The organism is Aeromonas enteropelogenes (genome assembly GCF_020097295.1).
In the GTDB taxonomy this organism is placed as follows: Bacteria; Pseudomonadota; Gammaproteobacteria; order Enterobacterales; family Aeromonadaceae; genus Aeromonas; species Aeromonas enteropelogenes.
Map to the genome: position 1 here is coordinate 3,569,515 of NZ_CP083625.1, position 57,671 is coordinate 3,627,185.

A 57,671-nucleotide genomic window follows, 5' to 3' on the forward strand; every position below is an offset into this window, starting at 1 on the left:
CATCACAGGCCCCCACCAGGAAGATGCCTTCTGGCTCGACATGCTGCCCCAGCAGAGCCAGATGTTCGGATTTGCCCATACTCCCGCCTTTGCCCCCGACCGCTGGCTCGAACAGGGTGACAAGGTGCAGGTGGGCAAGTGCGAGCTGGACGTCTACTTCTGCCCCGGCCACACCCCGGGCCATATCGTGCTGCTCAGCCAATCCGAGCGGCTCGCCTGGGTCGGTGACGTGCTCTTTGCCGGCAGCATTGGCCGTACCGACTTCCCGCGCGGGGATCACGCTACCTTGATCAAGTCGATCACCGAGACCCTGCTGCCGCTGGGTGACGAGATCGTCTTCATTCCGGGTCACGGCCCCAGCTCCACCTTCGGCCGCGAGAAGGTGAGCAACCCCTACCTGACCCAACCTATCTGGTAATAAAAAGGCAGCGGCATGGGCCGCTGCCTCTCTTCCCTTTCTCTTTGCTTCTTCGCTGTCATTTTGCAGTTAACTGGCAGCTTTCCGCCGCTGCATCCTGCTTTTTGCCCATTGCCACCACCGATTGCCGCCAAGAGAGGCCGCTATCCGGGCAGACCAATCACGCGCTCGATACCAAAAAACAAAAATCCCCACCCGGGGGTGAGGATTTTTCAGGCCGCCAAGCGTTGGCTTACTGCTCCAGCAGATGACCTACCAGCTCATGACGCCACCCTTGCAGCAGCATGGGCTTGTCGGCGCGGGTCCGCTCTTCGTCGCTCATCCGCCAGCTCCAGGTGAAATACTGGTGGATGATCTTCTTGCTGGCGATCAGCTCGGGCGGAATATTGCTGGCCTTGGCCTTCTCGTCCACCAGGGCCTTGATGCGCTTGAGCTCGGCCTTGTATTTGGGGAAGTCCACCAGACGGCGAATGGGCTCGGGCCAGCTGTCGGGATCGCTCTGCTGGGCCTTGGCGACGATATCCAGCATCCGCTTGCCGTGGATCTTGATCTCGATGGGCGAGAGACCCAGCTCATTGAGATCGCGAAGGGACGCGGGCCGACGCTCCGCCACCTTGAACAGGTGCAGCTCTTTGACCACGAAGTTGAGGGCGAGATCCCGGCGGACCGCTTCCTGCTGGCGCCAGGCGGCCAGCTCGCGCAGGATCGCCAGTTCGCGGCGACCCAGTTGCCAGGCGTTGACTATCTCGAGATAGGCCTGACGGGGATCGTTGCCCTGGGTCTTGCGGGCGGAGTGGTTCTGGCACTCCTGCTCGAACCAGGGGAATTTGCCACTTTCACGCAGCTTGGCCATCACCTTGTCGTAGAGGGGCATCAGGTAGAACACATCGGCCGCCGCGTATTCGAGCTGGCGGTCTGTCAGCGGGCGAGCCAGCCAGTCGGTGCGGGCCTGATCCTTCTCAAGGACCACGCCGAGGAATTCATTGACCAGGGCACCAAAGCCCACCGAGACGCCATAGCCCAGAAAGGCGGCCGCCAGCTGGGTATCGTGCATCTGATTCGGCAAATGACCGGCCTCGTGCTGGATAAGCTCGAGATCCTCGCCGGAGGCATGCAGGATGGCGATCTGCCCTTCCCGACCGAGCCGTCGCCAGAGCGGGGCGAGATCCAGGGTGAGCGGATCGAGCAGCGCCAGCTGCTTGCCATCGTAGATTTGAAACAGGCCCAGTTGAGGGTAATAGGTGCGGGTGCGAACGAATTCAGTATCGATGGCCAGGGGAACGTCGGCCAGAGAAGCGAGATACTGCTCCAGTTCGGCTTGCTGTGAAATGAATTGATAGTGCATCTTTGCCTGCAAGTTTTCAGGGCCAAAAGAAAAAACCGTGGGATGTCCCACGGTTTTGCATCACTGCGCTGCCTGGCCAAGAGGCCTGGCGACGCCGGTTACTGCTTGGCAATCTCTTCGTCGCGCAGGACGCGGCGCAGGATCTTGCCCACATTGGTCTTGGGAAGTTCGTCGCGAAATTCTACCAGTTTCGGCACCTTATAGGCAGTCAGATGTTTGCGGCAGTGGGCAATAATCTCGTCTTCCTGCAGTTTTGCATCTTTCCTGACCACGAAGATCTTCACCAGCTCGCCGGAGACCTTGTGCGGCACGCCGACGGCCGCCACTTCCAGCACTTTCGGGTGCAGCGCCACCACGTCTTCAATTTCATTCGGATAGACGTTGAAACCGGAGACCAGGATCATGTCCTTCTTGCGATCGACAATCTTGAAGAAGCCCTGCTCGTCGCACACGGCGATGTCGCCGGTACAGAGCCAGCCATCCTGCATCACCTCGGCAGTAGCCTCGGGACGCTGCCAATAACCGACCATCACCTGCGGGCCGCGCACCTGCATCTCGCCCGGGGTGCCAAATTCGGTGATCACCTGACCGTTGTCATCCACCAGACGGATATCGGTGGAGCAGACCGGCAGACCGATGGAGCCGTTGTAATCGCTCAGATCATACGGGCAGACGCTCACCAGGGGCGAACACTCGGTCAGGCCATAACCTTCCAGCAGCGGGGTGTCGGTCAGCGTCTTCCACTTCTCGGCCACCGCCCGCTGTACCGCCATGCCGCCGCCGATGGTCAACTTGAGCTTGGTAAAATCCATGCCCTGGAACTCGTCGTTGTTGACCAGCGCATTGAACAGGGTGTTCACCCCGGTGATGCAGGTGAAGGGGTACTTCTTGATCTCTTTGACAAAGCCCGGGATGTCGCGCGGGTTGCTGATCAGCAGGTTGTAACCACCAAGGCGCATAAACAGCAGGCAGTTCACAGTGAGCGCGAAGACGTGGTAGAGCGGCAGCGCGGTGACCACGAACTCCTTGCCCCGCTCCAGCATGGGGCCATAGACGCCGAGGCACTGCTCGACGTTGGCAATCATGTTGCGGTGGGTCAGCATGGCCCCCTTGGAGAGGCCGGTGGTGCCGCCGGTGTACTGCAGGAAGGCAAGATCGTCGTTGCTGATCTCGGGTTTGATGTACTGCAGGTAACGCCCCTTGGAGAGGGCCTGGCGCATGGTGCTGGCGTGGGGCAGATTATATTTGGGCACCAGCTTCTTGACGTATTTCACCACGAAGTTGACCAGGGTGCCCTTGGCCAGCCCCAGGTTGTCCCCCATCCGGGTCAGGATGACGTGCTTGATCGGGGTGTCATAGACCACTTTTTCCAGGGTATGGGCGAAGTTGGAGACGATGACGATGGCCTTGGCGCCCGAGTCATTGAGCTGGTGCTCCAGCTCCCGCGGGGTGTAGAGCGGGTTGACGTTGACCACTATCATGCCGGCACGCAGGATGCCGAACACGGCGATGGGGTACTGCAGCAGGTTCGGCATCATCACCGCCACCCGATCGCCACGGCTCAGCTTGAGCTCGTTTTGCAGATAGGCGGCAAAGGCGCGGGACTGCTCTTCCAGTCGGCGGTAGGTAATGGTCTGCCCCATGTTGACGAAGGCGGGCTGGTCGGCGAACTGATTTACCGACTCTTCAAACATATCGACCAGGGAGCTGTATTGGTCTGGATTGATCTCGGCCGGAACCCCTTCCGGATAACGCTTCAGCCAGACTTTTTCCACGAACTTCTCCTGCATAACTAGCACCTGTGCGCTCACTGTGTTGCCTCCGTCCCTGTTCACTGCAATTTCAATCAGCTGTTTTAAGCTCATACTCTAACGCCGCCCATATTTACATAGGGCAACATCAATTAACAGCACATTAACAATGAAAAAGTGTGAGGGGGAAAACAAACCTGGAATTATTGAAAGCCGCTGATTCTACCGAATTTTGCAGAAATTTTCGATACAAACAGCGGTCTTGGCAGAATTTTCCATATGAAAATGGTGATTTCCTGCCAACAGGACCCGCTCTATCTCTCTGAAAGCATCCTGACGCGACTGCCATTGTGCCTGCAGGCTGGCAAAGCCCTGCTCCCCCTGAATGAAGAGCACGGGCGCGCGGATTGCCCCCATCAGCGCCCTGGCCTGCCCCTCGCTCATGCGAAGGGGTGAGAGATCCCGCAATCTGGGGTCGCTGCGCCAGTACCAGCGGCCATCTTGCTCAACCAGCTGGCGCTCGCAGATAAGGCGCGCCGCGGCCGAAGAGATATCCGCCACCTTGCAGCGGGCGGCCACCGCATCGTCGATGGAGACAAACCCGCCGGTGGCACGCTCGCGGGTACGGCTGCGGTTGACAATGGCGCGTTTGAGCTGAGCTGGCACCTCTTCATCAGGCTGACTCAGCGGCCCCAATCCCTCCAGCATGATGAGCCGCGCCACCTGTTCAGGAAACACCCCGGCATAGGCCGAGGCGATCAGCGCCCCGAGGGAGTGACCAAGCAAGGTGAACCTGGTCCAGCCCGCAGCCTGGGTGATCTGGTAGAGATCGTCCAGCCAATCGACGAAGACATAGGGGGTCTGCTTGTGATCCGAGTGACCATGCCCCGGCAGATCGACGCAGATCAGGTGAAAGGCATCAAGATGAGGGGCGAGAGGTCGAAAGCTGGCACTGTTGTCGAGCCAGCCATGCAGGGCCACCAGCAACGGCTTGCCCTGCTGGCCATTGTCGAGCAGGGCCACCCGGCGACCATCCGCCAGGGTGAGAAAGCGCTCCTGCAGGCTGTCAATCATGTTCACCCCTAGCGGCGCAGCGGCCGTCTCGGCCAGAAGGGATCATAGAAGGGGTCGTAGAAGTAAGGGTCCATATAGCGGATCTCCACCTCCTTGACCGGCGGCCACAGCTTGCTGCCCGTCACCTTGAGCACCGGGAAGCGATACTTGTGCTCGCCAATCTGGCCGTCCACCGGCTTGTCCGTGGTCCCCAGCACCGTCAGGCTGCGCCCCTTGGCATAGAGGGTCGGGTCGACAAAGCCCTGCATGACTGCCAAAAAACGCCCCGGACTCTGCTCGGTCTGCTCCGGTATCCCGTTGGATTTAAGCGGAAGATAGACCACCTCGATAACGCTCTGATCCGCCTTGTTGTGCACCGCGGCAATCACCCCGCTCCAGCGGGCAGGCTTGCCCTCCAGTGCCAGCGCGGGCTGATAGGCCACCAGCTGGTTTTCAGGCTCATAGGCCAGCTCTTTGGGCACAGAGCTACAGGCTCCGAGCAGCAACACAGCAGCCCCCATCACCATCGCACGCTTGAACATGTCACTCTCCTTTTCAGATCGTCAGTTCCCGCGCCGACCAGTGCCAACTGCACCGGCCGACAGGGGATGTTCATCGATTGGTAGCAAGGGTGGCACCACGGCCATTGCCTACCCTGCCCTTACTCGCGACCCGGCAGCTTCTTCCAAGTCACCTTGTCGCGCAAGTAAACCGGAGTCGCCTTCTCTACAGCCACCGCCTCACCCGCCAGCCAGGCGGTGCGTGCCAGGGGCAGCATGTCTTCTGCTGCCGGGAAGCGCACCTGGCTCCCCATCCGCTCGTCGGCAAGCCCTGCGAGGGTGTCACCATAGGTTTCAAATCCGGTGCCGACGCAAGTCACCTGACCTGCCAGCTTGCCACGACTGGCCACCAGAGCGGCGGGATCGCTCACCACTTCCTCACCCACCAGCTGCATGCGACCATCGCGCCATTCATAGTGACCGAAGTAAACCTCGTTCATCCGCGCATCGATGGCGGTCAGCACATGCTCGGCCCCGTCCAGACGATGAGCCCCCTGCGCCATGGCCGCCAGGGTGGAGATGCCGATAAGTGGCACACCGGCGCCAAAGGCCAGCCCCTGAGCGACTCCGATACCGATCCGCACACCGGTAAAGGAGCCCGGGCCACGGCCGAAAGCGATGGCATCCAGCTCGCTCAAACTTATCCCGGCTTCCTCCAACAGAGCCTGAACCATGGGCAAAATCTTGCGGGTGTGATCCCGCGGCGCCTCTTCCCAACGGGAAAACACCTTGTCACCCACCAGCAAGGCGGCAGAGCAGGCTTCGGTGGCGGTATCAACGGCCAGGATCTTCAACTCGTTCATGCGTTCCAATCTCGATTACATTCAGTCAATGTCATTACCGACCGGCAAACACAGTGCCGATCTGTTGTTCAAACAGGTTAAATCACGCTAACAGGGCCCGCAGACCCGATGCGCTGCCAGCAAGCGCCCAAGGGATATATCCCGAGCGCGAGGCCTCAGCCCAACTCAGTACAAAGAGTTCGTCTCGGCTGCGTCATGCCTTGGCGCCAAAGAAATCCCCCAGCATGGCCAGCTCCCGAGTACGGGGAATGGTGGGCAGACTCTTGATAAAAGTGGCGCCGTAGGGCTTGTTGACCATGCGCGGATCACAGATCACCAGTACCCCATGATCACTGCGATCACGAATAAGCCGCCCCACCCCCTGTTTCAGGGCAATCACCGCCTTGGGCAGCTGGAGTTCGGCAAAGGGATCGCCCCCCTTGAGCTTGCAATCATCGACCCGCGCCTTGAGCAGCGGATCGTCAGGGCTGGCAAACGGCAGCTTGTCGATGATAACACAGGAGAGCGCAGCCCCTCGCACGTCGATCCCCTCCCAGAAGCTGCTGGTAGCCACCAGCACGGCGCGGCCATTTTCCACGAACTCCTTGAGCAGCCGCTGCTTGTTGTCCTCCCCCTGCAACAGCACGGTGCGGCCGATCTCCCGGCGCAGCACCTCGGCCACCTGACGCATCACCTGATGACTGGTGCAAAGAAAGAAACAGCCCCCCGGGGTCTTGTTGATAAGGGGGATCATCAGGTTAGCCAACTGTTCGCCCCGACCAAAGGCGTTGGGCTCGGGCAGATAGCGGGGCACGCACAGGCGCGCCTGCTCACCGTAATCGAACGGGCTGTCCAAAATAAGCTCGGCGCTGCCGGCCAGGCCCAGCTCGGCCACGAAGTGATCGAAGCGCTGATCAACCGTCAGGGTGGCGGAGGTGAACACCCAGGCCACCTCGGGCCTTTGCACCTCGGCCCCGAAACGCTCGGCCACCGAGAGCGGGGTCAGGTTGAGGGAAAAATGCAGCCGCGAGCAGTCATACCAGTAGGAAAAACCGGTCTGGTTCACCGCCAGCACCTCGCCAAGGCGAGTGCGCAGCTCGCAGATCCGCTCGAAGGCGTGATCCAGCTGCTCGCCCCGCCCCAGCGCCAGTTTCAACACCTCGTAACAGAGCCCGATGGCGTCGTTGAGGCGAGCCAGCGCCTGTCCCCAGAGGGGCTGGCGCAGCATGTCGCGGGTATTGCCGCGCCCGCCATCCACCCCGAAGGCGAGGCGCAAGTCCTGGCTCGCGATGGCGAGCCGATCCGCCGCCTTGCCAAGCTGGGCCATATCGTGGGCTTCGGCCCGATAGGCAAGCTGGATATCCTGCGCCAGATCCTGGATGGTGCGGCTGCCCACCGACTTGCCGAAGTAGTTGGTGGCGATCTCGGGCAGCTGGTGCGCCTCGTCAAACACATAGACTTGCGCCTGTGGCACCAGCTCGCCAAATCCCGTGTCTTTCACCGCCAGATCGGCGAAGAAGAGGTGATGGTTGATCACCACCACCTGGGCGTCCATGGCGCGGCGCCGGGCGATGACCAGGTGGCAATCGTCGTAATAGGGACAGTCGCGCCCCAGGCAGTTGTCGTTGGTGCTGGTGACGTGGGCGAGGATCTCGGCGTTCTCCTGCAGCCCCGGAATATCCCCCACATCGCCGTTGTCGGTAGCGGTGGACCAGGACTTCACCTTGACCAGGTCATTGAGGATCTCAGGCTTTTGCAGATGGGATTCGCTCAAGAGCCGGTTCATCCGCTCGATGCACAGGTAGTTGCTGCGCCCCTTGAGCAGGGCCACCGGCGAGGTGTAGGAGAGCGCCTGCGTGATGGTAGGCAAGTCTCGATAGAAGAGCTGCTCCTGCAGGTTTTTGGAGCCCGTACTGATCACCACCCGCTTGCCGGATTCCAGCGCCGGCACCAGATAGGCGTAGGTTTTGCCGGTGCCTGTCCCCGCCTCCACCAGCAGACGGCCACCACTCTTGATGGCACGGGCCACCGCCTCGGCCATCTCCAGTTGTGGAGCGCGGGCTTTGAAACCGTCGATATGGCTGGCCAGAGGGCCGTCTGGCTTGAACAGGGTCTGGATGGTCAAAAGGGAGTCCCGCAGCAAAAGGGGGCATTATGCCAAAAGCGCGGCGAAAGCGGGACTGATTCTGCGCTCAGACGAAGAGATCGATCTGATGCTCGGGATCGGGCTTGTGATCGTCCTCCTCCGACGTTGGCTGATCATGCTTGGCCGAGGGGTACGGCTGCTGGCGCTGCTGGGAGTCGCTGTTATCAGTGCCGGTCTTGCGCAGCTGATGCTTTTGGCTGATCTGGGTCACTTCCCGCTTGATCTCTTCGCTGCCAGGCGTGGCGGGCGCCCGGGGCAAGATGGGGAACAAGAGGTCCTGGCTGGGCATGATGTCGACTCCTGCTAGGGGTTATTGTCTAGTTATCGACCAGAAAACCGTTTTCTCAATTTTAATCGATCAAATCACAATTTCGGGTTGCTTTTTCTGTCAAGGCAGGTAGTTTAAATCAGGCGTCAATTACGACATCTTATTTGTAAAGGATTGATTACATGCAGTTCACCACCCTGAAGACTCATCACCACCATCATCATCCCGAATAGTCTTTCAGGAGGTTGACTGCTGGAAGACACTTAACTGGTGACTTCCAAAAGGACCGCAAGATTCATAAACCCTCGGAAGCACCCACTTCCGAGGGTTTTTTCGTTTTTGACTAGAAGGAAATCGAGCAAATGGAAACACAACGTCTACGTATCGCCATGCAAAAGTCCGGTCGTCTGAGCCAGGACTCCCAGGCCCTGTTCAAGAGCTGCGGCCTCAAGATTAACCTGCGCGAGCAACGCCTTATCGCCCATGTCGAAAACATGCCCATCGACATCCTGCGGGTGCGTGATGACGATATACCGGGGCTGGTGATGGAAGGGGTGGTCGACCTTGGCATCATCGGCGAGAACGTGCTGGAAGAGGTGCAGCTCATCCGCGCCTCCCAGGGCCAACCCTTTGCGGTCAAGACCCTCAAGCAGCTCGACTTCGGCGGCTGCCGCCTCTCCCTGGCCGTACCGGACGACGTCAACTACACCGGACCACAGAGTCTCGCCGGCAAGCGCATCGCCACCTCCTACCCGGGGCTGCTCGGTCGCTTCTTCGCCAAACGAGATATTCCCTTCAAGAGCGTGATGCTGGGCGGCTCGGTGGAAGTGGCCCCGCGCGCTGGCCTGGCCGATGCCATCTGCGATCTGGTCTCCACCGGCGCGACCCTGGAGGCCAACGGCCTGAAAGAGGTGGAGGTGATCTACCGCTCCAAGGCGGTGCTGGTGCAGGCCCCCAACCCCTTGTCTGATGCCAAGCAGAAGCTTATCGACAAGCTGCTGCCCCGCATTCAGGGGATGCAGCAGGCCCGCGAGAGCAAGTACATCATGCTGCACGCCCCCAAAGAGAAGCTCGATGCCATCACCAGTCTGCTGCCGGGGGCCGAGCGCCCCACCATCATGCAGCTGGCGGGCGAGACCAATCAGGTGGCGCTGCACGTCGTCTCCAGCGAAACCCTGTTCTGGGAAACCATGGAGCAGCTCAAGGCCCTGGGTGCCAGCTCCATCCTGGTGCTGCCCATCGAAAAAATGATGGAATAAGGAAGGAACATCATGCAGACCCTGATCTGGAAGACCCTCTCCCCTGCCCAGCAGGCCGACGTGCTGACCCGGCCCGCCTTGAGTGACGAGGCCGATATCGGCGCCGTGGTGCGGGATATCATCGCTGCGGTACGCAGCCGGGGCGACGAGGCCCTGCGCGAGTTGAGCCAGCGCTTCGAGCGTGCCCCGCGCCAGCAGTTGCAGGTGAGCGAGGCCGAAATTGACGCGGCGTGTGCACGCCTGGGGGATGACATCAAGGGCGCCATCAAGGCGGCGATTGCCAATATTCGCGCCTTCCACGCCGCCCAACAACAACCCGTGGTGCGGGTCGAGACCCAACCCGGGGTGGTGTGCGAGCTGCGCACCCAGCCCATCGGCCGGGTCGGCCTCTACGTGCCGGGTGGCAGCGCGCCGCTCCCCTCCACCGTGATGATGCTGGCCATTCCGGCAAGCCTGGCCGGTTGCCGTGAAGTGGTGCTCTGCACCCCGTCCCCGGCCAGCGACGAGATCCTGTTTGCCGCCCGTGCCTGCGGGGTCGAGAAGGTGTTCGCCATCGGCGGGGCCCAGGCCATCGCCGCCATGGCCTATGGCACCGAGACGATCCCCAAGGTGGACAAAATCTTCGGCCCGGGCAATGCCTACGTGACTGAGGCCAAGGGGCAGGTGTCCCGCGACTGGCGCGGCGCCGCCATCGACATGCCGGCCGGCCCCTCCGAGGTACTGGTGATCGCCGACGAGAGCGCCAACCCGGCCTTCGTGGCGGCAGATCTGCTCTCCCAGGCCGAACACGGCCCCGACAGCCAGGTGGTGCTGGTGACCACCTCACCGCTACTGGCCGATGCCATCGGCACCGAGATCAAGGGCCAGCTGGCCAAGCTCACTCGCCGCGACATCGCCGCACAGGCGCTGGGTTCAAGCCTGGTGATCCTCTGTGACGATCTGGCCGAGGCCTGCGCCATCTCCAATGCCTATGCGCCAGAGCACCTTATCGTGCAGACCCGTGCACCCCGCGAGCTGCTGGACCGACTCGAGAATGCCGGCTCCATCTTCCTCGGGGCATGGACACCGGAATCCGTCGGGGATTACGCCAGCGGCACCAACCACACCCTGCCCACCTACGGCTATGCCCGCACCTGCTCCAGCCTGGGACTGGCGGACTACCAGCGCCGCTACACGGTGCAGGAGCTAAGCGAGAGCGGCATCCGCAGCCTTGGCCCCATCGTCGAGCGCATCGCCCAGGCCGAGGGGCTCGATGGCCACAAAAATGCCGTCACCCTGAGATTGCAGGCCCTCGCGGGCGCCGTCCAAACCGGTTCACAACAAAAGGATTTGTCATGAGCATTGCCAATCTGGCTCGCCGCGTGGTGCGCGCCCTCACCCCTTACCAATCTGCCCGTCGCATCGGTGGCAAGGGTCATGTCTGGCTCAACGCCAACGAGGCCCCGCAGGCCTACCCCTTCACCGTCGAGGGGAGCCGTCTCAACCGCTATCCCGAACCCCAACCAACCGAAGTGGTCAACGGCTACGCCGCCTACGCCGGAGTCAATCCGGATCAGGTGCTGGTGAGCCGCGGCGCCGATGAGGCCATTGAGCTCTTGATCCGCACCTTCTGCGAAGCGGGTGAAGATCAGATCCTCATCTGCCCACCCACCTACGGCATGTACGCCATCAGCGCCGAAACCTGTGGCGTAGGGATTGTCGAGCAGCCCTTGACGCCTGCGCGCCAGCCGGACTGGCCCGCCATCGCCGATCGTCTCGGTGACGTGAACCTGGTGTTCCTCTGCTCCCCCAACAACCCCACCGGGGATCTGGTGGGCCGTGACGGACTCATCGCCTTGCTGGAGAAGGCCCGGGATCGCGCCATCGTGGTGGTGGACGAGGCCTATATCGAGTTCTGCCCCGAGGCTTCCGTGGTAGATCTGCTGGCCCGTTTCCCCAACCTGGTGGTGACCCGCACCCTCTCCAAGGCCTTTGCCCTGGCGGGGATCCGCTGCGGCTTTACCCTGGCAAGCCCCGAGGTGATCGCCATGCTGGCCAAGGTGATCGCCCCCTATCCCATCCCGGAGCCCATCGCCCAGATTGCGGTTCAAGCCCTCTCCCCCATGGGGCTGGCACTGATGTCGGAGCGGGTATTGGAACTCAACAAGCAAAAGGCACAGCTCAAAACCGAGCTTGCCGCTTTGTCGTGCGTAAAAGAGGTGTTCGAGGACAAGGGCAACTTCGTGCTGGTGCGCTTTGTGGATGGCGCCAGCGTGTTTGCCGCCATGAAGGCCGCCGGCATCATACTGCGGGATTTCTCGACCAAACCCGGCCTTGATAACAGCATTCGCATCACCATCGGCTATCAGGGCGAGATGGACGCCGTGCTGGCCGTGCTGCGTGATCTGCCCTCTCCCACTTTGTAAGACAAGGATGTAGCGATGAAGACCCCGTTTTTGTTTATCGACCGCGACGGCACCCTGATTGAAGAGCCGGTGACCGACAAGCAGGTAGACAGCCTCGCCAAGCTGCGCTTCGAACCCATGGTGATCCCGGTGCTGCGCGAGCTGCAGGCCGCGGGTTACGTGCTGGTGATGGTGACCAACCAGGATGGGCTGGGCACCGCCAGCCTGCCGCTGGAAAACTTCCAGCCGCCCCACGACCTGATGATGCACCTCTTCGAATCGCAAGGGGTGAGCTGGGAAAAAGTGCTGATCTGCCCCCACTTCCCCACCGACGGTTGCAGTTGCCGCAAGCCCCACCTTGGCCTGGTGAAGGAGTATCTCGCCTCGGGCCGCATCGACTTTGCCAACTCCTTCGTGATTGGCGATCGCCAGACCGATCTGCAGCTCGCCGAGAACATGGGCATTGGCGGTATTCGCTACCACCCGCAAGATCACGACTGGCTCGCAATCCGTGATCAGCTGCTCTCCAAAGGACGAGTGGCCGAGGTTGAGCGCTACACCAAGGAGACCCGCATCCAGGTGGCCGTGGATTTAGACAAGAGCGGCGGCAACCAGATTGAAACCGGCATCGGCTTTTTTGATCACATGCTGGATCAGATAGCGACCCACGCCGGCTTCAGGCTCAAGCTCAAGGTCAGCGGCGATCTGCACATCGACGATCACCACACGGTGGAAGATGTCGGCCTCGCCCTCGGTCAGGCCCTGCGCCAGGCCCTTGGCAACAAGCGCGGCATCGGCCGCTTCGGCTTCGTGCTGGCGATGGACGAGGTACAGGCGGTGATCGATGGCCGCCCCCGTGCGGATGAAGAGATCCCGCTCACCGAGCAGGAGGTGGCCACCGCGCTGGATTTGAGCGGCCGCCCCTACTTCGTGTTCGACTGCCCGAGCGGTTTTGGCCGCGACAACGTGGGCGAGATGGCCACCGAGATGGTGCCCCACTTCTTTCGCTCCCTCTCGGACGCCATGGCCATCACATTGCAGATGAAGGTGGGCTGCGGCAACACCCACCATCAAGTGGAGGCGTTGTTCAAGGGCTTTGGCCGCGCCTTGCGCCAGGCCATTCGGGTGGAAGGGAGCGAACTCCCCTCCAGCAAGGGGGTGCTGTGATGGAAGTGAACAAACAGAAGCTGGTCATCATCGATACTGGCTGTGCCAATCTGGCCTCGGTGCGCATGGCGTTCGAGCGCCTCGGCGCGGCGCCTCGGGTCTCCCGCGAGGCGGCCGACATCGAAGCGGCTGACAAGCTGATCCTGCCCGGGGTCGGCACCGCCGTGGCCGCCATGAAGAACCTCGACGAGCGCAATCTGGTGCCGCTCATTCGCGCCGCCAAACAGCCGCTGCTGGGCTTTTGTCTCGGCATGCAGATGCTGGCGGAGGCCTCCGAAGAGATCATGAGTGAGGGCGAAGACAAGGGCGGGCTTATCGACTGCCTCGGCATAGTGCCGGGCAAGATCCGGCTGATGGAGGTGGGCAACCTGCGCCTGCCTCACATGGGCTGGAATCAGGTGGAGCACGACGAGAGCCACCCACTGCTCCAGGGGATCCCAAGCGGCAGCTACTTCTATTTCGTCCACTCCTACGCCCTTGAGGTGACCGACGCCACCATCGCCACCTGCGACTACGGCCAGCCGTTTACCGCCATCGTCGGTCGTGACAACTTCTTTGGTGCCCAATTCCACCCGGAGCGCTCCGGCGCAGCCGGTGCCCGCCTACTGCAAAACTTTCTGGAGCTTTAACAAGGATGATTATCCCAGCCATTGATCTGATTAACGGCCAAGTCGTGAGGCTCTATCAGGGCGACTACGGCCAGAAGACTGCCTATAGCGACAGCCCGCAGGCCCGCTTCGATGAATATGTCTCTCAGGGGGCGGTGCAGCTGCACCTGGTGGATCTGGACGGTGCCAAGGATGCCAAGGCGCGCCAGCTTCCCCTTCTCGCCCAGCTGCTGTCGGCGACCGAGGCGCCGGTGCAGGTGGGGGGCGGCGTGCGCAGCGAGCAGGATGTAGCGGATCTGCTGGCCGCCGGTGCCAGCCGGGTGGTGATCGGCTCCACCGCCGTCAAATCCCCGGATCTGGTGGCCAGCTGGATGGAGAAATATGGCCCCGAGCGCATCGTGCTGGCACTGGACGTCAATATCGATGAGGAGGGCAATCGCCATATCGCGGTGGCGGGCTGGCAGGAGAACAGCGGGGTGACCATCGAAGCGTTGATCGAACGCTTCCTGCCCGCCGGGCTCAAGCACGTGCTCTGCACCGACATCAGCCGTGACGGCACCCTGGCCGGTACCAACGTCGAGCTCTACCGGGATCTCTGCGCCCGCTACCCGGGCGTCGCCTTTCAGGCCTCCGGCGGCATTGGCGGCATCGAGGATATCGATGCGCTCAAGGGCTCCGGGGTCAAGGGGATCATCCTCGGCCGCGCCCTGCTCGAGGGCAAGTTCTCGGTGGGCGACGCCATCGCCTGCTGGGCGACCCCCGCTGCATCTACCCCGACAGAAACAGGAGGCAACTGATGCTGGCAAGACGAATTATCCCCTGCCTCGACGTCAAGGATGGCGTGGTGGTCAAGGGCGTGCAGTTTCGCAACCACGAAGTGATGGGCGGCATTGTCGAGCTGGCCCGCCGCTACGCCGAGGAAGGCGCCGACGAGCTGGTGTTCTATGACATCACCGCCTCAAGCGATGCCCGGGTGGTAGACAAGAGCTGGGTCAGTCGGGTGGCGGAAGTCATCGACATCCCCTTCTGCGTCGCCGGCGGCATCAAAAGCGTCGACGATGCCCGCCAGATCCTGGAATTCGGGGCCGACAAGGTTTCCATCAACTCCCCTGCCTTGGCGGATCCCCGCCTTATCACCCGGCTGGCCGAGCGATTTGGCGTGCAGTGCGTGGTGGTGGGCATCGACTCCTATTTTGATGCCCAAACCGGCCACTATCAGGTCAAGCAGTTTACCGGCGACGAGAGCCGCACCCGCACCACCGCCTGGCACACCCTTGACTGGGTGCAGGAGGTACAAAAACGCGGCGCGGGCGAAATTGTGCTGAACGTGATGAACCAGGATGGCATGCGCCAGGGCTATGATCTCGAGCAGCTCAAGCTGGTGCGGGCCGTCTGCAAGGTGCCGCTGATTGCCTCCGGCGGCGCCGGCGCCATGGAACACTTTCGCGATGCCTTCACCCTCGCCGACGTGGACGGGGCCCTGGCCGCCTCCGTGTTCCACAAGGGGCTTATCCCCATTCCCGAATTGAAACGCTGGCTGAAAACCGAAGGAGTCGCCATCCGTGAATAATCAAGCTGTAAACAACGCATTGCCGCTGGTCGAGCGGCTCGATTGGGCCAAGTGCGACGGCATGATCCCCGCCATCGTCCAGCATGCTGCCAGTGGCGAAGTGCTGATGCAGGGCTTTATGACGAAGGAAGCCCTGGACAAAACCCTGGCGACCGGCCAGGTCACCTTCTTTAGTCGCAGCAAGCAGCGCCTCTGGACCAAGGGGGAGAGTTCGGGCCATGTGCTTCAGCTGGTCGCCATCACCACCGACTGCGATCAGGACTCCCTGCTGATCGCCGCCAACCCCGTCGGCCCCACCTGCCACAAAGGGACAACCTCTTGCTTCGACGGTCACCCGGTACCGCCACTGGGCTTTTTGGCCGAGCTTGAGCAGATCCTGGCGGCCCGCAAGGGGGCCGATCCGGCCACCAGCTACACCGCCAGCCTCTATGGCAAAGGCACTAAGCGCATCGCCCAGAAGGTAGGTGAAGAAGGCGTGGAAGTAGCCCTGGCCGCCATGGCCAAGGATCGGGAGGAGCTCATCAACGAATCCGCCGATCTGCTCTATCACCTGACCGTGCTACTGCAAAACGAAGGGCTGGGATTACAGGATGTGGTGCAGCGGCTTTATGAGCGGCACAATAAATAAACTGATAATAAAGCCGGGTTACCCCGGCTTTATTTAGTCAAGATGCACGGCCAGCTCAACTAAATTTTTATACGTTGTTAAACGTCGCTCCAATAGCGACAGCTCCTTTTCTGCCAAAATAGTATTTTCTTCTACAGTCAAATTTCGCATACGCCTAACACAATCTATTGTTAACGAGATAAAACGATTGGAATATTTATCATCTAAAATCGGATTCAATAGCCCCTCATAAGATATGACTAAAACATTTTTCAAGGAAAGCATATATTCACCATCTTTAAATGGATTTGCATACCGTTCACAATCGACATCCTCAATGTAACTTCCTATGGCACTCCCTGCTTTTATAAAACATTGAAAATGTTGTTCTTCATACTCACTTGTCAGACTATTGAAACCTTTCAGCTTAGGATGGTTATCTGTCTTAGGCATTTTTCCATCCACTACAGATCGATAATCTTCATTGTTTTTCTCACACAGAGAAAACAGGTAAACAAGAAAAATCAGATTTAATGTGCAACCTTGGTAATTGACGATGGACGCGATCGTTCGATCCAACACTTGCTCTGTTTTTCTTAAGCTCAATGAAAAATGATCACAAACAGCTGTCAATACATTTACCAACACTTGGCTATTAGTGATCTCAGGCCATACATTGACATGCTCAAAATGCAATTTTTTATCTACAATTGCCTGCTTAATAAACTCTCGCCGAGAGATACTGCCTAACGTAAATCGTCTATGAAAAAATCGGCCAAGATAGCTTTCTGCATCAAAACCATCGCCATAAATTACCTTGATAGCATGTTGCAACTGCTCGGTATCCGTTGCGAGTACAAACACCACGCCGGGGATATCGAAAATATGCTTGATGGTTTCCAGCATCTCTACAGCATAGGAGGGGCGGCAACGATCCAGCTCATCGATCAAGATAAAGGCTGGGAAATCCAGTTTTCTCTCACTTAAACCAACAGCCCCCTCAACCCATTGCCGTATTTCTTTTTTGAGATACTGGATAGATTCATAACACTCTTTCTGATTGCTGCAAAGGGCATCAACCAACTGATTGGCATCCTCCCCTTCCAGAGAAAAATCGTCTTCTTCCAGTCCGGCTTTCTTGATGGCCGCTTTCAACGCCAGTTTGCCGCCCACTTTAAATAATCCCAGTAGCCGCTGGCGCATACCTTCCGGGATTTTATTGTCTTTCCCTGCAACCTCTTTTAGCTGATCGATTATCGACGAAATGACCGTCAGCAAGGGATCATCGGAAAAGTCCTGCTGCCAGGCATCGATATAGACGGTGGGATAGTGCGCTTTCAGTTCCATATACCAGCGCTTGATAAACCAGGTTTTACCCGCCCCCCACTCGGCATTGAGATTGAGCACATAGTTGCGCTGCTTGCCTTCGGTAGCGAGGTAGTTGGTCAGAAACTCGGCATAGCGGGCACGATCCAGCCGATCGGCACTCAAGCGCTCTTCACTGCCCGCAATGGCTCCCGGCCCCTCCCAGATTACCGCAGCACTCCAATCAAACCCCGCCGATGTCATCTCACTGATCTCCCGATAGATATTGCCCGGAATGATATCAATACCTGCGGATAAATAACTTGATAGAAGCGCTGTTTGTGACCCTTTTATGCGCGCACCAGCCCGACTGACAAGGGAGCTGAAAGGGTGATCGGGCAGCAATAAGCATAAAAAAGGCGTATCCGCAGATACGCCTTGCTATAGAGACTCACCACTTCGTGGTGGCAAACCCCCCTTAGGAGGCCAGCTTGCCGTCCAGCTCGGCAATCTTGGCCGACCAGTAGGCCGGGCCTGTCTCGTGGATATTGTTACCCTGGGAGTCAACTGCCACAGTCACCGGCATATCTTCCACTTCGAACTCGTAGATGGCTTCCATGCCGAGATCGGCAAAGGCGACCACGCGGGCCTTCTTGATGGCCTTGGCCACCAGATAGGCGGCACCGCCGACGGCCATCAGATAGACGGCCTGGTGTTGCTTGATGCTCTCGACGGTTTTCGGGCCGCGCTCGGACTTGCCGATCATGCCGATAAGGCCGGTTTCACCCAGCATCATGTCGGTGAACTTGTCCATCCGGGTAGAGGTGGTGGGGCCGGCGGGGCCGACCACTTCGTCGCGCACCGCATCGACCGGGCCGACGTAATAGATGAAGCGGTTGGTGAAATCGACCCCTTCCGGCAGCCCTTCACCGCGTGCCAGCATGTCGGCGATGCGCTTGTGGGCGGCGTCACGGCCGGTGAGGATCTTGCCCGACAGCAGCACGGTATCGCCGCTCTTCCAGCTGGCGAGCTCGGCCTTGGTGATGCCATCGACGTTGACGCGGCGCACATTGCCGCCCGCCTCGCGGGTGATCTCGGGCCAATCTTCCAGTTTCGGCGGGGTCAGCTCGGCCGGGCCGGAACCGTCGAGTTCAAAATGCACGTGGCGGGTGGCCGCGCAGTTGGGGATCATCACCACCGGCTTGGAGGCGGCGTGGGTCGGAGCGGATTTGACCTTCACATCCAGCACGGTAGTGAGGCCGCCAAGGCCCTGGGCGCCGATGCCGAGCTTGTTGACCTTGTCATAGAGCTCGACGCGCAGCTTCTCTTCGGTGGTTTGCGGGCCGCGGGCGATCAGCTCCTGAATGTCGATATGCTCCATCAGGGCCTCTTTGGCCAGCACGGCCGCCTTCTCGGCGGTACCGCCAATGCCGATGCCGAGCATGCCCGGCGGGCACCAGCCCGCACCCATGGTGGGCACGGTTTTGACGACCCACTCGACGATGTCGTCGGAGGGGTTGAGCATCACCATCTTGGATTTGTTCTCGGAGCCACCGCCCTTGGCGGCGATGCTCACTTCCACCTTGTTGCCCGGGATCATGTCGATGTGCACCACGGCCGGCGCATTGTCTTTGGTGTTCTTGCGGCTGCCGGCCGGATCGGCCAGCACGGAGGCGCGCAGCGGGTTGTCCGGGTTGGTGTAAGCGCGGCGGGTGCCTTCGTCCACCATCTCCTGCACCGTCATGTCGCTGTCCCACTGCACCTGCATGCCGATCTTCACGAAACAGGTGACGATGCCGGTGTCCTGGCAGAGCGGGCGATGGCCTTCGGCGGACATGCGGGAGTTGATCAGGATCTGGGCCAGGGCATCTTTGGCCGCCGGGTTGGCTTCCCGATCATAGGCGGCCTTGGCAGCCTGAACGAAATCGAGGGGGTGGTAATAGGAGATGTACTGAAGGGCGTCGGCGATGGAATCGATAAAGTCCTGTTTTTTTATAATGCTCATATCTTCCTCACTGGTCCTTGTCCGTACCGCAGGGCAAAACAAGGGCTTCCATATGATTGGCTATGCGGTCGTGCTGACCAAAAACTATCAGCCAGCAAAAAACGAACGGCACAGCAGTTTTTTCTTTAGTCACCGACACCTATGATACGCTTGCCATCCCGCACCGACTAGGGGCCACAAACTAAACTGTTGCCTGTGTAACAAAAAATGACGCCAACACTTCATATTTATCACTTCGATCATCACCCGCGCCTGCACGATCAGTTTGCCCTGTTGCAACACCAGCCCTGGGCCATGCTGCTGGAGTCAGCCGGGCCACTCGGCGCCGACAACGGTTTTGACATCATCACCGCCGATCCGCTGGCCACCCTGGAGACCCGGGGGCCCCTCACCACCCTGCGCCAAGGTGATCAACAGAGCGAGTACCATGACGATCCCCTCGCCCTGCTGGCCCGCACCCAGCGCGCGCTGCTGGGGGAACTTTCAGAGCAGCCAACCAGGCTCCCGTTTATCGGTGGGGCACTGGGGCTCTTTGGCTATGATCTGGGTCGCCGCTTCGAGCGATTGCCGGAGCAGGCCGCCGCCGATATCGACGTGCCGGACATGGCGGTGGGGATCTACGACTGGGCGCTGCTGCGCGATGTGGCCAGCGGCCGGTGGCAACTGGTGCACTGGGGCAACGAGGCGGGGCTGGCGAAGCGTCTGGCCTGGCTTGAGCAGCAACAGCGCAAACCGGCGCCGGCCTTCTCCTTGCAAGGTGAATGGCAGAGCAATATGAGCCGCGCCGAGTATGGCGAGAAGTTTGCCCGCATCCAGGCCTATCTCGCCGCCGGGGATTGCTACCAGATCAACCTGACCCAGCGTTTTCAGGCCCCCTATCAGGGGGATGAGTGGCACGCCTATTGCGCCCTCGCCGTCGCCAACAAGGCCCCCTTCTCCGCCTTTGTCAGATTGCCGCACAGCGCCATTCTGAGTCTCTCCCCCGAGCGCTTCTTGCTGCTTGATGGCCGCCATATCGAGACCAAACCCATCAAGGGCACCCGGGCCCGCCACTCTGATCCAGAGATGGATCGCCAGATAGCCCAGGAGTTGGCCCAGGCGGACAAGGACAGATCGGAAAATTTGATGATCGTGGATCTGCTGCGCAACGACATCGGCCGGGTGAGCCGACCCGGCTCGGTCAGCGTGCCTCATCTGTTTGCGGTGGAATCCTTCCCCGCCGTGCACCACCTGGTCTCCACCATTCACGGCGAGCTCGACGAACGCTGGCAGGGGGTCGATCTGCTGCGGGCCTGCTTCCCGGGCGGGTCCATCACCGGCGCCCCCAAGATCCGCGCCATGGAGATCATCGAGGAGCTGGAGCCGCAACGGCGCAACGCCTATTGTGGCAGCATCGGCTATGTGAGCCAGCACGGGCGGATGGACACCAGCATCTGCATTCGCACCCTGATCGCCGAGAACGGCCATCTCTCCTGCTGGGCCGGTGGTGGCATCATCGCCGACTCCGATGCCGACAGCGAATATCAGGAGACCTACGACAAGGTGGCCCGGATCCTCCCCCACCTCTCGGCCTTGTCATAAAAATCTTTTTCTTTAACCCGGCATGGAGCCACGGCACAGTGGCTGACGATGAACATGGATAGCCACGACATGGATAGCAATGAACTGCTGACCCGCTTTCAACTTCAACTGCCGGCGCCGGCCCATCGGCTGGCCATCGCCGGACTCAAACCGGCGGCCGTACTGCTGCCGGTGGTAGAACGCGAGCAGGGGTTGCAGCTGCTGCTGACCCGTCGCAGCCCCCATCTGCGCCACCATGCGGGCCAGATAAGCTTTCCCGGGGGGCGCCAGGATCCGCAAGACAGGGATCTGATCCAGACCGCCCTGCGCGAAACCGAGGAGGAGCTCGGCATCAGCCCCCGCCAGATCCGCGTCATCGGTACCCTGAGTCCGCTCAATACCGTCTCCCAGTACGATGTGCTGCCGGTGCTCGGGCTGGTCGAGGGGGATTACCAGCTCACCCTCAGCCAGGATGAGGTGGCTCAGGCATTCGAAGTGCCCCTTGCCCACCTGCTCAATCCCGCCAACCACATCGCCCTCACCTTTCCCCGCAAGCAACAGTGGCACACCGTCTACTGGATACCCTGGCAAGATCATTTCATCTGGGGCGCCACCGCCAGCATGATCCGCCAGCTCTCACGACACATCGCAAAATAACAATCTGGATACATTTTGGCGTACAGAATTTGCGCTTTAACATTAAACTAACGTGGCAAATGATAAACAAAAATTGATTTTTTAGTATTTTGATCACGTTTCTATAAGAAAGTGCGGTTTTTCACGTTAGTAAGGTGAATTTGATCAACATTTTTAATCGAAAAAAAAGTATCCTTGCGCCGACTCAATAAAAAACCACACATTCGGGGTGAGATAGATGTCTAAAACTGTCATTGGCGCACAGGATGTTGCGACCGCACAGGAGCAAGGATTCAGCTCCGTCCAGACCACCAAGGGTTGGGCGAAACAAGACACCACCTGGGTGATCAGTCTGTTCGGTACCGCCGTCGGCGCCGGCATTCTGTTCCTGCCGATCAACGCCGGCATGGGCGGCTTCTGGCCGCTGGTCGTGATGGCGCTGCTGGTCGGCCCCATGACTTACCTGGCGCACCGCGGCCTGGCCCGTTTCGTCCTCTCCTCCAAGCAGAAAGATGCAGACATCACCAAGGTGGTGGAAGAGCACTTCGGCGTCGGCGCAGGCAAGCTCATCACCCTGCTCTACTTCTTCGCCATCTACCCCATCGTGCTGATCTACGGCGTGGGCATCACCAACACGGTTGAAAGCTTCATGGTCAACCAGTTGCAGATGGCTGCCCCGCCGCGCTGGATCCTCTCCATCGTGCTGATCATGGGCATGATGTCCGTGATGCTGGCCGGTGAGAAGCTGATGCTGAAAGTGACCGAGTTCCTGGTCTACCCGCTCATCGCCATCCTGGCTGGTATCTCCCTCTACCTGATCCCGGACTGGACCGGTGCCGCTCTGGCGCAGGTGCCGTCTGCCAAGGATTTCGCCACCACCCTGTGGCTGACCATCCCTGTGCTGGTGTTCGCCTTCAACCACAGCCCGGCCATCTCCAGCTTCGCCCTGGCCCAGCGTCGTGACTACGGTGATCGCGCCGTCGAGAAATCCGATGCCATCCTCAAGCGTACCGCCATGGTGCTGCTGGGCTTCGTGATGTTCTTCGTCTTCTCCTGCGTGATGAGCCTGACTCCGGCCCAGCTGGCCGAAGCCAAGGCCCAGAACATCGCCGTGCTCTCCTACCTGGCCAACCAGCATGCGAGCCCGATCATCTCCTACTTCGGTCCGCTGGTTGCGTTCGTCGCCATCGTCTCCTCCTTCTTCGGCCACTATCTGGGTGCCCGTGAAGGCCTGAAAGGGATGATCGTCCAGAACATGACCAAGGCGGGCAAAGAGCCGGATCAAAAGAAGGTTGAGCTGTTCATCATCGGCTTCTTCATCCTGACCCTGTGGGGCACCGCCGTGGCCAACCCCTCCATCCTGGGCATGATTGAATCGCTGGGCGGCCCCATCATCGCCACCATTCTGTTCCTGATGCCGATGTACGCCATCAAGCGTGTACCGGCCATGGCGAAGTACCAGGGCCAGATCAGCAACGTGTTCGTTGCCACCATGGGTCTGATTGCCATCTCTGCCATCTTCTATCAGCTGGTTGGTTAATCCCTCCCGCTGCCAAACCAAAATGCCAGCCGTTATCCGGCTGGCATTTTTTATGGGCGCGCTGCGCCAGTCCCTCCTCTCTTGCCGACATATCCCATCTAACATCCCCCGTTTCCCTGAGTTCCGTTAACCCTGCCCTGTTTCCCGAATAACCGGCCTCTCCCATCCCGTGAAGAAGGGATCGGGCACGGTACACTCGGCCACACTGTTGCTTGCGCCAGCCCACTGCCGCCTATTTGTGCTGTGCGGAAATACGCGCCGTCACACCTTTCACGCAGCTCGCCAACAGTTGACTAAAGCCATGGCTGAAGCTGCCATCCTGGCCGCCATGGCGTTGCCAATCCACGGTAAAGCCCCGGACGTTGCAATAACGCTGTGGCTCTGCTTTGGCATTGCAATAAGGTGTAGGACAGTCGTAGCTTGCCCTTCCCGCCATGAGTTTCTCATCTTTGTATCCAGCCCCTCACTCGTGCTCTGAACCAGACATGGCGTTCAGGCATGACAGGCCAGCAAGCGACTGGCTCAACCTGATGCGATGCCAATGCCCCGCAAAAACCTTATTTGCAGGCATAAAAAAGCGCCCTCCGAAGAGGGCGCCAAATAACAGAGAAGGTGAGTAACGAGATCAAGCTTCGCGGCTTGGGATCGCCTCGGCGTCCATCAGGCTCTCGTCTTCGGCCATGCAGGCCGCGGCGGTAAACAGCACGTCGGTGGAGCTGTTGAGGGCCGTTTCGGCGGAATCCTGCAGTACCCCGATGATGAAGCCAACGGCCACCACCTGCATGGCGATGTCGTTGCTGATCCCGAACAGGCTGCATGCCAGCGGGATCAGCAGCAGGGAACCACCGGCCACACCGGAGGCGCCGCAAGCACTGACGGTGGCAACCACGGAGAGCAGCAGAGCCGTGGCCAGATCCACTTCCACTCCCAGGGTATGCACTGCCGCCATGGCCAGCACGGTAATGGTGATGGCGGCGCCGGCCATGTTGATGGTGGCGCCCAGCGGAATGGAGACCGCATAGGTATCTTCCGGCAGACGCAGTTTTTCACACAGAGCCATGTTGACCGGGATGTTGGCGGCGGAGCTGCGGGTAAAGAAGGCGGTCACGCCGCTCTCTTTGAGGCAGGTCAGCACCAGCGGATAGGGGTTGCGCTTGATCTTCCAGAACACGATCAGCGGGTTGACCACGAAAGCGATGAACAGCATGCAGCCGATCAGCACCACCAGCAGCTGGGCATAGCCGAACAGGGCATCGAAGCCGGTCTCGGCCAAGGTGGAGGCGACCAGGCCCAAGATACCGAGCGGAGCGCAACGGATCACCGCCTTGACGATGGTGGAGACACCGTGGGAGAGATCGGAGATCAGCGCCTTGGTGCTCTCGTTGGCATGACGCATGGCGATGCCAAGGCCAATGGCCCAAGCCAGGATCCCGATGTAGTTGGCATCCATCAACGCCTTGACCGGGTTGGTCACGATGTTGAACAGCAGGGTTTGCAGCACTTCTGTGATGCCGCCCGGCGGAGTGATCTCGGCGGTGTTGGCTACCAGATGCAGGTTGGAGGGGAACAGGAAGCTGGCCATGACGGCGACGACGGCCGCCGCGAAAGTGCCAAACAGATAGAGTACCAGCAAGGGGCGGATGTTGGTTTTCTGCCCCTGCTTGTGGCCTATGATGGCCGCCATCACCAGCACAAAGACCAGCAGTGGTGCGACCGCCTTCAATGCGCCGACAAACAGGCTACCGAGCAGGCCGGCTGCCCTGGCCCACTCGGGGGCAAACATGGCCAGCAGGATACCGAATACCAGACCAACCAGGATCTGGCTGACAAGACTGGTGCTATTGACCAGCCGGATAAGAGGGTGTTGTTGTGTCATCAAAAAGTCCCTAGGCACCGTAGTGCATGATTCATGAGTCCTGTCTGCAATCCCGCATTGAGAAGCGCCTGCCCCTCATATGAGATAACCGCGGCCAGCCTTCTGTCGGGCCGATCCGGCGGTTATCAGGATTGCTTGATGGAATATCCCACTCGCCACCTTTTTTTTCCAGAGAATCACCAAAAAATATCCGGCTTTTATCACAAAATCCCGCAACAAACTCTTAACCGGAAGGCAACCACCCGTTTTTGTACGCATTTCAACCAGTCTTTACCGACTTACTCACTCCCGTTATCAAGGGGTCGCTGTGTTATCATCGCCAATTTGCGCTGGAGCCCTGCCATGATCCCGACCCTGCTGACCCGACACTTTGGTTTTTCCGGACTCAGATCCGGCCAGGAGGCGGTGATCAACCGGGTGCTGGCAGGCCAAAGCGCGGCCGCCATCTTCCCCACCGGCTCAGGCAAATCCCTTTGTTATCAGTTGCCCGCCCTCGCCCTGCCCCATCTCACCCTGGTGATCTCACCCCTGCTGGCCTTGATGCACGATCAGCTAGCCTTTCTCAAAAACAAGGGGATCAGCGCCGCGACCCTCGATTCCAGCCAGAGTGCGGAAGAGAGCCGTCAGGTGATGCAGCAAGCCCTGGATGGCCAGCTGAAGATCCTGATGATCTCGGTGGAGCGACTCAAGAACGAGCGCTTTCGCCGCTTTATCCAGCAGGTGCCGCTGTCGCTGCTGGTGGTGGATGAGGCTCACTGCATCTCGGAGTGGGGTCACAACTTTCGCCCCGACTACCTCAAGCTGCCGCACTATCGCGAGGAGCTGCAAATACCCCAGGTATTGCTGCTGACCGCCACCGCCACCCGGGCGGTTATCGAGGATATGCAGGCGAAATTTGCCATCGAGCCCGATAACGTGATCGTGACCGGCTTCTATCGCCCCAATCTCGATCTCGCCGTGGTGCCGCTTCGCCCCGAGGAGCGCGATAGCTGGCTCGCCCAAACCTTGCGCGCAGACCCCGGCCTGCCCACCATCATCTATGTCACCCTGCAACACACCGCCGAGCAGTGCGCCGGGATGTTGCAGCAGCAGGGGCTCAGTGTACGTGCCTATCACGCCGGGCTTGATGCTGAGGTGCGCAGCCAGATCCAGCGGGATTTCATGACCGGTCGGGTGGATTGCATCGTCGCCACCATCGCCTTTGGCATGGGGATCGACAAGGCGGATATCCGCCGGGTGATTCATTACGATCTGCCCAAATCCATCGAGAACTACAGCCAGGAGATTGGCCGGGCCGGTCGCGATGGGCAACTCTCGCACTGCACCGTACTGGCCAACCAGAGCCAGCTGCCGGTGCTGGAAAATTTCGTCTATGGCGATACCCCGGATCTGGCGGCCATCCGCCAGTTGCTTGACATCATTGCAGGCAGCGGCCCGCAGTGGGAATTCACCCTGCTGCGCCTCTCAAGCGAAATAAATATCCGCCAGCTGCCCCTCAAGACCCTGCTGGTTTATCTGGAAATGGCGGGCATCATCACGCCGGCCTATAGCTATTTTGCCGACTACCGCTTCAAGTTCGTGCTGGATAAAAGCGACATCCTCGCCCGCTTCAACCCGGATCGGCGCCAGTTTCTGGAACAATTGTTTGCCTGCGCGCCCTTGGCACGCAGCTGGTGCACCATGGATTTCGAGGCACTCTGGCAGGGTTATCAGGGAGAACGTCAGCGGGCGGTTGCGGCCCTCGACTACCTGCAACAACAAGGATGGATAGAACTCGAGAGCAAGCAGATGACTGAGGTCTACCGGGTCAATCAACAGGGGTGGAACAAAGAAGAAGAGGCGCTGCGGCTGCACGGCCTTTTCTTGCAAAAAGAGCAGAGCGAGCTTGCCAGGCTGCAGGCCATGCTGGACTTTTTCACCGCTGGCGACTGCCTGAGCCACCGCCTGGCCCGCTATTTTGCCGATGAGGCCGCCCCCGCCCGGTGCGGCCACTGCTCCGTCTGTCGCGGCCAGGTTGCCGTGCTCCCGCCCTTGCCCCGACTGGCCATGCCAAACGAGGCGGGCATCCGCGCCTGGTGCGAGCCCCTCATCGCCAAGACAGGCACACAGGATGAACGCGTCCTGGCCCGTTTCCTGTGTGGCATCGCCACACCGCTCACCACCCGGGTCAAGGCCAGATCCCTGGCCGGGTTTGGCCAACTGGCAGCCCATCCCTTTGCCAACGTGTTGCAGGCCTTAAAGCAGGCCTACTCCTGAATACAAAGCAGGCTGCGCACCGCTACAATTTTTCAGCAGACAAAAAAAGAAGACCCTCGCCTTTGCGAGGGTCAAGCCAACGGAAACGTGCTTAAACAGAGCTTAGTGCCACGACAAGCCGCTCTCTTGCTAAAGCGCCTTGCCACCTGCACATGGCCAATCTAGATGAGTGGAATTGTAGCGTCAATGTAAAAATTAGAGCTGTAACTTCAAACAAACCACATTACGTTGACGTTAGCGTAATGATAGATTTATTGATATTCCCGCCAACGGGCGCCACGTCTGGCTTCCCGTTTCACCTGCATCGACTCGCCCGGACCTGCCCGCAAGCAAAGAAACATTTATTTTTTATGTCTTTGACATTTACCTCACTATCATGGCAAAAATAATTTAACAGTCAGTAACATAGCTGTGTTGCTGGCTGACCGGCCCACTCGGTAAGCCGGCCGGTTTCGTCACTGTGTCATCAATCAAATAGGGATGGATTACTGGGGCCTGTTGACTAGGCTTTAAATGCAAGACCAAACAAATAGTGATCCGCTCATTTTCAGGGTAAGCGACTATAACGAGGGCAAAGTTATGGGCATCTTCGAGCATTACCAACAGCGATATGAGAAAGCCAGGGAAGAGGAATACAGCATCCAGGAGTTTCTGGACATGTGTAAGCAGGACAAATCCTGCTACGCCTCTGCCGCCGAACGCCTGCTGACCGCCATTGGCGAGCCGGAGATGGTCGATACCTCCGCCAATCCCAGACTGAGCCGGCTCTTCTCCAACCGGGTCGTGGCCCGCTATCCCGCCTTCAAGGACTTCTACGGGATGGAAGAGGCCATCGAACAGATCGTCTCCTACCTCAAACACTCCGCCCAGGGGCTGGAAGAGAAGAAACAGATCCTCTATCTGCTGGGTCCGGTCGGGGGCGGTAAATCCTCTCTAGCAGAGAAACTCAAATCCCTGATGCAAAAGGTGCCCATTTATCGCATCAAGGGCTCACCGGTCAACGATCACCCCTTCTGCCTGTTCGACATCGAGGAAGATGGCGAGCTGCTGGAGAAGGAGTACGGCATCCCGCGCCGCTACCTGCGCCCCATCATGTCCCCCTGGGTTGCCAAGCGGCTGCACGAGTTTGGTGGCGACATCACCAAGTTCAAGGTGGAGAAGGTCAATCCCTCCATCCTCGACCAGATCGCCATTGCCAAGACCGAGCCTGGCGATGACAACAACCAGGACATCTCCTCCCTGGTCGGCAAGGTGGACATCCGCATGCTGGAGCACTTGCCCAGGATGACGCCGACGCTTACTCCTACTCGGGTGCCCTGTGCAAGGCGAACCAGGGGATCATGGAGTTTGTCGAGATGTTCAAAGCCCCCATCAAGGTGTTGCACCCACTGCTGACCGCGACGCAGGAGGGGAACTACAACGGCACCGAGGGGCTCTCCGCCCTCCCCTTCGACGGTATCCTGCTGGCCCACTCCAACGAATCCGAGTGGCAGCAGTTCCGCAACAACAAGAACAACGAAGCCTTCCTCGACCGGGTTTACATCGTCAAGGTGCCCTACTGCCTGCGCGTCTCGGAAGAGGTGAAGATCTATGAAAAACTGCTGGTCAACAGCGAGCTGACCGAGGCCAAGTGCGCCCCGGGCACCCTCGAGCTGCTGGGCCAATTCTCCGTGCTGTCGCGCCTCAAGGAGCCGGAAAACTCCAGCATCTACTCCAAGATGCGGGTCTATGACGGCGAAAGCCTCAAAGACACGGATCCCAAAGCCAAGAGCTATCAGGAGTACCGCGACTACGCCGGGGTGGATGAGGGGATGAATGGTCTCTCTACCCGCTTTGCGTTCAAGATCCTCTCCCGTGTCTTCAACTTCGACCACGCGGAAGTGGCCGCTAACCCGGTGCACCTCTTCTATGTGCTGGAACAGCAGATCGAACGGGAGCAGTTCCCGCAAGAGCTGCACGATCGCTATCTGGAGTTCATCAAGGGCTACCTGACTCCGCGCTACGTAGAGTTCATCGGGAAAGAGATCCAGACCGCCTACCTCGAGTCCTACTCCGAGTACGGCCAGAACATCTTCGACCGCTACGTCACCTACGCCGACTTCTGGATCCAGGATCAGGAGTACCGTGACCCCGAAACCGGCCAGCTGTTTGACCGCGCCTCGCTCAACAGCGAGCTGGAGAAGATCGAAAAACCCGCCGGGATCAGCAACCCGAAAGATTTCCGTAACGAAATCGTCAACTTCGTGCTGCGCGCCCGGGCCAACAATGCAGGCCGTAACCCCAACTGGACCAGTTACGAGAAGCTGCGCACCGTGATCGAGAAGAAGATGTTCTCCAACACGGAAGAGCTGCTGCCGGTTATCTCCTTCAACAGCAAAACCTCGGCCGAGGAGCAGAAGAAGCACGATAACTTTGTCGAACGGATGATGGAGAAAGGCTACACCCGCAAACAGGTGCGACTGCTCTCCGAATGGTATCTCAGGGTCCGCAAGTCATCCTGACCCTGACCTGTTCAAGGGGGAGTTATGGCGCATTTTATCGACCGCAGGCTCAACGGCAAAAACAAAAGCGCTGTCAATCGGCAGCGCTTCATCCGCCGCTACAAGAAGCAGATCAAACAAGCGGTCTCGGATGCTGTCTCCAAGCGCAGCATTCAGGACGTAGACAAGGGTGAGAGCATCAGCATCCCGACCAAGGATATCGGTGAACCCCATTTCCATCAGGGACAAGGGGGCAAACGGGAGATGGTGCATCCTGGCAACGATCAGTTTGTCACCGGCGACAAGATTGAACGCCCCAAGGGAGGGGGTGGCGGACAGGGTTCCGGTGAGGGACAGGCCTCCAATCAGGGGGAAGGTTCGGACGACTTCGTGTTCCAGATCTCCAAGGACGAGTATCTGGATCTGCTGTTCGAGGATCTCGAGCTGCCCCGCCTGCAAAAGACCCAGCTCAACCAGCTGATGGAGATGAAAACCTACCGGGCGGGCTACACCTCCAACGGGGTGCCCGCCAACATCAACGTGGTGCGATCCCTGCAAAACTCGCTGGCACGGCGCATGGCGCTGCAGGCGGGCAAGAAACGCCTGCTGCACGAGTTGGAGGATCGCCTGGCCCTGCTGGCTGCCGATCCCAACGAGCACTTTGCCGAGATGGCCCAGCTCGAAAAGGAGATCCGCGAGCTGAAACGGCGGATCGATGCGGTGCCCTTCATCGACACCTTCGATCTCAAATTCAACAACTTCGTCAAGCGACCGGTACCTTCCAGCCAGGCGGTGATGTTCTGCCTGATGGACGTCTCGGGTTCCATGGATCAGGCCACCAAGGAGATGGCCAAGCGCTTCTACATCCTGCTCTATCTGTTCCTGAGCAGGACTTACAAGAATGTCGAGGTGGTCTATATCCGCCACCACACCCAGGCCAAGGAGGTGGATGAACACGAGTTCTTCTACTCCCAGGAGACGGGGGGCACCATCGTCTCCAGCGCGCTCAAGATGATGAACGACATCATCAACGATCGCTATCCGGCCAACCAGTGGAACATCTATGCGGCGCAAGCGTCAGATGGCGACAACTGGGCCGATGATTCCCCCCAGTGCCGGGAGATCCTGGTGCGGGACATCATGCCGCGGGTGCGCTACTACTCCTACATCGAGATAACCACCCGTGCCCACCAGACCCTGTGGCACGAGTATGAATCGGTGGCCAGCCAGTTCCCCCACTTTGCGATGGAGCATATTCGCAAGGTCGAGGATATCTATCCGGTATTCCGGGAGCTGTTCAAGAAGCAAGCGGCGTAAGGAGGTCACATGATCGAAACCGAAAAACGAGTGACGCCACTGGATGACGGGCCGGACTGGAACTTTGATCTGCTGGAGACCTACCACCAGGAGATCGCCCGAGTCGCCAGGTTCTACAGGCTGGACACCTACCCCAACCAGATCGAGGTGATCACCGCCGAGCAGATGATGGATGCCTACTCCAGTGTCGGCATGCCCATCGGCTACCAGCACTGGTCATTCGGCAAGCGCTTCATCCACACCGAGCGCAACTACAAGCGTGGCCAGATGGGTCTTGCCTACGAGATCGTCATCAACTCGGATCCCTGCATCGCCTACCTGATGGAGGAGAACACCATGCCGATGCAGGCATTGGTGATGGCCCACGCCTGCTACGGCCACAACTCTTTTTTCAAGAACAACTACCTGTTCAAGGCGTGGACCGATGCCTCCTCCATCATCGACTACCTGCTGTTTGCCAAGAACTACATCACCCAATGCGAGGAGAAGCACGGTATCGATGCGGTGGAGCAGCTGCTCGACTCCTGCCATGCCCTGATGAACTTCGGGGTGGATCGCTACAAACGCCCCCAGAAGATCTCGATGGCGGAGGAGAAACGGCGCCAGAAGGCACGGGAAGATTATCTGCAGACCCAGGTCAACGAGCTGTGGCGCACCCTGCCCAAGCAGCACAAGAGTGCCGGGGTCGAGGACAAACGCTACCCCGCCGAGCCCCAGGAGAACATTCTCTACTTCATCGAGAAAAATGCCCCCCTGCTCGAGCCCTGGCAGCGCGAAATCGTGCGCATCGTGCGCAAGATAAGCCAATACTTCTATCCCCAGAAGCAGACCCAGGTGATGAACGAGGGGTGGGCCACCTTCTGGCACTACACCATCCTCAATCACCTCTATGACGAGGGCAAGATCAGCGATCGCTTCATGATGGAGGTGCTGCACAGCCACACCAACGTGGTCTATCAACCGGCCTACAACAGCCGCTACTACTCGGGCATCAATCCCTATGCACTGGGGTTTGCCATGTTCACGGATCTGCGCCGCATCTGCGAGCACCCGACCGAGGAGGACAGGTACTGGTTTCCGGACTACGCCGGCAGCAACTGGGTCGAGACCCTGCATTTCGCCATGCAAAACTTCAAGGACGAAAGCTTCATCAGCCAGTTCCTGAGTCCCAAGGTGATGCGGGACATGAAGCTCTTTGCCATTGATGACGACGATCTGAAGAACTACCTCAAGATCTCAGCCATCCACAATGACGAAGGCTACCGCCAGGTGCGCAACACCCTGTCGGCCCAGTACAACCTGAGCAACCTGGAACCCAACATTCAGGTCTACAACGTGGCAGTGAAAGGGGATCGCTCCCTCACCCTGCGCTATGTGCCCCACAACCGCATCCCCCTCGGCGATTCCCGCCACGAGGTGCTCAAGCATCTCCACCAGCTGTGGGGATTCGATGTGGTGCTGGAGCAGGACAACGGCGACATGCCGCCAGACATCATAGGGCGCTGTCCGGAACGCAAACCGGGGATCTGACTCATCGCCCCTCCCCAATGGCCCACTTAGGTGGGCCATTTTTTTGCCCCCTTTTTTCTCCGCGTCGTACCCGCCCCTGCATACCATCAGCACCGGCATAAAAAGAGGCCCGCACCTTCGGGTGCGGGCCTCTTGTCTGGTTATCATCGCGGGGCGCTATCAGTAGAAGGTCTGCTGCTCCGCGGCCATCGCCTTGAGGCGCTCACAGGGTGCAAAGCGATCGCCGTGGCGCTTCTGGTAATACTCCAGCCTGCCGACCAGATGGTCGATGCCAAGAGCGTCCATATAACGGAAAGGCCCCCCCAGGAAGGGCGGGAAACCGATGCCGAAGATGGCGCCGATGTCGCCATCACGGGCCGAGGCCACCACGCCGCCATCGAGTGCCATGGCCGCTTCGTTGAGCATCAGCAGCACGCAGCGCTCGGCGATCTCCTGTTTGGCCAGTTTGGCCACCGGCTTGATCCCCAACACTCCATAGACGCTCTCGTCCACCTTCTTCTTGCCCTTGGCAGCCTTGCCGTAGAGGTAGAATCCCTTGCCGTTCTTGCGACCCTTGCGATCGTTCTCCAGCAACTTGTCAAAGGCCTTGGGCGCCTGGAACTGCTCGCCCCCCAGCTCTTTTTCAAGGATGGGCGAGATCTTGGCCCCCACGTCAATCCCCACCTCATCGAGCAAAGTGATGGGGCCCACCGGGAAACCAAAGTCGAGCAGGGCGCCGTCCAGTACCTCCACCGGTTCCCCTTCCAGCACCAGACGAGCCGCCTCGTTCATATAGGGAGCCAGGATGCGGTTGACGTAGAATCCCGCCTCGTCTTTTACCACGATCGGGGTCTTGCCCTGGGCACGGGCGAAGGCCAGAGTGGTGGCCACCGTCTCGGGGCTGGTCGTGGCATGGGGAATGATCTCGGCCAGCGGCATCTTGTCCACCGGGCTGAAGTAGTGCAGCCCCACCACCCGCTCAGGGTGCGCGGCGGCCGCCGCAATCTGGTTTATGGGAAGCGACGAGGTATTGGAGGCAAACACGGTATGCTCGCCACACTCGCGCTCCACATCTTTCACCATCTGGTGTTTGAGGGAGAGATCTTCAAACACCGCTTCCACCACCATGTCGACCCGGTGGAAACCGGAGTAGTCCAAGGTGCCGGTCAGCAGGCTCATCTGTTTTTCCAGCTCGCTGCGCAGGAGTTGGCGGCGCTTGAGCTTCTTGGCCAAGATATCGTAGCTGTAGCGCATGGCATTGCCGATGCCGGCGTTGGCCACGTCCTTGATCCGCACCGGTACACCCGCCTTGGTGGCGGTGACAAAGGCGATGCCGCCCCCCATCAGGCCGCCACCCAGCACGGCGGCATGACCCACCTTGCGCGGCTCGACTCCCTGATAGGTGACCTCTTTCTTCATCTCGGTAGTGGCGAAGAAGATAGAGCGCAGAGCGGCAGATTCACGGGTCATCACCAGCTCGCCAAAGTGGCGGGACTCGGCGGCAAGACCTGCCTGCATCCCCTCCTCCACGCCGATGCGCACCACCTCGATGATCCGCTCGGGGGCCGGATAGTTGCCACGGGTCTTGGCCTTCACCCCTTTGCGCGCCTGATCGAACAGTACCTTGCGACCCAATTTGTTGGTTTCCAGCAGCTTGCCCTGCAGATCCCGTTTCAGCTGGTGGCGCGGCTTGCCCTTCTTGGCAAGCTTGATGGCGGCCTCAAGCAAAATGGAAGGCGGCACCACATCGTCCACCAGTCCCAGTTTTTTGGCCTGTTTGGCCCGCACCTGTTTGCCGGTCAGCATCAGATCCAGCGCCTTGGCCACCCCGATAAGGCGAGGCAGACGCTGGGTTCCGCCAGAGCCCGGTAGCAAGCCCAGTTGCACTTCGGGCAGACCGAGTACGGTTTTACCATGCTCAGTTACCACCCGGCCATGACAGGCCAGCGCCAACTCCAGCCCACCGCCAAGGCAAGGGCCGTGGATGGCGGCAATCACCGGAATGGTCAGGGACTCGATCTCGGCGAAGAAGATCTGCCCCTCGCGAGACAGTGTCTCGGCATCCTGGGCGCTGGCACAGGCCGCCAGCATGCTGATGTCAGCCCCGGCGATGAAGGAATCCTTCTTGCCTGAGGTGATCACTAGGCCGATCAGATCCCGGTTGCCTTTCACCTCGGCCAGCAGGTTTCGGATCTCCTCTGCAAAAGAGGCCTTCAGGGTATTCATGCTCTCGCCCGGCACATCTATGGTGAGGATACCGATGCCATCTTTGCGTACGTCCAGTGAAAAAGTCTTCGCGCTCATCATTCAACCTCCAGCACCATGGCCGCACCCAATCCGCCTGCCGCGCAGGCGGTGTTGAGCCCCAATCCCCCACCCCGACGACGCAGCTCGTGCAGCGTCTGGGTGATCATCCGCGCGCCGGTGGCGGCAAAGGGGTGACCGTAGGCCAGGGAGCCGCCGAGGACGTTGAACTTGTCCATGTCCACCTCACCAATGGCCTGATCGCGGCCCAGCTTGTCACGGGCAAAATCTTTGCTTGCAAACATCTTGAGGTTGGCAAGAGTCTGGGCGGCGAACGCTTCGTGCATGTCGATGAGGGTCAGATCGGCCAAAGTGATGCCGGCGCGGTCCAGCGCCAGCGGCGTGGCGTAGGAGGGCCCCATCAGCATGTCCTGCCAAACGTCGATGGCAGAAAACGCGAAACTGCGAATAAACCCAAGCGGCTCCAGTCCGAGCTCCTTGGCCCGCCCTTCGCGCATCAGCAACACGGCGGCAGCACCGTCGGTGAGCGGGGTGGCGTTGGCAGCGGTGACCGAGCCGTGGGCCCGATCAAACACCGGTCTGAGCTTGGCATAGCTTGCCAGATCAGACGCCTCGCGGATGTTGTTGTCCCGCTCCAGCGGCGACTTGTAGGGCGGAACGTGAGCGGTAAACACCTCGCCACTGAGCTTGCCGTCGGCCCAGGCCTGCGCGGCCAGAGTATGGGAGCGATGGGCCAGCGCATCCTGCGCCTCGCGGCTGATGCCGTGGGTCTTGGCCATCTGCTCGGCGGTCTGCCCCATGGAAAGACCGGTGGAATATTCGGCCACCGCGGGGGGCACCGGCAGCAGATCCTTGACCCGCAACTGGCGCAGAATGTTGAAGCGCTGCTGCAGATTGCGCGACTTGTTGAGATCCACCAGGGCGCGAGCCAGCTTCTTGCTCACCCCGATGGGCAGCACGGAGGAGGAGTCAGCGCCGCCGGCAATAGCGATATCGGCCATGCCCGCCATGATGGACTCGGTGACATTGGCCACCGCCTGGAAACTGGTGGCGCAGGCACGGGAGACGCTATAGGCATCCGTAGTCACGCTCATGCCGGTACCGAGTACGATCTCGCGAGCGATGTTGGGGGCTTCCGGCATCTGCACCACCTGGCCGAACACCAGCTGATCGATAAGCTTGGGATCGAGATCGGTACGGGCGAGCATCTCGCTCACCACCAGTTTGCCGAGATCCACCGCAGGCACGCCGTGATAGGCAGTCGCCTGCTTGGCAAAAGGGGTTCGCAGACCCGCCACGACGGCAATCCGTTCGCCCTGGCGAGTCGTCAGTTTCAATGGCTGTTTCATCCTGGCTCCTTGGGTTATAAGGCAGAGGTCTGACCTCATTGCGCCACATCTTAACAATCCAATCACAAGTTTCATACAGCTGATTGAAACTAAATTGAGCGCAACTCGGCCCCCTGGCTCGCCCTCGCGGGTCAACTGGAGTATAAACAGATCAACTTCCATAAAAACAACGGGTTTATCGCATGGCCGTGGCCGAGTTCAGACAATTGAGGGACTATTTGAGCAGCCAGATCCTGGGACAGGATGAGCTGATTGAAGGCTTGCTGATCGCCCTGCTATGTGAAGGACATGTGTTAATCGAAGGGGCCCCCGGTCTTGCCAAGACCCGGGCGGTCAAAGCGCTGGCCGGCGCCGTCGAGGGACGCTTCGCCCGCATCCAGTTCACTCCGGATCTGCTGCCAGCCGATCTCACCGGTAGCGAGGTGTTTCATCCCCAGGATGCCAGCTTCGTGTTCCAACCCGGCCCCCTCTTCAACCACCTTATTCTCGCCGACGAGATTAACCGAGCCCCGGCCAAGGTGCAGTCCGCGTTGCTGGAGGCGATGGCCGAACACCAGATCACGGTGGGCAAGAAGAGCTGGCGCCTGCCGCCCCTCTTTATGGTGGCAGCGACTCAAAACCCCATCGAGCAGGAGGGCACCTACCCTCTGCCGGAGGCCCAGCTCGATCGTTTCCTGCTCAAGCTGATGGTTGATTACCCGAGCCCCGCCATGGAGCTCGCCATTTTGCAGCTCAACGCCAAAGGCGAGCAGCTGGCCGCCGCCCCCGTGATCCTGAGTCAGGCCACCTTGCAGAGTGCCCGCAGCGAGGTGCTGGCCGTGACGATGCAAGAGCGCCTCGCCCACTATCTGGTGGCGCTGGTGTGTGCCACCCGCCCGGGCTGCGGCCTGTGCCCCGCTCTCGAGCCCCTCATCGCCGTCGGTGCGAGCCCCAGGGCCTCACTGGCCCTGGCCCGCTCGGCCCGTGCCCGAGCCTGGCTCGCAGGACGAGACTATGTGGTGCCGGAAGATATCCAGCTGCAGGCCTATCCGGTACTGCGCCATCGCCTCATTCCCAGCTATCAGGCCCTGGCGGACAACCTAGACAACGACACCCTGATCGCCCGCCTGCTGGATCTGGTACCATGTCCCTAGATCCTTGCAAGCATCCCGATATCGCGCTGGAGTTGCCTCGCCTGATCAATATCCGGCTGTGGGCGAAAGCGCAGCGCAAGGCTGGTAGAAGCAGTGCCGAGCGAGGCAAGCCGGGCCGCTCCCCGGGCCTCACTTTCAGGGAGCTGCGCGCCTATCAGGCCGGTGACGAGGGGCGCCACATCGACTGGCGCGTCACCGCCCGGCTCGGGCGGCCCTATACCCGCCTCTATAGTGAAGAGCAGGATCAGGCCCGCTGGCTGCTGCTCGATCTCTCCCCCGCCATGTATTTCGGCTCCACGCTGCAACTCAAGGCACGTATGGGATGCGAGCTGGCCGCCGCCCTGATCTGGCAAGGGGAACAGCAACACAACACCTTGATCTGCCACGGCGCCGAACCCCATCGCCTGAGCCAGCGCGGCAGCGTTATCCCCTTGCTCGAATCCCTCTGTCATCACTACCGTCTCGGCCTGATGCGCCGCGACCCAGCGCCCTCCCTCGCCCAGACCCTGTCCAGGCTGACCCTGCCCCACGGCGCCAGACTGACCCTGATCACGGATCACAGACCCTGTGATGGCGCCCTGTGCCAACAGTTGCAGCTCTTGTCCCGTCGCCACGATATTCACTACTGGCAGATCCGCGACCCTCTGGAAGCTGACCTGCCCGCTCACGGTCAACTGCCTGTCGCCATCGAGCGCCCGCTCCGGCACTATCAGGGCTGGCTGGATGGCCAGCATGCCGGCTTTGTCAGGCGCTACCAACTGGCGGCCCAGCAACAGCTTGCCCATGGCAGGCAGCAACTGTTGCCGCTGGTGCAGCGCCTTTATCTGCTCGACAACGGCCAGACGCTGCAGCAACAGTGGCAGGAGGGGTTATGTCATCAGGGATAAATGCTTCTACTGCGCTGGAAGTTGCTAGCCCCGCTTCGGATGTCATCACGCCGCCGCTAAGCTCGCTGATGAGGGACATACACCCTGGCCCCGAGATCGTCGAACAGAGCCTGGACCCGAGGATTCAAGGGCTATTGTGGTTACTGATCGGTGCAACATTGCTTTGGCTGATCATCCGTTTCACTCTGATGGTGCTGGGATACCGGCGCTGGTGTCGCCAGTTTGATGGGGACCCCCAGCAACTGGTACCCCGACTTCAGGAGGCCCTGCGCTATGAGGCGCTGCAGCGCTGGCCCGAGGCTCGCCAGCTGCATGGCGAGGCGTGGCTCGCCTTTGTCGATCGCCATGGCAGGAGCGATTTTTGCCAGTTTGCCGATCAATGGAGCGGCTGGCTCTATGGCAACCAGTCACCCACCCGCGAGCAGCGTGCCCGGCTTGAGCAAGCCTATCGCCGCTGGGGGCGCACCGTTTTTTTGCGCCAACCACTGCTGGCAACAAGACGCGCTCGCCGGAGGCAGTCATGATCCTCGCCTGGCCCTGGTTTGCCCTGGCACTGGTGCTGCCCCTGCTGGTGCGCTTTGGCCTGCCTTCCCTGAAGAGGGGTCATCTGCACCATCCTGGCTTTCCCCTGCTGCATCCCCACGGTGGCTTGCCCTTATGGCGCGCCCTGCTCATCTGGTGCGCCCTGATCCTCGCCCTCTGCCGCCCCCAATGGTGGGGAGAGCCTATCGTGCGTTATCAGGAGAGCCGCGATCTGCTGCTGGCGGTGGATCTCTCCGACAGCATGCGCACCCCCGACATGCTCGATCGCGGCGAACAGTTGGCACGTCTGACGGCGGTGCGCCAGCAGATCAAGCAGCTGATCGCCGCCCGTGCCGGAGACAGGCTCGGGCTTATCGTCTTTGCTGATCACGCCTACCTGCTCTCACCCCTGACCCGGGAGATCCCCGCCCTGCTGACCTTGAGTGACGAGCTCGACTTTGATCTGGTGGGGCGTACTACGGCGCTCGGTGAAGCCATCCTGCTGGCTCGCCAGCACGCCGACCCAGCCCACCCCGGCGCCCTGCTGCTGGTGACTGATGGGCGCAATACCGCAGGCAGCGCCGATCCTCTGCAGGAGGCCCGCCTCGCCGCTGCGAGCGGCATGCGGATCTACACCCTGGGGGTTGGCGCCGATCCGGATACCTTCGTCCTGCCTTACGATCAGCTGGGCACCGGCCAGGCCGATCCCAGCAGTGAGCTGGATGAGCCCCTGCTCAAGGCGCTAGCCGAGGTGGGCCACGGGCGCTACTTTCGGGCACGCACCCAGGCCGATCTTGAGGCTATCAACAACGCCCTCAATCAACTGGAACCCACCGCCCGGCCAATTGCGCACCATCAACCGATCACCGAACTTTATCCCTGGCCACTGGCGCTGGTGTGCGCCCTCTTGCTGCTCCCCACCAACGGCAAAGGCGCGCTTCCTGGTGGCTGGCGCGCCCTGCTGGCAAGAAGGGTTCGCCGATGGAGCTGATCCTGCTGCGACCATGGTGGCTGCTTGCCCTGATCCCCTGGCTCTGGCAAGGGTGGCGACGCCATCGCCAGCCCCCCCTGCTGGCGCCCGCCATGCAGGCCTATCTGCTGCCTGCCACCAGGCCCTCTCGCCCCTGGCGCTGGCTGGCAACCTTGCCCGTCATCCTGGCACTGAGCGGGCCGGCTCTGCGCGGTGAGCTGCAACAACAACCCGCCGCCCCCCTCGATATCTGGCTGCTCGATCTCTCCCGCTCCATGGAGGCCACCGATCTCAAGCCGGATCGGGCCACCCGGGTCAGGTGGCAGTTGCAACAGCTGCTCGCCAGCGCCCAAGGCGCGCGTATCGCCCTCATCCTCTATGCCGGGGATGCCTATCTCGCCATGCCGCCGACCCGGGATCATCAGGCGCTCTCCCTGCTGCTGCCCGACTTGCGCCCCGCCATCATGCCGCTGCAGGGCAGCAACCCGGCACGGGCCGTCGCCCTGGCCATGAAACAGATTGCCCCCGGCGAACAGGCCCGGCTGCTGCTCATCACCGATGATCTAAGCGCCAAACAGATAGCGCAGATTGGCAAGCTGTGGCCCTGCCAGCAGAGCCTGTTTTGCCACGACAATGCCCCAGCGCGGCTCGATATCCTGCTCGCCAGCAGCGGCCAGGCGGCAAATATGCCTCCCATCCCGGCCGGTGAACTTGGTTTTGCGCGCCAGCCCCCCCGTTTGCCGGCACCGGACGGCCACGCCATCGAGGCCCTGGCGAGCCGCCTTGGCGGTTCACTGCAATGGCTTGACGGCGCCCCTCCCCGTTTTGTGCCGCTGCCGGCCACCAGCTCGGCCCTGACGCCAGCCCCCCTCGATCTCGGTCCCTGGTTACTGATCCCGCTGCTGCTGCTCGCCCTGCTCGCCAGAGTGGGGGCCTATCTGATGGTGCCGCTGATCCTTGGCTGGCCACTGTTGCAGTCACCGCCGGCACAGGCGAACGAGCTCACCGAACAACAAGCTCTTGCCGCCTATCAGCGAGGAGATTTTGAGGACGCGGCCCTGGCCTTCGATAACCCCATCTGGCGCGGCAACGCCTTGTATCGGGCAGGCAAGTTCCGTCAGGCGATCGCGGCCTATCAGGAAGATGACAGCGCCACCGCCTACTACAACCGGGGCAATGCGCTGGTACAGCTCGGGGAACTGGACAGCGCCAAAGAGGCCTATCTAGCTGCTCTTGCGCAAGAACCTGGCCATGAAGATGCCCTCTATAACCTCTCTTTGCTGCAGGGCCAGGCGGCATCCGCGCCTGAGAAGACCGACACGGCGCCTCTCCCGTCGCCCTCTTCTCCCCAAAGCGAACCGGCCCCCTTGCCCCCCGCCCCGCCGGTGGTACTGCTTGAACAGCGTCTTCGCAAGGAGGCGCTCAGGCGGGAGCTGGTCAAAGTGGAGGCGCCCTGGTGAGATACCTGGTGCTGATCCTCGCGTTGCTGGCCTTCCCCGGCTGGACCTTGCCACCTCGGGCCGAGTTGTTGCCGGGCACCGATCCTGCGGACTGGCTATTGATCATTGAAGCTGATGGCGAGCGCGACAGCCGCGAGCTGGAGATAGCCCCGCTGCTGCGCCAGTTTGCAGTGGGCAGGGTCACCATGAGTCGGGTCACGACGCCAGTGCAGCAGCTGACCCGCTGGCAGATCCCCCTGCACCTCGGCCAGGGGCACGATGGAACGGCTGACCTCATCATTCCCTCCCTCAAGCTGGGTGATGAGATGACCCAACCCCTCCATTTTCGCCCGCAGCAGGTGACAAAAATCGCACCACCTCCAGCACCAGCACCAGCACCAGCACCAGCACCAGCACCAGCACCGATGGAAATGCAGGCCCGCCTGCTGCATCAAGGACCCCTCTATCCCGGTCAGCCGGTCATTTACCAACTCACCCTCTGGCTCCCCGCCAATCTGCAACACCCGGGGTTGAGCGAGCTGACCTCTCCCCATTTCATCATTCGCCGCCTTGGCGATGACGAGTGGATAGCCCCCGCACAGGGGGGATTGCCCGGCAGGCTCACCCGCAGCTGGCTGATCCAGGCCAGAGAGCCGGGGCACTGGCAATTGGAGTCTCCCCGCTTGCAGGGCCAGTTGCCCCGACCAGGGTACGGGCCGGATCGGCTCTCCGCCAGAGCGGCGCCGCTTCAGGTTCGGGTGGATAAGGCTCCTGCCACGCCCGTGGCCAGCGCCCTGACCTTGCGCCAGCGCATCGAGCCCGCCAGCGAAGGGCCTTTGGGAGAACCGTTGATCCGCATCCTGACCCTGACGCTGGAAAATGGCGACAGCAGTCAGGTGCAGCTGGCCCCTCTCATGGCAAGTCGCCTCCCTGACGGTTTGCAGGCCCATCCCGACGGGGAGCGGCAAAACGAACGCTACCGCGACAATGCCCTGCACATCGAGCGAGAGTGGCGGCAAACTCTGTCAGCCCACGAGGCCGGTACCTACCTGCTGCCCCCCATTGAGTTGAGCTGGTTCAACACTCAAACTGGCAAAATTGAGCAACTATCCCTGCCAGCCACCCGCCTCAGCTTCCAGCCCACGACGGGCCATGAAGCAGAGCAGAGCGCATCACGAGAAGTCGCCGCAGACAGTCTCTGGTGGGTGTTGCTGGCGTTGGGGCTGCGCATGGTCTGGCGTCGCTGGCCACGCTGGCGGGCTTTCTATTACCTGCAGCGGGCACTCTGCCTGCACCGGCCCGATGCCAGCCGAAAAGCGCTCATCCATTGGGCCTCCCTACGCTGGCAGGGCACCTATTATGAATTAGGCCAGTTGCAGCGAGCTCGGCATAATCATGTCGGCGCGCACCTAGAAGATCTCGAGCGAGTCTGTTTTTCCAGCCAGCCAACTGATCCGCTCCCCCGCTGGCAACAGCTCGCTGACACGCTAAGGCCCCATGAAACCATCGGGATCGCATACCTCATCTGCCTGCTGGCGCACCTGAGTGCTCGCTCCCGCGCATCGGCCCCCTGACAAGGAGTGCTTAATGGCATTGCTGTTTTTCAGAAAAAAACACGCTCAGCACCATATTGGAGGAAATGATCCGGCCAGTACGCCGGTCTATGACCATATGGCTGACAAACAAACCAAATTTGAAGCACTGGTCCATGCCCTGCACGGGGATCTCTACCGTTACGCCTACTGGCTGACCCGGGATCCGGCGGTGGCGGAAGACTTGGTGCAAGAGACCTTCCTACGCGCCTGGAAGGCCATCGACACCTTGCTCGATGACAAGGCAGCCAAGAGCTGGCTGATCACCATACTGAGGCGGGAGAACGCCCGCCGTTTCGAGCGTAAACAGTTCGATCTGGTGGATCTGGATGAACATCCCCAAAGTCACCCGGATGCCCTGCACAGCGAACAGGAGATGGAACACGAGTGGCTACGCCGCCATATCGGCCGCCTGCCCGAGGAGTACCAGGAACCCCTGCTGCTGCAAGTGGTGGGGGGATTCAGTGGTGACGAGATTGCCGAGATGCTCGGCCTCAACAAAAACACCGTCATGACCAGATTGTTTCGAGCCCGCAACCAGATCAAAGAGGCGATGGAACAGAAGAAACCAGCAAGAGGACACGGACATGGATGAACTCGAATTTCGCCGCAACGCCATGATCCAGCCCCATGATCAGCAGCCGGATTTTCTCGAGGCGGCCAATGCCAATCCGGCCAATCGCCAATATCTGGACGAGATGAAGCGGCTCGATCGTTCGCTCCATCAGGCCATGGAGGTCGACGTCCCAGCCGGACTCGCCCAGCGGATCCTGCTAAAACAAGCCTTGCTGAGAGAAGAAGATGAAGCCCTGCAACCGGCTCATCCCGTGGGGAACCTGCCCACGGCAACATCAGGTACTGCCAGGACCAATTGGCGCCAGCTAGCCATGGCCGCCTCCGTCGCCTTCCTGCTTGGACTCAGCACACGCTGGATAACCCTGCCCCAGGCTCCGGCCACGACCCAGTCCCTCGCCCAGGTGGCGATGGCCCATGTCTATGGGGAAGCACCTTTTATCAAGGGGGTCGACGAGCGGGTCAACCTGCAAAACATCAATGCCAAGATGGAGAAATATGGCGCCACCTTAAGCGGGATGGACGGGCTCAAGGTGACCTATGTCAACCACTGCTCCTTTTATCAGGGGCCCGCGCTGCACATGGTGATCCAGGGCAAGATGGGACCCGTGACCCTGTTTCTGGTACCCAAACACGTGCCCTTGACCCTGCAACCCAACTTTGAGGATGGCACCCTCAAGGGTGAAATAGTGCCGCTGCGAGGTGCCAACATGGTGCTGATTGGTGACATGCAAGAGCCCCTTGCGCCAGTTGCCGACACCCTGGAGTCACGTCTGCACTGGTCCATTTAACAAAACCGGTCGATACCCATATTCACAGGCAGTCTGGCTCGCCCAGCTGCCTGTTCAACTCCAGTTCCCCCCTCTTTTTCCGCCAGATGTCGCACGTTATCCCATTTTTCAAAAAAATATTTTTGTGAGCCAGATCGGTTAATTTGCTCTAAAAATGGCCTTCTACCCCCGAAATTGATGAATTAAACAGCCAAATAAAACAAATGATTAACACCTTGGTCACTTTTATGTATTCTGCTGTCACTGGTCTGATTTCTTACCTCCTACCAGATCCATAGAATCACGCCAGCATTGATTGGGAAGAAGCTGAAATAACAACGGATTTTGTCGAGGTCTGCAGTGAACATGCAGCCAAGTATCGGCAAAAAAATCTGCCTACAAGAGAGAACACCATGACCACAACAGTTTTCAAGAAGAGCCTGATTGCAGCCACTATTGCCCTGGCCACCAGCCAGGTTCATGCTGCTGCGTTCCAGCTGAACGAGCACTCCGCCTCCGGTCTGGGCCGTGCCTATGCCGGTGAAGCGGCCATTGCCGACAACGCCGCCGTGCTGGCCCGCAACCCGGCAGCCATGACCACCTTCGACAAGATGGCCGTTTCCGTCTCCGGCACCTATATCAAGCCGGATGTGGATGTAGATGGCAGCATCTCCACACCGCTGGGCAAGGTATCTGCCAGCGAGTCAGGCATTGCGCCGTCCGCCTTCGTACCGGCATCCTATTTTATCCAGCCGCTCAATGATCAGTGGGCATGGGGTATCGGCCTCTTCTCCAACTACGGTCTCTCTACCGAATACTCCAAGACCTTCCCGGCAGGTGCCGGAGCCGGTGATACCGAGCTGTTGACCCTCAATATCAACCCGAACATCGCCTATCGCATCAACGAGCAGTTCAGCATCGGTGCCGGTATCAACGCCGTGTATGGCGCTGCCGAACTGAACCGCTATGCCGGCCTGCTCGGTCCGGCTCTAGGCCAGAAGTCCGACACCCGTATTGCGCACCTCAAGGGTGACACCTGGGGCTTTGGCTGGAACGTGGGTACCCTGTATGAAATCAACAAGGATCACCGCTTCGCCCTGACCTACCGCTCCCAAGTCGACATGAGCTTTGACGGCGACTTCCAGGGGCTGACTTCCGGTAACCGCACCGTGGATGGCAACCTGAAGCTGGATCTGCCGGCCCAGGCCGAGTTCGCCGGTTACCATCGCCTGAACGAGCAGTTTGCCGTTCACTACTCTGTCAACTGGACCGACTGGAGCGCATTCCAGGAACTGAAAGCCACCAGCAGCCAGTGTGCTGGCGGTGTCTGCCTGCAAAAAGACGAGAAGTTCAAGGACTCCACTCGTTACTCCATCGGCGGTACCTGGTATATCAACCCGGCTTGGGAAGCGCGTCTGGGCTTCGCCTACGACAACAGCCCGATCGAGCCTGAATACCGCAGCCTGAGCATCCCTGACTCTGACCGTGTCTGGTACAGCGCCGGTGCTACCTACCACATCAACCCGGATATGAGCGTCGACTTCGGCATGGCCTATCTGGATGGCAAAGAGGTGGACGTGAGCGAAGGTCTGCGCAACCACTCTGACGCACTGCGCTGGAAGGGTTCCTCCCACGGCAACGCCTTCCTGGCATCTGCCCAGTTCAACATGAAGTTCTGATTGTTGAGCAACATGAAAGAGCGCCGCAAGGCGCTCTTTTTTTATGCGACCTCCTCTTCTCGGCGTACAGCTGTAGCACACACATGTTCACTTTTCTTTTTTAATCAAACTATTAGAGCGCTTTCTCCCAGTATTTAATCCCGTTTTCATCCTCTGTGTGCCTCTGTGGTTGCCTTACTGGTCATACCATATAAAATCCTGCCTCCATTCATATGGCCTACTGAACATTCGGTTCATACCCAAGGATTTTGTCATGCAATCCATCATCAAACCGTCCGCCATCGCCCTGTTGGTGATCGCGGGTCAAACCCATGCCGCCGGATTCCAGCTGGCCGAGCAATCTGCCACCGGCCTCGGCCGCGCATTTGCCGGTGAAGCCGCTATTGCCGACAACGCCTCCGTATTGGGCCGCAACCCGGGTGCCATTACTCGCTTCAAACAGACCGCCTTCTCCGGCGGCTTCATCTATATTCGCCCCCAGGTCGATATCGAAGGGCGTGTGAGCGATAAGTTCGTGACCCCAGTGGGTAGCCTGCCCACCGGCAACAAGTCCGCCGACGCCAACGACGTGGCGGGCGATGCCTGGGTGCCCAACCTCTATGTCGTCACCCCCCTGAATGAACGGCTCAGCCTGGGGCTCTCCCTCTCCTCCCAATACGGGCTCGGGATCGAGATGCCAAAAGGGTACAGCGCCGGCCACTTTGGCAATGTGTCCGATATCAAGACAGTCGAGCTCGGCACGGCCCTGGCCTATCAGTTCACCCCCTTCTTCTCCGCAGGCATGGGACTTTCCCTTATTCGTGGCGAGGGGGAAGTAGGTGGCACTTTCCCCCACCAGGACAAGATCGCCAAGCATCTCGAAGGCACTGGGAACGAGCTTGGCTGGAATATCGGTGTGCTGCTCACCCCAAACGAGCGGACCCGTATCGGTCTCACCTATCGCAACGGGGTCGATCTCAAGCTCAAGGGGGATGCCGTCGGGGTCGATGGCCAGGGACAGACGTTCAAAGATACTGGCAATCTGGTACTGCCACTGCCTGCCACCGCCGAACTTGCCCTCTTCCAGCAGCTCACAGACAAGCTCGCGCTCCATGGCAGCGTCAACTGGACTAACTGGAGCAAGTTTGTCGGTCTGGATGCCAGCCTGGATCATCAGGGGCCGATGCACATCAAAGATGAAAACTGGCAGGACAGCTGGCGCTATGCGCTCGGCATGACCTATCAAGTGGCGCCCAAGTGGCAACTGCGCTCAGGCATTGCCTACGATGAGAGTCCGGTCCCTGCGGCCAACCGCACCATTTCCATCCCCGACTCGGATCGCATCTGGTACAGCCTGGGAGTGGGATATCAGTACAGCAAGGCGCTCTCGGTCGATGTGGGCGTCACCCTGATCGATGGCAAAAAAGTGGGGGTGCATGAATCTTTCACGCAAACAATCAATGCTCAAACTCAGTATCAGTCCAATTTTGACGGCACTTCGGAAGGGGATGCCTGGCTGACCGGTGCCCAGCTGAGCTATCTCTTCTAACTCGTTCTTCTTGCAAACAAACACTATGCCAGTCATTGACTCAGCGAGCCTGGTCAATACTGGCATAGTGCCGCGCTACACCATAGAATCAAGCCAGTACCCATATCGGAGCCAGGCATGTATTCCTACGTAGCTAGACAGCCGATCCTCGACAAGGATCTCAATACCCATGCCTATGAATTGCTCTTTCGCGATAGCCTGAACAATGTCTTCCCCAGCATCTCCTCCCAGCAGGCCACATCACGCCTGGTGGTGGAGCAATTTTTGCAGCAAAACATCGATCAATTGCTGGGGGGCCGCCCCTGCTTCATCAACTTCCCTCACTCCCTGTTGCTGGATGGTCTGGCGGAATGCCTTCCTCCCGACAAGGTGGTGATTGAAATCCTGGAAGATGCGGCGCCGGATGATGCCCTGCTGGAGAAGGTTAAACAGCTGCATACACAGGGCTACCAGCTGGCACTGGATGACTTCACCCTGTCGCCGGAGTGGGAGCGTTTCCTCCCCTTTATCCACATCATCAAATTTGATCTCAGGGCCACCTCCCTGTTCCAGATCAAGGTGTTCATTCAACGCCACAAAAACCTCAACCTCACCTATCTGGCGGAGAAGGTGGAGGACAAGGCCGAATTCGAACGGATGAAGAAACTGGGCATCCAACTGTTTCAGGGTTTTTTCTTCAGCCGCCCCGAACTGGTCAAGCAAGCGACCATGGAGCCGACCCAGGTTGTGGTCATGCAGCTGCTCAACGTGGTCAATCAGGCAGAGCCCGACATCAACCGGATTGAACAGCTGCTGAGTCAGGACGTGGCCCTCTCCCTCAAGTTGCTGCGTTATGTCAATCATCTCAAGGGGCGTACCAATCCCATCTCTTCCTTTCGCCAGGCGGCCATCTACCTTGGCAACACCCAGCTAAAGCGCTTTGTCTCCCTGGTCGCCGCCACCAGCGCAGGTAAAGGCAAGAGTGCCGAGCTTTACCAGATGTCCCTGATCCGGGCCCGTTTCTGCGAATTGCTTGCCCATGTCCATGCTCCCGCCCAGCAGGAGCCGCAAGCCTTCATCACCGGGCTATTCTCGCTGCTGGATGTGCTGATGGAACAACCGATGGACACGCTGCTGGGTACCATTCCGCTCGCCGAAGAAATCCGGTTGGCCCTGCTGGAGCGCAAGGGCAAGCTGGGTTTCTACCTCGCATTTTGTGAAGAGTACGAAAGCGCCAACTGGACACAAGTCTCAGCCAGAACGGCCAGACTGGGGCTGAGCGAAGACAAAATCAGCCACCTCTATCTGGCCGCCACCACCTGGGTCAACGAACAGTTCCAGGCGATGACGGCAACCGACTAGTCGATCTCGACCGCCATCGCGGTCGCCTCCCCGCCCCCGATACAGAGCGCAGCCACCCCGCGTCGCAAACCCCGTTGGCGAAGCGCCGCGATCAGGGTCACCAGCACACGGGCGCCGCTCGCTCCCAGCGGGTGACCCAGGGCGCAGGCGCCACCGTGCACATTGACCTTGTGATGGGGAATACTGCATCCGGCCATCGCCAGCATGGTGACCATGGCGAAGGCCTCGTTGATCTCGAACAGATCGACCTCCTCCACTGACCAGTCGAGTTTGGCCAGCAGACGAGAGATGGCACCGATGGGTGCCGAGGTAAACTCCGCTGGCAACGCGGCATGGCTCTGATAACCCACGATCCGGGCCAGCACCGGGATCTTGTGCGTTTGCACCAGCTCGGGCGCCATCAGGATCAAGGCGGCGGCCCCATCGGAAATGGAACTGGCGTTGGCCGCCGTGATGGTTCCCTCCTTGCCGAAGGCCGGCTTGAGCGTGGGGATCTTGTCAGGTCGCCCCTTACCGGGCTGCTCGTCTTCGGCAAGCAACAACTGCTCGCCCCGATAGACGGGGGCCAGCTCGGCGGCAAAAAAACCTTCCTGCTGGGCCTGACGCGCCCGTTGCAGCGAGGCAAGAGCAAATTCATCCATGGCCACCCGGGTCAGCCCCGCCTGATCGGCACTGTGCTGGGCATGGATCCCCATCAACTGGCCATCATAGGCATCCTGCAGCCCATCGAGGAACAGGTGATCGAGCACAGTTTGATGTCCCATGCGAAAGCCGCTGCGCGCTTTGTCCAGCAGATAGGGGGCACGACTCATGCTCTCCATGCCGCCGGCCACCACGACCCGGTTATCCCCGAGCCGGATGCTGTCTGCGGCCAGCATCACCGCCTTCATGCCGGAGCCACACACCTTGTTGATGGTCGTGGCGGGGACCGCAAGAGGCAGACCGGCCTTGAGCGTCGCCTGCCTCGCCGGCGCCTGGCCGACACCAGCCCCGAGCACATTGCCAAGATACACCTCATCGACCTGCTCTGGGGACAAACCGCTCTGCACCAGGGCCGCCTGAATGGCACAAGCCCCCAGCTCCGGGGCCGACACCTCTGCCAATGCCCCTTGAAAGGCTCCCATGGGCGTTCGTTTTGCCGCTACGATTGCAATATCCATTTGCTGCTCTCTCCTTGTTGGATGGTCCTAACATATGTGCTCTGGCGCCATGGAACAAGAGTTGCAGTGCAGTTTACGTTTAGGTAAGGTGCCCTCAGGATCGTTTGCCAAGATAGCCATATGAATAAAACCAAGGATGAGAGCCGGCGTTACAGCATCAGTGAGCTGGCCCGGGAATTTGATGTAACGACTCGCAGTATCCGCTTCTATGAAGATCAGGGCTTGCTTAACCCCGCCAGAGAGGGGCAGACCCGTATCTACAGCAAACAGGACAGGGTGCGCCTCAAACTCACTCTACGCGGTAAACGGCTGGGGTTCAGCCTGGCTGAGATCCGCGAACTGTTTGATCTCTATGATGCCGACAAGAGCAGCCGGACCCAGTTACAGACCATGCTCGAACTGGTGGCGGAGAGAAGGGAAACCTTGCAGCAGCAGATGGAAGACATCCGAGTCGTGCTGCTGGAGCTGGAGGCCGCCGAGCAGCGCTGTCAGCAGGCGCTGAACCAGATGAAATAACAAGAGCGTTCTCCTGAACACGCACTGGCAAGTGCCAACCGGGGAACCCCGGATAGCAAAAAGCCACTCCTGAGAGTGGCTTTTTCTTCAACTGGACAGTTAGCGATTAAACGCGAACGAAGTCCAGGTGAACCAGCTTGTAACGTACCGGGTGACGCTGGATAGCTTTCACTTTTACGTTAACTTCTTCGCCGTTGATCACCAGAGTCAGTACGGACTCATAGAATTCCGGCTTTTCTTGGGCCAGGATGAATTTCTTGTGGTCAACAGTGATGGACTGGGCTTCTTTGCCTGCACCGTAAACGATGGCAGGAACTTGGTCAGCATGACGCAGGCGGCGGCTCGCACCTTTCCCCAGGTCAGAACGGACTTCAGCTTGGAATACGAAAGACATAGTAAGTATCTCTTTTAGATGAATGTATGGTGTTGACTGCGACCGGTCAGCACCTCGCAAAACGAGCGCGAATACTACCACGGGCCAATATCGGATACAAGGCACGCACTTCTTTATTTAATTGCCCTGTTCCAGCCTGGCAAACTGTTGTTGACGCTGGCCCGGGCTCAGGGCATCAAACTGCGCCAATGTCTCGGCGCGGGGGCAATAGAGCGCATCCCCGGTCTTGACCCGAATGCCGTTGCTCAGTCGGGAGCGATTGTCCGCAGCCAGCGCTAACAGGTAGCTGTAAGTGTCCGCCCCGATGCGATTGGCGAGCTGATTGGCGATACGCCACAGGGTCTCACCGGCAGCCACCCTGTGACACAGAGCCCGCCCATCCCCAGCCGCCGGTTCGACATCGTATTGATAGGAAGGCGGTGACATCCCTTCGACCAACACCATGCCGGCTCCTGCCATCGTCCGGACGTTCATCCCCAGTTGTGCCAGCAGAGGCTCAGCCCCCTCGTCCCGCCCACGCAGCGCCCGTTCATTGCGCGCCAGCTCCGGCATGCGGAACTCGGCGATAAAGGGAACCAGGGCATCATCCTCACGCGGTGACGCTGCTACCAGGGTGGTCGCAGGCGCCGTGGTCACGCCCTGATTGGGGGCAACCCCGTAGGCCATTTCGTCGATGCGCCTGAGCCTCGCCAGATAGGCCTTGGAGAGTTCGGCCTCCCCTTCGAACAGATCGAACGGCGGCACCAGCCTGGCAGGAAAGAGGATCTGCCAGCGCCCGTTTTTCTGCCTTTGCGCCAGCGGTGGAAACTGGTTGCCATGCCAGGCCACGAACATGGCGGGGGGGGTGCGCCCCAGCGGATAATATTCCGGGTTCAACTGTACCCAGGTTTGTTCGGCAATAGGCTGGTAACCGCTGATCACCACCTGCGCCACACTCAACCAGATCCCCAGCATCCTGCCTCCCAGTCTGGTTTGGCAACGGGGTGGCCAACCCTGACCCTCCCCTTGTCAACGACACATATCATCTTGTTAATTCAGACAAATAACAGCTTAGCACTGGGCGATGGCGTTTAGCACCCGTTTATCGGAGACCGGATAGGGGGTCCCCAGATTCTGGGCAAAGAAAGACACCCGCAGCTCCTCGATCATCCAGCGGATGTTGGCCACCTCGGTGGGCACCAGCTGTGATTTCGGGATCTTGGCCAGCAGCGCCTTGTACTCCGACTCCACGCTGTGCACCTTGAGCATGTAAACCCGATCCCGGTTGGGATCGATGGCCAGCTTCTCCAGGCGCCGCTCGATGGCGCGCAGGTAGCGCAATAGATCCGGCAGCCGCTGCCAGCCGGTCTCGGTCACGAACCCCTTGTGAATGAGGTTGCCGAGCTGCTGCTGAATGTCGGACATGGCAAAAGCGGTGTCGAGCTGCATCTTGCCCTTGAGCCGCTTTTTGATCTCATGGGAGAGGGTCAGCACGGCTTCCACTTGGCTTGCCACCTCCACCACCGCGTCGTTGAGCTCGGCGCGGACATACTCCTTGAGCGCCTCGAAACCCGCTTCATCCCAGGCCATGCCGCCGTGCTGCTCGATGAGCTTGTCGCAGCCGCAGGCGATGCAGTCGTCAATAAGTTCCGCCACTTTGCCAAAGGGGTTGAAATAGAGCCCGAGCTTGGCCTTGTTGGGCAGTTTCTCCTGCAGGTACTTGATGGGAGAAGGCACGTTGAGCAGCACCAGCCGGCGCTGGCCCGCCCACATCAGCTGCTGCTGCACCGCCGGGCTTTCCACCAGCTGGATGGCCACCGAATCCTTCTGGTCCACCAGGGCCGGATAGGCCTTCACCTCGAACCCGCTGCGCTTTTGGCTGTACTCCTTCGGCAGTTCGCCAAAGCTCCAGAGGGTCAGGCCGGACTGCTCGATATCATCGTCCGCCACTTGCGACAGGGTCTCCTGCACCTTGCCGCGCAGGGACTCTTTCAATGCCTCCAGGTCTTTCCCTTCCGCCACCTTCTTGTGTTTGTCGTCCACCACTCGGAAGGTGAGTTTCAGGTGATCGGGCACCGCAGCCCAATCCCAGGATTCGCGAGGCACGGTCACGCCGGTCATGCGACGCAGCTGGCGCTCCATCTCATCCAGCAGCGGCCCCTGCTCTGGATTGATGCTGGCAAGCAGCGCATCGGCATAGTTGGGGGCCGGTACGAAGTTCTTGCGCATCGGCTTTGGCATCGACTTGATGAGGGCCACCAAGAGCTCGTGACGCAGCCCCGGGATCAACCACTCGAACCCTTTCACCTCCACCTGGTTCAGGAGCGGCAGCGGGATATGCAGCGTCACCCCGTCTGCCGCCTCCCCCGGCTCGAATTGGTAAGTCAGTTTGAGCTTGAGGCGCCCCTGCTGCCAGAAGTTGGGGTAGTCGAGATCGCTGATGTGGGCCGCATCCCCCTTCATCAGCATCTCTTTTTCGAAGTTGAGCAGCTCGGAGTCCTGCTTTTGCGCCTCCTTCCACCACTTGTCAAAATGACGGGCGGAAATCACCTCCTCCGGCAGGCGGGCGTCGTAGAAGCGGAACAGATCCTCGTCATCCACCAGGATGTCGCGCCGGCGTGACTTGTGCTCCAGCGCCTCCACCTCGGCCAGGAGCTTGCGGTTGTCACTGAAGAAGCGATGGCGGGTTTCGAAGTCCCCCTCCACCAGGGCACGGCGAATAAAGAGCTCACGGCACAGCGCCGGATCGATGCGACTGAAGTTGATGGTGCGCTCGGCAACCAGGGTCAGGCCATAGAGGGTCACCTTCTCCTTGGCCATGACGGCGCCATTTTTCTTCGACCAATGGGGGTCGCTGTGGTGCAGCTTGATGAGGTGGCCCGCCAGCGGCTCCACCCACTCGGGTTCAATCCTGGCGTTGATGCGGGCGTAGAGGCGCGAGGTCTCCACCAATTCTGCGGCCATCACCCACTTGGGCGGCTTCTTGAACAAACCCGAGGCCGGGAACAGATGGAAACGACCGTTGCGGGCGCCGAGAAACTCCGGCTTCTCCAGATCCTTGTTGCCGATATGGCTGAGCAGCCCCGTGAGCAGGGCACAGTGCACCGTCTTGAAATCCGCCGGCTCCTGGTTGGCTTTAAAACCCAGCTCCTTGACCGTCTGACGCAATTGGAAGTGGATATCCTGCCACTCGCGCACTCTCAGATAGGAGAGAAACTCCTTCTGGCACATGCGCCGGAACGGGTTGCTGCCAAGGGCATCCTGCTGCTCTTTCAGGTAGTTCCACAGGTTCACGAAGGCGAGGAAGTCGGAATCCTTGTCTTCAAAGCGTTTGTGCTGCTCGTCGGCGGCCTGCTTTTTCTCCATGGGCCGCTCGCGGGGATCCTGAATACTGAGGGCGGCGGTGATCACCATCACCTCGCTCAAACAGCCGGTTTGCGCGGCGCTGATCACCATCTTCGCCAGACGGGGATCAAGGGGGATGCGCGAGAGCTGGCGACCTGTCTCGGTCAGCTGCAATTTTGCCTCACGATCGCCGGTGGCGGGCAGCTCGCGCACCGCCTCCAGCTCTTTCAAGAGGGTCAGACCATCCTTGATATGGCGCGACTCTGGCGGCTCCACGAAGGGGAACGCCTCCATATTGCCAAGGCCAAGCGCCAGCATCTGCAGGATGACCGAGGCCAGATTGGTGCGCAGGATCTCGGGGTCGGTAAAGGCCGGACGGCCGTTGAAATCGTCCTCGGAGTAGAGGCGGATACAGATACCGTCCGCCACCCGGCCGCAGCGCCCTTTACGCTGGTTGGCGCTGGCCTGGGAGACCGGCTCGATGGGCAGGCGCTGCACCTTGGTGCGCCAGGAGTAGCGGCTGATACGGGCCGTACCCGGGTCAATCACATAGCGAATGCCCGGTACCGTCAGCGAGGTCTCCGCCACGTTGGTGGCGAGCACGATGCGCCGCCCGGCGTGGGGCTGGAACACCTTGTTCTGCTCGGCGTTGGAGAGGCGGGCGTAGAGCGGCAGCACCTCGGTGTCGCGCAGGTTGAGCTTGCGCAGGGCATCGGCGGTATCGCGGATCTCCCGCTCGCCGTTCATGAAGATGAGGATATCCCCCAACCCTTCGCGGGCCAGCTCCTCCACTGCATCGAAGATCCCCTGCAGCTCGTCGCGCTCTTCAAGCCCTTCGCTCTTGTCACTGGTAAGTGGACGATAACGCACCTCCACCGGGTAAGTGCGACCTGATACCTCGATCACCGGCGCCTTGTTGAAATGGCGGGAGAAGCGCTGTGGGTCTATGGTGGCCGAGGTGATGATCACCTTGAGGTCGGGGCGCTTGGGCAGCAGTTGCTTGAGATAGCCCAAGATGAAGTCGATGTTAAGGCTGCGTTCGTGGGCCTCGTCGATGATGATGGTGTCGTACTGGGTCAGCATCCGGTCATTCTGGATCTCCGCCAGCAGGATACCGTCGGTCATCAGCTTGATGTGGGTCTGCTCGCTCACCTGATCGGTAAAACGCACCTTGTAACCCACGTAGTGACCGAGCTCGGACTCCATCTCCTCGGCGATGCGTGCCGCCACGGTACGGGCCGCCAGACGGCGCGGCTGGGTGTGGCCGATAAAGCCTTTCACCCCGCGCCCCAGCGCCAGACAGATCTTGGGGATCTGGGTGGTTTTACCCGAGCCGGTTTCCCCGGCGATGATCACCACCTGATGTTCATTGATCGCCTTGGCGATCTCCGCCTGCTTCTGGCTGACCGGCAGATTGTCCGGATAGGTGACCCTGGGCACACCGGCCAGACGGGACTGGTAGCGCGATTCGGCGGCATCCAGATCGGCGGCAATGGTCTCAAGCACGGCGGCCTGCTTGGCTTCCGGCAGCTTCTTGGCCCCGTGCAGACGGCTGGAGAGACGGCGGGCGTCGAGGTTCATGCAGGCAGATAGACGGCGGCGCAGCGCCTCGATAGAGAGAGACAAGGTACGAATTCCTTAAAAGAGTGCCCATCAAGGGCCATATCGATAGCTGGGGGTGATCCTAAAGAGCGGGAATGAGTGGTGCAAGCCTTTCAGTATCTGGCGTTAATGGTTCAAGGCTAACTGCCCAAAAATGGCCGCAAGCCAGGGGCAATCCATATCAGGGACAAAAAAGCAGGCCAGCGGCCTGCTTTTGAGATAGTCACGTGCAGCGGCTTAGCCGTGCGCATGATGAACGAAGCAGGTTGTCAGCTGGGCATGGATAGCCTGCATCACGTTGTGGCGGTTGATCACCCCCACCAGATGCCCCTCCTCCACCACCGGATAGATCTTGGGTTTTTGCCCCATCATCATCTCCGCCAGCGCCAGAATGCTGGTATCCGGCCCCACCGTCAGCACCTCCTTGCGCATCACATCCTTGACCTGGGCCACCTGCTCGCAGTGATAGGCCTCCCTGAGCATGACGGCGATGCAATCCTGTTCGGAGATCCAGCCGATCAGGTGTCCCTTGTCATCAACAACCGGCCCCCCCAGCTGGTGGCTGTTCAAGAATTTCTCCACAGCCGCTTGCACCATCATGTCCGCCTTGAAGGTGATCGGCCTGTTTTGCATATAATCCCTGGCTTTTAGCGATTCCATATCCATTCCCCCAATCGGCGCCTTGCGCGCAGATACCGGCACTATGCACGGCTTATACCAAGCATAGCCCGCTCACCACAGTATGGTCTTGTTGCCACCTTGTACCAAGGCAGCATTACATCACGTATGTAGAATCAGAATTATGTTTGTCAGAAAGAGGGGCGCTCGCCCAGCAACCACTGGCAGACCCGGGTTACGCCGGGAGGCGGGTTGCCTGGACAGACAAGCAGGGCGTATTCGTGATCCGTCTCCAGCACGGGGGCGAAGGGTGCCACCAGGGCGCCGCTCTCCAGCTCCTCGGCCACTATGGTGGGATCCCCGAGAGAGAGGCCAAAGCCCTGCAGCGCGGCGTTCATCGCCAAGTCCAGGGTATCGAACAGCTGCCCCCCCTGGGGCTGCCAGGGGGTCGCGATGAAGGCGGCAAACCAGTTGCGCCAGTCCCGCCGATCGACGCTGGCATGGATCAGCGGCAACAGGGGGAGCTCCTCCAGGGAGCGTTCGAACAGGCGGTGCTTGGCGGCGAAGGCCGGGGCGCAGACCGGGGTCAGCCGCTCCCGGAACAGGGGCTGGCTGTTGGGATAGCGCCCCAGGCAGGGCTGGTAGACGATGGCGAGATCGAACGGCTCCCGGGAAAAGTCGATGCCGTGGTGGTGGCTGCCGCGCACCTCCACCGCCTCCCCCTCGAACGCCTGCAGCCGTCGCAGCACCCAGCGGCTGGCGCAGGAGGGCACCTTGATGCTGATGGCCTGCTCGTGGGGCAGGGCCTGCAGGGCGCTGAGCCCCTCCCCCATGCGCACCAGCCCCTCCCGGATGAAGGGCAGCAGTCGCTCGGCGGCCGGGGTCAGGGTCAGGCTGCGGGTGCCGCGCACGAACAGCAGGTGCCCCAGGCGCGCCTCCAGCTGGGCGATCTGCTTGCTCACGGCCCCCTGGCTGACGCACAGCTCGTCGGCGGCCAGGGTGAAGCTCAGGTGACGGGCGGCGCACTCGAAGACCTGCAAACCGTAGAGGGGCAGCTGGGTGCGCGGCGGGGTGAATAACATGACAAGCCTCCATGCTTGAGAAAAACTCATGCATACCATGCCGAATAATCCGTTGTCCGACAAGCGCCTCGGGGGCTAAAACAGGGGCTCATTCCCACACTCAGGTGACGGCGCCATGTCTTCCCCCCAGGTTCTCAGCAAACTGCCCCAGGTGGGCACCACCATCTTCACCGTGATCGGGGATCTGGCCGCCCGCCACCCCAGCATCAACCTCTCCCAGGGGGCGCCGAGCTTCCCCTGCGATCCCGAGCTCATCCGGGTGACCCACGAGGCCATGCTGGCCGGCGAGAACCAGTACGCTCCCATGACCGGGCTGCCCGCCCTGCGCGAGCAGCTGGTGGCCAAGATTGCGACCAGCTACGGTCACCACTATGACGCCGGCGAGGAGATCACCATCACCGCCAGCGCCAGCGAGGCCCTGTTCTGCGCCATCACCGCCCTGGTTCACCCAGGTGACGAGGTGATCATGTTCGAGCCGGCGTTCGACAGCTACCGCCCCATGATCCAGCTGCAGGGGGCCACCCC

46 protein-coding genes, 1 pseudogene and 1 other annotated feature (2 of these 48 only partly in view) are annotated in these 57,671 nt (G+C 60.1%); of the genes and pseudogenes, 29 read left to right on the forward strand and 18 right to left on the reverse strand.

All coding sequences use genetic code 11. The features are described from left to right. Positions 1–418, forward strand: partial view of an MBL fold metallo-hydrolase gene (locus LA321_RS16550; RefSeq protein WP_042069425.1) — the 3' portion only. 227 nt of this gene lie to the left of the window's left edge; only the last 418 of its 645 coding nucleotides appear in the window; the start codon falls outside the window, past its left edge; its stop codon occupies positions 416–418. Positions 419–650: 232 nt separating this feature from the next. On the opposite strand, the gene rnd is transcribed toward LA321_RS16550, so the two are convergent. The 7 genes from rnd to LA321_RS16585 all read right to left on the reverse strand — a co-directional run bounded on the left by rnd (position 651) and on the right by LA321_RS16585 (position 8,344). Further along, on the reverse strand, positions 651–1,763 hold the full coding sequence (rnd, locus tag LA321_RS16555) for a ribonuclease D (RefSeq protein WP_042069426.1): 1,113 nt from the start codon (positions 1,761–1,763) through the stop codon (positions 651–653). A 98-nt stretch (positions 1,764–1,861) separates the two neighbouring features. After that, entirely contained in the window at positions 1,862–3,538 is a 1,677-nt protein-coding gene (gene fadD / locus LA321_RS16560; protein ID WP_156140884.1) for a long-chain-fatty-acid--CoA ligase FadD, read from the reverse strand. 198 nt (positions 3,539–3,736) lie between these two features. Then, positions 3,737–4,588 (reverse strand): alpha/beta fold hydrolase, encoded by an 852-nt coding sequence (locus LA321_RS16565; RefSeq protein ID WP_042069428.1) that lies wholly within the window; start codon positions 4,586–4,588, stop codon positions 3,737–3,739. 8 nt (positions 4,589–4,596) lie between these two features. Then, the gene (locus tag LA321_RS16570) at positions 4,597–5,109 is read right to left on the reverse strand and encodes a Slp family lipoprotein (protein ID WP_042026276.1); all 513 of its coding nucleotides are present in this window, start codon (positions 5,107–5,109) and stop codon (positions 4,597–4,599) included. Between the two features lie 119 nt (positions 5,110–5,228). Beyond that, the gene (gene tsaB / locus LA321_RS16575; RefSeq protein WP_042069429.1) at positions 5,229–5,930 is read right to left on the reverse strand and encodes a tRNA (adenosine(37)-N6)-threonylcarbamoyltransferase complex dimerization subunit type 1 TsaB; all 702 of its coding nucleotides are present in this window, start codon (positions 5,928–5,930) and stop codon (positions 5,229–5,231) included. Positions 5,931–6,123: 193 nt separating this feature from the next. After that, complete coding sequence (locus LA321_RS16580; RefSeq protein ID WP_042069430.1) at positions 6,124–8,034, reverse strand: ATP-dependent DNA helicase; 1,911 nt, start codon at positions 8,032–8,034, stop codon at positions 6,124–6,126. A 67-nt stretch (positions 8,035–8,101) separates the two neighbouring features. Beyond that, positions 8,102–8,344, reverse strand: a complete 243-nt coding sequence (locus tag LA321_RS16585; protein WP_042026283.1) for a hypothetical protein — start codon at positions 8,342–8,344, stop codon at positions 8,102–8,104. 187 nt (positions 8,345–8,531) lie between these two features. Next, positions 8,532–8,660, forward strand: a sequence feature (His leader region). 25 nt (positions 8,661–8,685) lie between these two features. Between LA321_RS16585 and hisG the strand changes: the two genes are divergently transcribed. From hisG to hisIE, 8 genes are read left to right on the forward strand one after another with little or no spacing between them, the layout of a single operon-like run. Next, positions 8,686–9,582 carry an ATP phosphoribosyltransferase gene (gene hisG / locus LA321_RS16590; RefSeq protein ID WP_042069431.1) on the forward strand — a complete coding sequence of 299 codons (897 nt, stop codon included), beginning with the start codon at positions 8,686–8,688 and terminating at the stop codon, positions 9,580–9,582. Between the two features lie 12 nt (positions 9,583–9,594). Next, a complete protein-coding gene (gene hisD, locus LA321_RS16595; RefSeq protein ID WP_042069432.1) occupies positions 9,595–10,920 on the forward strand; it encodes a histidinol dehydrogenase in 1,326 nt (441 codons plus the stop codon). Further along, a complete protein-coding gene (gene hisC, locus LA321_RS16600) occupies positions 10,917–11,987 on the forward strand; it encodes a histidinol-phosphate transaminase (protein WP_042069433.1) in 1,071 nt (356 codons plus the stop codon). Before hisD ends, hisC begins: the two co-directional genes overlap by 4 nt. Before the next feature lie 15 nt (positions 11,988–12,002). Next, positions 12,003–13,133 carry a bifunctional histidinol-phosphatase/imidazoleglycerol-phosphate dehydratase HisB gene (gene hisB / locus LA321_RS16605; RefSeq protein WP_042069434.1) on the forward strand — a complete coding sequence of 377 codons (1,131 nt, stop codon included), beginning with the start codon at positions 12,003–12,005 and terminating at the stop codon, positions 13,131–13,133. After that, complete coding sequence (gene hisH, locus LA321_RS16610; RefSeq protein ID WP_042069435.1) at positions 13,133–13,762, forward strand: imidazole glycerol phosphate synthase subunit HisH; 630 nt, start codon at positions 13,133–13,135, stop codon at positions 13,760–13,762. The genes hisB and hisH overlap by 1 nt, the downstream gene beginning before the upstream one ends. Positions 13,763–13,767: 5 nt before the next feature. Next, positions 13,768–14,538 carry a 1-(5-phosphoribosyl)-5-[(5-phosphoribosylamino)methylideneamino]imidazole-4-carboxamide isomerase gene (gene hisA / locus LA321_RS16615; RefSeq protein WP_042069436.1) on the forward strand — a complete coding sequence of 257 codons (771 nt, stop codon included), beginning with the start codon at positions 13,768–13,770 and terminating at the stop codon, positions 14,536–14,538. Continuing rightward, on the forward strand, positions 14,538–15,311 hold the full coding sequence (hisF, locus tag LA321_RS16620; RefSeq protein ID WP_042069437.1) for an imidazole glycerol phosphate synthase subunit HisF: 774 nt from the start codon (positions 14,538–14,540) through the stop codon (positions 15,309–15,311). The genes hisA and hisF overlap by 1 nt, the downstream gene beginning before the upstream one ends. Then, a complete protein-coding gene (gene hisIE / locus LA321_RS16625) occupies positions 15,304–15,939 on the forward strand; it encodes a bifunctional phosphoribosyl-AMP cyclohydrolase/phosphoribosyl-ATP diphosphatase HisIE (RefSeq protein ID WP_042069438.1) in 636 nt (211 codons plus the stop codon). The genes hisF and hisIE overlap by 8 nt, the downstream gene beginning before the upstream one ends. 33 nt (positions 15,940–15,972) lie before the next feature. Here hisIE and LA321_RS16630 read toward each other — a convergent pair whose 3' ends face one another. Together LA321_RS16630 and LA321_RS16635 are read right to left on the reverse strand one after the other, a co-directional pair. Next, a complete protein-coding gene (locus LA321_RS16630; RefSeq protein WP_042069439.1) occupies positions 15,973–17,487 on the reverse strand; it encodes a KAP family P-loop NTPase fold protein in 1,515 nt (504 codons plus the stop codon). 214 nt (positions 17,488–17,701) lie between these two features. Continuing rightward, a complete protein-coding gene (locus LA321_RS16635; RefSeq protein ID WP_026457882.1) occupies positions 17,702–19,228 on the reverse strand; it encodes a fumarate hydratase in 1,527 nt (508 codons plus the stop codon). Between the two features lie 294 nt (positions 19,229–19,522). Between LA321_RS16635 and pabB the strand changes: the two genes are divergently transcribed. The 3 genes from pabB (at position 19,523) to LA321_RS16650 (ending at position 22,964) form a co-directional block, all read left to right on the forward strand. Beyond that, complete coding sequence (gene pabB / locus LA321_RS16640) at positions 19,523–20,809, forward strand: aminodeoxychorismate synthase component I (protein WP_042070016.1); 1,287 nt, start codon at positions 19,523–19,525, stop codon at positions 20,807–20,809. 69 nt (positions 20,810–20,878) lie between these two features. Next, the gene (locus tag LA321_RS16645; protein ID WP_042070018.1) at positions 20,879–21,445 is read left to right on the forward strand and encodes a CoA pyrophosphatase; all 567 of its coding nucleotides are present in this window, start codon (positions 20,879–20,881) and stop codon (positions 21,443–21,445) included. Between the two features lie 217 nt (positions 21,446–21,662). Further along, on the forward strand, positions 21,663–22,964 hold the full coding sequence (locus LA321_RS16650) for a serine/threonine transporter (RefSeq protein WP_026458036.1): 1,302 nt from the start codon (positions 21,663–21,665) through the stop codon (positions 22,962–22,964). 625 nt (positions 22,965–23,589) lie between these two features. Here the strand turns inward: LA321_RS16650 and sstT are convergent. Continuing rightward, positions 23,590–24,840, reverse strand: a complete 1,251-nt coding sequence (gene sstT / locus LA321_RS16655; RefSeq protein WP_042026295.1) for a serine/threonine transporter SstT — start codon at positions 24,838–24,840, stop codon at positions 23,590–23,592. A 342-nt stretch (positions 24,841–25,182) separates the two neighbouring features. Between sstT and LA321_RS16660 the strand changes: the two genes are divergently transcribed. The 4 genes and pseudogenes from LA321_RS16660 (at position 25,183) to LA321_RS16675 (ending at position 32,423) form a co-directional block, all read left to right on the forward strand. Further along, positions 25,183–27,096 carry a RecQ family ATP-dependent DNA helicase gene (locus tag LA321_RS16660; protein ID WP_042026296.1) on the forward strand — a complete coding sequence of 638 codons (1,914 nt, stop codon included), beginning with the start codon at positions 25,183–25,185 and terminating at the stop codon, positions 27,094–27,096. 579 nt (positions 27,097–27,675) lie between these two features. Beyond that, positions 27,676–29,597: pseudogene (locus tag LA321_RS16665) on the forward strand (PrkA family serine protein kinase). A gap of 24 nt (positions 29,598–29,621) precedes the next feature. After that, the gene (locus LA321_RS16670) at positions 29,622–30,893 is read left to right on the forward strand and encodes a YeaH/YhbH family protein (protein ID WP_042026298.1); all 1,272 of its coding nucleotides are present in this window, start codon (positions 29,622–29,624) and stop codon (positions 30,891–30,893) included. 9 nt (positions 30,894–30,902) lie between these two features. After that, entirely contained in the window at positions 30,903–32,423 is a 1,521-nt protein-coding gene (locus LA321_RS16675; protein ID WP_042069440.1) for a SpoVR family protein, read from the forward strand. Between the two features lie 159 nt (positions 32,424–32,582). Here the strand turns inward: LA321_RS16675 and fadJ are convergent, their stop codons facing one another. After that, entirely contained in the window at positions 32,583–34,706 is a 2,124-nt protein-coding gene (gene fadJ / locus LA321_RS16680; RefSeq protein WP_042070019.1) for a fatty acid oxidation complex subunit alpha FadJ, read from the reverse strand. Continuing rightward, positions 34,706–36,016: an acetyl-CoA C-acyltransferase FadI gene (gene fadI, locus LA321_RS16685; RefSeq protein ID WP_042069441.1), complete on the reverse strand. Its 1,311-nt coding sequence runs from the start codon at positions 36,014–36,016 to the stop codon at positions 34,706–34,708. Before fadI ends, fadJ begins: the two co-directional genes overlap by 1 nt. Before the next feature lie 182 nt (positions 36,017–36,198). Between fadI and LA321_RS16690 the strand changes: the two genes are divergently transcribed. From LA321_RS16690 to LA321_RS16740, 11 genes are all read left to right on the forward strand, one after another. Then, positions 36,199–37,149 carry an AAA family ATPase gene (locus LA321_RS16690; protein WP_042069442.1) on the forward strand — a complete coding sequence of 317 codons (951 nt, stop codon included), beginning with the start codon at positions 36,199–36,201 and terminating at the stop codon, positions 37,147–37,149. Then, a complete protein-coding gene (locus LA321_RS16695) occupies positions 37,140–38,036 on the forward strand; it encodes a DUF58 domain-containing protein (RefSeq protein WP_042069443.1) in 897 nt (298 codons plus the stop codon). The genes LA321_RS16690 and LA321_RS16695 overlap by 10 nt, the downstream gene beginning before the upstream one ends. Positions 38,037–38,170: 134 nt before the next feature. Then, the gene (locus LA321_RS16700; protein ID WP_223377588.1) at positions 38,171–38,560 is read left to right on the forward strand and encodes a DUF4381 domain-containing protein; all 390 of its coding nucleotides are present in this window, start codon (positions 38,171–38,173) and stop codon (positions 38,558–38,560) included. Continuing rightward, on the forward strand, positions 38,557–39,549 hold the full coding sequence (locus LA321_RS16705) for a VWA domain-containing protein (RefSeq protein WP_042069446.1): 993 nt from the start codon (positions 38,557–38,559) through the stop codon (positions 39,547–39,549). Before LA321_RS16700 ends, LA321_RS16705 begins: the two co-directional genes overlap by 4 nt. After that, a complete protein-coding gene (locus LA321_RS16710; RefSeq protein WP_042069448.1) occupies positions 39,540–40,988 on the forward strand; it encodes a vWA domain-containing protein in 1,449 nt (482 codons plus the stop codon). The genes LA321_RS16705 and LA321_RS16710 overlap by 10 nt, the downstream gene beginning before the upstream one ends. Next, positions 40,985–42,541 carry a hypothetical protein gene (locus tag LA321_RS16715; protein ID WP_224212221.1) on the forward strand — a complete coding sequence of 519 codons (1,557 nt, stop codon included), beginning with the start codon at positions 40,985–40,987 and terminating at the stop codon, positions 42,539–42,541. The genes LA321_RS16710 and LA321_RS16715 overlap by 4 nt, the downstream gene beginning before the upstream one ends. Before the next feature lie 13 nt (positions 42,542–42,554). Then, positions 42,555–43,154, forward strand: coding sequence for a sigma-70 family RNA polymerase sigma factor (locus LA321_RS16720; protein ID WP_061477594.1), 600 nt, complete (start codon positions 42,555–42,557; stop codon positions 43,152–43,154). After that, complete coding sequence (locus LA321_RS16725; protein ID WP_042069452.1) at positions 43,147–43,923, forward strand: DUF3379 domain-containing protein; 777 nt, start codon at positions 43,147–43,149, stop codon at positions 43,921–43,923. The genes LA321_RS16720 and LA321_RS16725 overlap by 8 nt, the downstream gene beginning before the upstream one ends. Positions 43,924–44,315: 392 nt before the next feature. Further along, positions 44,316–45,581: an outer membrane protein transport protein gene (locus LA321_RS16730; RefSeq protein ID WP_042069453.1), complete on the forward strand. Its 1,266-nt coding sequence runs from the start codon at positions 44,316–44,318 to the stop codon at positions 45,579–45,581. A 253-nt stretch (positions 45,582–45,834) separates the two neighbouring features. After that, on the forward strand, positions 45,835–47,109 hold the full coding sequence (locus LA321_RS16735) for an outer membrane protein transport protein (protein ID WP_042069454.1): 1,275 nt from the start codon (positions 45,835–45,837) through the stop codon (positions 47,107–47,109). Positions 47,110–47,226: 117 nt separating this feature from the next. Continuing rightward, positions 47,227–48,450, forward strand: coding sequence for an EAL and HDOD domain-containing protein (locus LA321_RS16740; RefSeq protein ID WP_042069456.1), 1,224 nt, complete (start codon positions 47,227–47,229; stop codon positions 48,448–48,450). Here LA321_RS16740 and LA321_RS16745 read toward each other — a convergent pair. Next, positions 48,447–49,610, reverse strand: coding sequence for a thiolase family protein (locus LA321_RS16745; protein WP_042069457.1), 1,164 nt, complete (start codon positions 49,608–49,610; stop codon positions 48,447–48,449). The two genes, LA321_RS16740 and LA321_RS16745, sit on opposite strands and share 4 nt — an antisense overlap. Positions 49,611–49,730: 120 nt before the next feature. Between LA321_RS16745 and LA321_RS16750 the strand changes: the two genes are divergently transcribed. Next, positions 49,731–50,126 carry a MerR family transcriptional regulator gene (locus LA321_RS16750; RefSeq protein WP_042026319.1) on the forward strand — a complete coding sequence of 132 codons (396 nt, stop codon included), beginning with the start codon at positions 49,731–49,733 and terminating at the stop codon, positions 50,124–50,126. Between the two features lie 106 nt (positions 50,127–50,232). On the opposite strand, the gene rplY is transcribed toward LA321_RS16750, so the two are convergent. The 5 genes from rplY to LA321_RS16775 form a co-directional block, all read right to left on the reverse strand. Beyond that, complete coding sequence (gene rplY / locus LA321_RS16755) at positions 50,233–50,520, reverse strand: 50S ribosomal protein L25 (RefSeq protein WP_024945378.1); 288 nt, start codon at positions 50,518–50,520, stop codon at positions 50,233–50,235. 117 nt (positions 50,521–50,637) lie between these two features. Beyond that, positions 50,638–51,474, reverse strand: coding sequence for a hypothetical protein (locus LA321_RS16760; protein WP_042069458.1), 837 nt, complete (start codon positions 51,472–51,474; stop codon positions 50,638–50,640). A 96-nt stretch (positions 51,475–51,570) separates the two neighbouring features. Next, positions 51,571–55,470: an ATP-dependent RNA helicase HrpA gene (gene hrpA / locus LA321_RS16765; protein WP_042069459.1), complete on the reverse strand. Its 3,900-nt coding sequence runs from the start codon at positions 55,468–55,470 to the stop codon at positions 51,571–51,573. 213 nt (positions 55,471–55,683) lie between these two features. Next, positions 55,684–56,106: a CBS domain-containing protein gene (locus LA321_RS16770; RefSeq protein WP_042026485.1), complete on the reverse strand. Its 423-nt coding sequence runs from the start codon at positions 56,104–56,106 to the stop codon at positions 55,684–55,686. Positions 56,107–56,255: 149 nt separating this feature from the next. Then, positions 56,256–57,146: a LysR family transcriptional regulator gene (locus LA321_RS16775; RefSeq protein WP_042069460.1), complete on the reverse strand. Its 891-nt coding sequence runs from the start codon at positions 57,144–57,146 to the stop codon at positions 56,256–56,258. Positions 57,147–57,261: 115 nt separating this feature from the next. Here LA321_RS16775 and LA321_RS16780 point away from each other — a divergent pair, with 115 nt between their 5' ends. After that, positions 57,262–57,671, forward strand: partial view of a methionine aminotransferase gene (locus tag LA321_RS16780; RefSeq protein ID WP_042069461.1) — the 5' portion only. The gene runs 742 nt beyond the window's last position; 410 of the gene's 1,152 nt are visible here — the first part of the coding sequence; its start codon is at positions 57,262–57,264; its stop codon lies beyond the right edge, outside the window.

Bases quoted from the DNA above. Each gene is read 5' to 3' on its own strand.
- LA321_RS16775 (WP_042069460.1), bottom strand. From the start codon at position 57,146: ATGTTATTCACCCCGCCGCGCACCCAGCTGCCCCTCTACGGTTTGCAG.
- LA321_RS16705 (WP_042069446.1), top strand. From the start codon at position 38,557: ATGATCCTCGCCTGGCCCTGGTTTGCCCTGGCACTGGTGCTGCCCCTG.
- hisD (WP_042069432.1), top strand. From the start codon at position 9,595: ATGCAGACCCTGATCTGGAAGACCCTCTCCCCTGCCCAGCAGGCCGAC.
- hisA (WP_042069436.1), top strand. From the start codon at position 13,768: ATGATTATCCCAGCCATTGATCTGATTAACGGCCAAGTCGTGAGGCTC.
- rnd (WP_042069426.1), bottom strand. From the start codon at position 1,763: ATGCACTATCAATTCATTTCACAGCAAGCCGAACTGGAGCAGTATCTC.
- LA321_RS16635 (WP_026457882.1), bottom strand. From the start codon at position 19,228: ATGAGCATTATAAAAAAACAGGACTTTATCGATTCCATCGCCGACGCC.
- rplY (WP_024945378.1), bottom strand. From the start codon at position 50,520: ATGTCTTTCGTATTCCAAGCTGAAGTCCGTTCTGACCTGGGGAAAGGT.
- fadJ (WP_042070019.1), bottom strand. From the start codon at position 34,706: ATGAGCGCGAAGACTTTTTCACTGGACGTACGCAAAGATGGCATCGGT.
- LA321_RS16650 (WP_026458036.1), top strand. From the start codon at position 21,663: ATGTCTAAAACTGTCATTGGCGCACAGGATGTTGCGACCGCACAGGAG.
- LA321_RS16675 (WP_042069440.1), top strand. From the start codon at position 30,903: ATGATCGAAACCGAAAAACGAGTGACGCCACTGGATGACGGGCCGGAC.
- LA321_RS16690 (WP_042069442.1), top strand. From the start codon at position 36,199: ATGGCCGTGGCCGAGTTCAGACAATTGAGGGACTATTTGAGCAGCCAG.
- LA321_RS16630 (WP_042069439.1), bottom strand. From the start codon at position 17,487: ATGACATCGGCGGGGTTTGATTGGAGTGCTGCGGTAATCTGGGAGGGG.
- LA321_RS16745 (WP_042069457.1), bottom strand. From the start codon at position 49,610: ATGGATATTGCAATCGTAGCGGCAAAACGAACGCCCATGGGAGCCTTT.
- LA321_RS16740 (WP_042069456.1), top strand. From the start codon at position 47,227: ATGTATTCCTACGTAGCTAGACAGCCGATCCTCGACAAGGATCTCAAT.
- tsaB (WP_042069429.1), bottom strand. From the start codon at position 5,930: ATGAACGAGTTGAAGATCCTGGCCGTTGATACCGCCACCGAAGCCTGC.
- hisH (WP_042069435.1), top strand. From the start codon at position 13,133: ATGGAAGTGAACAAACAGAAGCTGGTCATCATCGATACTGGCTGTGCC.
- LA321_RS16725 (WP_042069452.1), top strand. From the start codon at position 43,147: ATGGATGAACTCGAATTTCGCCGCAACGCCATGATCCAGCCCCATGAT.
- hisC (WP_042069433.1), top strand. From the start codon at position 10,917: ATGAGCATTGCCAATCTGGCTCGCCGCGTGGTGCGCGCCCTCACCCCT.
- LA321_RS16585 (WP_042026283.1), bottom strand. From the start codon at position 8,344: ATGCCCAGCCAGGACCTCTTGTTCCCCATCTTGCCCCGGGCGCCCGCC.
- pabB (WP_042070016.1), top strand. From the start codon at position 19,523: ATGCTGCTGGAGTCAGCCGGGCCACTCGGCGCCGACAACGGTTTTGAC.
- hisG (WP_042069431.1), top strand. From the start codon at position 8,686: ATGGAAACACAACGTCTACGTATCGCCATGCAAAAGTCCGGTCGTCTG.
- fadI (WP_042069441.1), bottom strand. From the start codon at position 36,016: ATGAAACAGCCATTGAAACTGACGACTCGCCAGGGCGAACGGATTGCC.
- LA321_RS16750 (WP_042026319.1), top strand. From the start codon at position 49,731: ATGAATAAAACCAAGGATGAGAGCCGGCGTTACAGCATCAGTGAGCTG.
- LA321_RS16760 (WP_042069458.1), bottom strand. From the start codon at position 51,474: ATGCTGGGGATCTGGTTGAGTGTGGCGCAGGTGGTGATCAGCGGTTAC.
- LA321_RS16565 (WP_042069428.1), bottom strand. From the start codon at position 4,588: ATGATTGACAGCCTGCAGGAGCGCTTTCTCACCCTGGCGGATGGTCGC.
- hisB (WP_042069434.1), top strand. From the start codon at position 12,003: ATGAAGACCCCGTTTTTGTTTATCGACCGCGACGGCACCCTGATTGAA.
- LA321_RS16770 (WP_042026485.1), bottom strand. From the start codon at position 56,106: ATGGAATCGCTAAAAGCCAGGGATTATATGCAAAACAGGCCGATCACC.
- LA321_RS16570 (WP_042026276.1), bottom strand. From the start codon at position 5,109: ATGTTCAAGCGTGCGATGGTGATGGGGGCTGCTGTGTTGCTGCTCGGA.
- LA321_RS16695 (WP_042069443.1), top strand. From the start codon at position 37,140: ATGTCCCTAGATCCTTGCAAGCATCCCGATATCGCGCTGGAGTTGCCT.
- LA321_RS16660 (WP_042026296.1), top strand. From the start codon at position 25,183: ATGATCCCGACCCTGCTGACCCGACACTTTGGTTTTTCCGGACTCAGA.
- LA321_RS16670 (WP_042026298.1), top strand. From the start codon at position 29,622: ATGGCGCATTTTATCGACCGCAGGCTCAACGGCAAAAACAAAAGCGCT.
- LA321_RS16710 (WP_042069448.1), top strand. From the start codon at position 39,540: ATGGAGCTGATCCTGCTGCGACCATGGTGGCTGCTTGCCCTGATCCCC.
- LA321_RS16730 (WP_042069453.1), top strand. From the start codon at position 44,316: ATGACCACAACAGTTTTCAAGAAGAGCCTGATTGCAGCCACTATTGCC.
- hisF (WP_042069437.1), top strand. From the start codon at position 14,538: ATGCTGGCAAGACGAATTATCCCCTGCCTCGACGTCAAGGATGGCGTG.
- LA321_RS16645 (WP_042070018.1), top strand. From the start codon at position 20,879: ATGGATAGCAATGAACTGCTGACCCGCTTTCAACTTCAACTGCCGGCG.
- sstT (WP_042026295.1), bottom strand. From the start codon at position 24,840: ATGACACAACAACACCCTCTTATCCGGCTGGTCAATAGCACCAGTCTT.
- LA321_RS16735 (WP_042069454.1), top strand. From the start codon at position 45,835: ATGCAATCCATCATCAAACCGTCCGCCATCGCCCTGTTGGTGATCGCG.
- LA321_RS16720 (WP_061477594.1), top strand. From the start codon at position 42,555: ATGGCATTGCTGTTTTTCAGAAAAAAACACGCTCAGCACCATATTGGA.